72 protein-coding genes and 1 other annotated feature are annotated in these 55,539 nt (G+C 49.1%); of the genes, 69 read left to right on the top strand and 3 right to left on the bottom strand.

Translation table 11 applies throughout. The annotated features are described in order from the left end of the window. Positions 1-122 precede the first annotated feature (122 nt). A complete protein-coding gene (locus tag WFJ73_RS31305) occupies positions 123-518 on the bottom strand; it encodes a DUF1573 domain-containing protein (protein ID WP_127497450.1) in 396 nt (131 codons plus the stop codon). Between the two features lie 149 nt (positions 519-667). Between WFJ73_RS31305 and WFJ73_RS31300 the strand changes: the two genes are divergently transcribed. From WFJ73_RS31300 to WFJ73_RS30975, 66 genes are all read left to right on the top strand, one after another. Then, positions 668-1,759 carry a PIN/TRAM domain-containing protein gene (locus WFJ73_RS31300; protein WP_336776730.1) on the top strand — a complete coding sequence of 364 codons (1,092 nt, stop codon included), beginning with the start codon at positions 668-670 and terminating at the stop codon, positions 1,757-1,759. A 49-nt stretch (positions 1,760-1,808) separates the two neighbouring features. Then, positions 1,809-2,519 carry a 2-C-methyl-D-erythritol 4-phosphate cytidylyltransferase gene (gene ispD, locus WFJ73_RS31295; protein WP_336776729.1) on the top strand — a complete coding sequence of 237 codons (711 nt, stop codon included), beginning with the start codon at positions 1,809-1,811 and terminating at the stop codon, positions 2,517-2,519. Continuing rightward, positions 2,516-3,004 carry a 2-C-methyl-D-erythritol 2,4-cyclodiphosphate synthase gene (gene ispF / locus WFJ73_RS31290; protein ID WP_015847249.1) on the top strand — a complete coding sequence of 163 codons (489 nt, stop codon included), beginning with the start codon at positions 2,516-2,518 and terminating at the stop codon, positions 3,002-3,004. Before ispD ends, ispF begins: the two co-directional genes overlap by 4 nt. A gap of 31 nt (positions 3,005-3,035) precedes the next feature. Continuing rightward, entirely contained in the window at positions 3,036-4,499 is a 1,464-nt protein-coding gene (gene gltX, locus WFJ73_RS31285; protein ID WP_336776728.1) for a glutamate--tRNA ligase, read from the top strand. A gap of 553 nt (positions 4,500-5,052) precedes the next feature. Beyond that, a complete protein-coding gene (gene cysE / locus WFJ73_RS31280) occupies positions 5,053-5,715 on the top strand; it encodes a serine O-acetyltransferase (protein WP_336776727.1) in 663 nt (220 codons plus the stop codon). Then, positions 5,712-7,124, top strand: coding sequence for a cysteine--tRNA ligase (gene cysS, locus WFJ73_RS31275; RefSeq protein WP_336776726.1), 1,413 nt, complete (start codon positions 5,712-5,714; stop codon positions 7,122-7,124). Before cysE ends, cysS begins: the two co-directional genes overlap by 4 nt. Positions 7,125-7,159: 35 nt before the next feature. Further along, positions 7,160-7,657, top strand: coding sequence for a Mini-ribonuclease 3 (locus WFJ73_RS31270; protein WP_336776725.1), 498 nt, complete (start codon positions 7,160-7,162; stop codon positions 7,655-7,657). A gap of 23 nt (positions 7,658-7,680) precedes the next feature. Further along, positions 7,681-8,409, top strand: coding sequence for a 23S rRNA (guanosine(2251)-2'-O)-methyltransferase RlmB (gene rlmB / locus WFJ73_RS31265; RefSeq protein ID WP_336776736.1), 729 nt, complete (start codon positions 7,681-7,683; stop codon positions 8,407-8,409). Between the two features lie 3 nt (positions 8,410-8,412). Then, a complete protein-coding gene (locus WFJ73_RS31260; protein WP_015847244.1) occupies positions 8,413-8,937 on the top strand; it encodes an NYN domain-containing protein in 525 nt (174 codons plus the stop codon). A 231-nt stretch (positions 8,938-9,168) separates the two neighbouring features. After that, positions 9,169-9,819: an RNA polymerase sporulation sigma factor SigH gene (gene sigH, locus WFJ73_RS31255; RefSeq protein WP_015847243.1), complete on the top strand. Its 651-nt coding sequence runs from the start codon at positions 9,169-9,171 to the stop codon at positions 9,817-9,819. A 327-nt stretch (positions 9,820-10,146) separates the two neighbouring features. Further along, a complete protein-coding gene (rpmG, locus tag WFJ73_RS31250; RefSeq protein WP_015847242.1) occupies positions 10,147-10,296 on the top strand; it encodes a 50S ribosomal protein L33 in 150 nt (49 codons plus the stop codon). Between the two features lie 17 nt (positions 10,297-10,313). Next, positions 10,314-10,523: a preprotein translocase subunit SecE gene (gene secE, locus WFJ73_RS31245; RefSeq protein ID WP_015847241.1), complete on the top strand. Its 210-nt coding sequence runs from the start codon at positions 10,314-10,316 to the stop codon at positions 10,521-10,523. 23 nt (positions 10,524-10,546) lie between these two features. Continuing rightward, positions 10,547-11,080, top strand: a complete 534-nt coding sequence (gene nusG / locus WFJ73_RS31240; protein WP_015847240.1) for a transcription termination/antitermination protein NusG — start codon at positions 10,547-10,549, stop codon at positions 11,078-11,080. A 48-nt stretch (positions 11,081-11,128) separates the two neighbouring features. Beyond that, the gene (rplK, locus tag WFJ73_RS31235; RefSeq protein WP_015847239.1) at positions 11,129-11,554 is read left to right on the top strand and encodes a 50S ribosomal protein L11; all 426 of its coding nucleotides are present in this window, start codon (positions 11,129-11,131) and stop codon (positions 11,552-11,554) included. A 140-nt stretch (positions 11,555-11,694) separates the two neighbouring features. Continuing rightward, entirely contained in the window at positions 11,695-12,387 is a 693-nt protein-coding gene (gene rplA / locus WFJ73_RS31230) for a 50S ribosomal protein L1 (RefSeq protein WP_336776724.1), read from the top strand. A gap of 19 nt (positions 12,388-12,406) precedes the next feature. Then, positions 12,407-12,559 (top strand) — a sequence feature (ribosomal protein L10 leader region). 59 nt (positions 12,560-12,618) lie between these two features. Next, positions 12,619-13,122, top strand: a complete 504-nt coding sequence (gene rplJ, locus WFJ73_RS31225) for a 50S ribosomal protein L10 (RefSeq protein ID WP_015847237.1) — start codon at positions 12,619-12,621, stop codon at positions 13,120-13,122. Between the two features lie 91 nt (positions 13,123-13,213). After that, positions 13,214-13,573, top strand: a complete 360-nt coding sequence (rplL, locus tag WFJ73_RS31220; RefSeq protein WP_127497473.1) for a 50S ribosomal protein L7/L12 — start codon at positions 13,214-13,216, stop codon at positions 13,571-13,573. A 102-nt stretch (positions 13,574-13,675) separates the two neighbouring features. Next, the gene (locus tag WFJ73_RS31215; protein ID WP_336776723.1) at positions 13,676-14,281 is read left to right on the top strand and encodes a class I SAM-dependent methyltransferase; all 606 of its coding nucleotides are present in this window, start codon (positions 13,676-13,678) and stop codon (positions 14,279-14,281) included. Between the two features lie 293 nt (positions 14,282-14,574). Further along, entirely contained in the window at positions 14,575-18,138 is a 3,564-nt protein-coding gene (rpoB, locus tag WFJ73_RS31210) for a DNA-directed RNA polymerase subunit beta (RefSeq protein WP_127497477.1), read from the top strand. 74 nt (positions 18,139-18,212) lie between these two features. Further along, a complete protein-coding gene (rpoC, locus tag WFJ73_RS31205; protein ID WP_442956007.1) occupies positions 18,213-21,860 on the top strand; it encodes a DNA-directed RNA polymerase subunit beta' in 3,648 nt (1,215 codons plus the stop codon). A 251-nt stretch (positions 21,861-22,111) separates the two neighbouring features. Further along, complete coding sequence (locus tag WFJ73_RS31200) at positions 22,112-22,342, top strand: ribosomal L7Ae/L30e/S12e/Gadd45 family protein (protein ID WP_127497481.1); 231 nt, start codon at positions 22,112-22,114, stop codon at positions 22,340-22,342. A 156-nt stretch (positions 22,343-22,498) separates the two neighbouring features. Continuing rightward, entirely contained in the window at positions 22,499-22,918 is a 420-nt protein-coding gene (rpsL, locus tag WFJ73_RS31195; RefSeq protein WP_015847231.1) for a 30S ribosomal protein S12, read from the top strand. A gap of 64 nt (positions 22,919-22,982) precedes the next feature. Then, a complete protein-coding gene (gene rpsG, locus WFJ73_RS31190) occupies positions 22,983-23,453 on the top strand; it encodes a 30S ribosomal protein S7 (protein WP_015847230.1) in 471 nt (156 codons plus the stop codon). 53 nt (positions 23,454-23,506) lie between these two features. After that, positions 23,507-25,582: an elongation factor G gene (gene fusA, locus WFJ73_RS31185; protein WP_336776721.1), complete on the top strand. Its 2,076-nt coding sequence runs from the start codon at positions 23,507-23,509 to the stop codon at positions 25,580-25,582. 115 nt (positions 25,583-25,697) lie between these two features. After that, entirely contained in the window at positions 25,698-26,888 is a 1,191-nt protein-coding gene (gene tuf / locus WFJ73_RS31180; protein WP_015847228.1) for an elongation factor Tu, read from the top strand. 178 nt (positions 26,889-27,066) lie between these two features. After that, positions 27,067-28,122, top strand: a complete 1,056-nt coding sequence (locus WFJ73_RS31175; protein WP_336776720.1) for an ABC transporter substrate-binding protein — start codon at positions 27,067-27,069, stop codon at positions 28,120-28,122. A 70-nt stretch (positions 28,123-28,192) separates the two neighbouring features. After that, positions 28,193-29,107 (top strand): ABC transporter permease, encoded by a 915-nt coding sequence (locus tag WFJ73_RS31170; RefSeq protein ID WP_127497490.1) that lies wholly within the window; start codon positions 28,193-28,195, stop codon positions 29,105-29,107. Beyond that, positions 29,107-29,901 carry an ABC transporter ATP-binding protein gene (locus WFJ73_RS31165; RefSeq protein WP_015847225.1) on the top strand — a complete coding sequence of 265 codons (795 nt, stop codon included), beginning with the start codon at positions 29,107-29,109 and terminating at the stop codon, positions 29,899-29,901. Before WFJ73_RS31170 ends, WFJ73_RS31165 begins: the two co-directional genes overlap by 1 nt. 388 nt (positions 29,902-30,289) lie before the next feature. Next, positions 30,290-30,598, top strand: coding sequence for a 30S ribosomal protein S10 (gene rpsJ, locus WFJ73_RS31160; protein WP_005544556.1), 309 nt, complete (start codon positions 30,290-30,292; stop codon positions 30,596-30,598). 39 nt (positions 30,599-30,637) lie between these two features. Beyond that, entirely contained in the window at positions 30,638-31,261 is a 624-nt protein-coding gene (rplC, locus tag WFJ73_RS31155) for a 50S ribosomal protein L3 (RefSeq protein WP_015847224.1), read from the top strand. A 27-nt stretch (positions 31,262-31,288) separates the two neighbouring features. Beyond that, a complete protein-coding gene (gene rplD, locus WFJ73_RS31150) occupies positions 31,289-31,912 on the top strand; it encodes a 50S ribosomal protein L4 (protein WP_015847223.1) in 624 nt (207 codons plus the stop codon). Continuing rightward, positions 31,912-32,205: a 50S ribosomal protein L23 gene (gene rplW, locus WFJ73_RS31145; protein WP_127497493.1), complete on the top strand. Its 294-nt coding sequence runs from the start codon at positions 31,912-31,914 to the stop codon at positions 32,203-32,205. The genes rplD and rplW overlap by 1 nt, the downstream gene beginning before the upstream one ends. Before the next feature lie 17 nt (positions 32,206-32,222). Beyond that, entirely contained in the window at positions 32,223-33,053 is an 831-nt protein-coding gene (gene rplB, locus WFJ73_RS31140; protein ID WP_127497496.1) for a 50S ribosomal protein L2, read from the top strand. 66 nt (positions 33,054-33,119) lie between these two features. Next, positions 33,120-33,398: a 30S ribosomal protein S19 gene (gene rpsS / locus WFJ73_RS31135; RefSeq protein ID WP_127497498.1), complete on the top strand. Its 279-nt coding sequence runs from the start codon at positions 33,120-33,122 to the stop codon at positions 33,396-33,398. A gap of 42 nt (positions 33,399-33,440) precedes the next feature. Next, positions 33,441-33,776 carry a 50S ribosomal protein L22 gene (rplV, locus tag WFJ73_RS31130; RefSeq protein WP_015847219.1) on the top strand — a complete coding sequence of 112 codons (336 nt, stop codon included), beginning with the start codon at positions 33,441-33,443 and terminating at the stop codon, positions 33,774-33,776. Positions 33,777-33,789: 13 nt separating this feature from the next. After that, positions 33,790-34,452, top strand: coding sequence for a 30S ribosomal protein S3 (rpsC, locus tag WFJ73_RS31125; protein WP_015847218.1), 663 nt, complete (start codon positions 33,790-33,792; stop codon positions 34,450-34,452). A 2-nt stretch (positions 34,453-34,454) separates the two neighbouring features. Next, a complete protein-coding gene (gene rplP, locus WFJ73_RS31120) occupies positions 34,455-34,889 on the top strand; it encodes a 50S ribosomal protein L16 (protein ID WP_015847217.1) in 435 nt (144 codons plus the stop codon). Beyond that, entirely contained in the window at positions 34,879-35,079 is a 201-nt protein-coding gene (gene rpmC / locus WFJ73_RS31115) for a 50S ribosomal protein L29 (protein WP_091190718.1), read from the top strand. Before rplP ends, rpmC begins: the two co-directional genes overlap by 11 nt. Before the next feature lie 51 nt (positions 35,080-35,130). Continuing rightward, positions 35,131-35,394: a 30S ribosomal protein S17 gene (gene rpsQ, locus WFJ73_RS31110; protein WP_336776719.1), complete on the top strand. Its 264-nt coding sequence runs from the start codon at positions 35,131-35,133 to the stop codon at positions 35,392-35,394. A 48-nt stretch (positions 35,395-35,442) separates the two neighbouring features. Then, positions 35,443-35,811 carry a 50S ribosomal protein L14 gene (rplN, locus tag WFJ73_RS31105; protein ID WP_015847214.1) on the top strand — a complete coding sequence of 123 codons (369 nt, stop codon included), beginning with the start codon at positions 35,443-35,445 and terminating at the stop codon, positions 35,809-35,811. A 69-nt stretch (positions 35,812-35,880) separates the two neighbouring features. Continuing rightward, positions 35,881-36,234 carry a 50S ribosomal protein L24 gene (gene rplX, locus WFJ73_RS31100; RefSeq protein ID WP_091190720.1) on the top strand — a complete coding sequence of 118 codons (354 nt, stop codon included), beginning with the start codon at positions 35,881-35,883 and terminating at the stop codon, positions 36,232-36,234. A 31-nt stretch (positions 36,235-36,265) separates the two neighbouring features. After that, positions 36,266-36,808, top strand: a complete 543-nt coding sequence (gene rplE / locus WFJ73_RS31095) for a 50S ribosomal protein L5 (protein WP_091190722.1) — start codon at positions 36,266-36,268, stop codon at positions 36,806-36,808. Positions 36,809-36,834: 26 nt separating this feature from the next. After that, on the top strand, positions 36,835-37,020 hold the full coding sequence (locus WFJ73_RS31090; RefSeq protein WP_015847211.1) for a type Z 30S ribosomal protein S14: 186 nt from the start codon (positions 36,835-36,837) through the stop codon (positions 37,018-37,020). A gap of 31 nt (positions 37,021-37,051) precedes the next feature. Then, complete coding sequence (gene rpsH / locus WFJ73_RS31085) at positions 37,052-37,450, top strand: 30S ribosomal protein S8 (RefSeq protein WP_015847210.1); 399 nt, start codon at positions 37,052-37,054, stop codon at positions 37,448-37,450. 30 nt (positions 37,451-37,480) lie between these two features. After that, positions 37,481-38,023 carry a 50S ribosomal protein L6 gene (rplF, locus tag WFJ73_RS31080; protein WP_336776718.1) on the top strand — a complete coding sequence of 181 codons (543 nt, stop codon included), beginning with the start codon at positions 37,481-37,483 and terminating at the stop codon, positions 38,021-38,023. 61 nt (positions 38,024-38,084) lie between these two features. Then, positions 38,085-38,453 carry a 50S ribosomal protein L18 gene (gene rplR, locus WFJ73_RS31075; RefSeq protein ID WP_127497502.1) on the top strand — a complete coding sequence of 123 codons (369 nt, stop codon included), beginning with the start codon at positions 38,085-38,087 and terminating at the stop codon, positions 38,451-38,453. A 30-nt stretch (positions 38,454-38,483) separates the two neighbouring features. Then, on the top strand, positions 38,484-38,981 hold the full coding sequence (gene rpsE, locus WFJ73_RS31070; protein WP_015847207.1) for a 30S ribosomal protein S5: 498 nt from the start codon (positions 38,484-38,486) through the stop codon (positions 38,979-38,981). A 13-nt stretch (positions 38,982-38,994) separates the two neighbouring features. Further along, positions 38,995-39,174: a 50S ribosomal protein L30 gene (gene rpmD, locus WFJ73_RS31065; protein WP_015847206.1), complete on the top strand. Its 180-nt coding sequence runs from the start codon at positions 38,995-38,997 to the stop codon at positions 39,172-39,174. Between the two features lie 44 nt (positions 39,175-39,218). Then, entirely contained in the window at positions 39,219-39,659 is a 441-nt protein-coding gene (gene rplO / locus WFJ73_RS31060) for a 50S ribosomal protein L15 (protein WP_015847205.1), read from the top strand. Then, positions 39,660-40,961: a preprotein translocase subunit SecY gene (secY, locus tag WFJ73_RS31055; RefSeq protein ID WP_336776717.1), complete on the top strand. Its 1,302-nt coding sequence runs from the start codon at positions 39,660-39,662 to the stop codon at positions 40,959-40,961. It abuts the gene before it with no gap. An 89-nt stretch (positions 40,962-41,050) separates the two neighbouring features. Further along, a complete protein-coding gene (locus WFJ73_RS31050; RefSeq protein ID WP_336776716.1) occupies positions 41,051-41,701 on the top strand; it encodes an adenylate kinase in 651 nt (216 codons plus the stop codon). Further along, on the top strand, positions 41,701-42,459 hold the full coding sequence (gene map / locus WFJ73_RS31045; protein WP_336776715.1) for a type I methionyl aminopeptidase: 759 nt from the start codon (positions 41,701-41,703) through the stop codon (positions 42,457-42,459). The genes WFJ73_RS31050 and map overlap by 1 nt, the downstream gene beginning before the upstream one ends. A 6-nt stretch (positions 42,460-42,465) precedes the next feature. After that, positions 42,466-42,747 (top strand): KOW domain-containing RNA-binding protein, encoded by a 282-nt coding sequence (locus WFJ73_RS31040; protein ID WP_015847201.1) that lies wholly within the window; start codon positions 42,466-42,468, stop codon positions 42,745-42,747. 2 nt (positions 42,748-42,749) lie between these two features. Next, positions 42,750-42,965 carry a translation initiation factor IF-1 gene (gene infA, locus WFJ73_RS31035; protein WP_015847200.1) on the top strand — a complete coding sequence of 72 codons (216 nt, stop codon included), beginning with the start codon at positions 42,750-42,752 and terminating at the stop codon, positions 42,963-42,965. Between the two features lie 45 nt (positions 42,966-43,010). After that, a complete protein-coding gene (gene rpmJ, locus WFJ73_RS31030) occupies positions 43,011-43,124 on the top strand; it encodes a 50S ribosomal protein L36 (protein WP_003333770.1) in 114 nt (37 codons plus the stop codon). An 18-nt stretch (positions 43,125-43,142) separates the two neighbouring features. Further along, positions 43,143-43,511, top strand: a complete 369-nt coding sequence (rpsM, locus tag WFJ73_RS31025) for a 30S ribosomal protein S13 (protein WP_015847199.1) — start codon at positions 43,143-43,145, stop codon at positions 43,509-43,511. Positions 43,512-43,531: 20 nt separating this feature from the next. Further along, positions 43,532-43,927 carry a 30S ribosomal protein S11 gene (gene rpsK, locus WFJ73_RS31020; protein ID WP_015847198.1) on the top strand — a complete coding sequence of 132 codons (396 nt, stop codon included), beginning with the start codon at positions 43,532-43,534 and terminating at the stop codon, positions 43,925-43,927. 126 nt (positions 43,928-44,053) lie between these two features. After that, the gene (locus WFJ73_RS31015; protein WP_015847197.1) at positions 44,054-44,998 is read left to right on the top strand and encodes a DNA-directed RNA polymerase subunit alpha; all 945 of its coding nucleotides are present in this window, start codon (positions 44,054-44,056) and stop codon (positions 44,996-44,998) included. Positions 44,999-45,046: 48 nt separating this feature from the next. Then, positions 45,047-45,412 carry a 50S ribosomal protein L17 gene (gene rplQ / locus WFJ73_RS31010; protein WP_091190749.1) on the top strand — a complete coding sequence of 122 codons (366 nt, stop codon included), beginning with the start codon at positions 45,047-45,049 and terminating at the stop codon, positions 45,410-45,412. Between the two features lie 385 nt (positions 45,413-45,797). Beyond that, positions 45,798-46,538: a tRNA pseudouridine(38-40) synthase TruA gene (gene truA / locus WFJ73_RS31005; protein WP_336776714.1), complete on the top strand. Its 741-nt coding sequence runs from the start codon at positions 45,798-45,800 to the stop codon at positions 46,536-46,538. A 201-nt stretch (positions 46,539-46,739) separates the two neighbouring features. After that, positions 46,740-47,177, top strand: a complete 438-nt coding sequence (gene rplM / locus WFJ73_RS31000) for a 50S ribosomal protein L13 (RefSeq protein ID WP_127497518.1) — start codon at positions 46,740-46,742, stop codon at positions 47,175-47,177. An 18-nt stretch (positions 47,178-47,195) separates the two neighbouring features. Then, positions 47,196-47,588, top strand: coding sequence for a 30S ribosomal protein S9 (rpsI, locus tag WFJ73_RS30995; RefSeq protein WP_127497520.1), 393 nt, complete (start codon positions 47,196-47,198; stop codon positions 47,586-47,588). Positions 47,589-47,784: 196 nt separating this feature from the next. Beyond that, the gene (locus WFJ73_RS30990; RefSeq protein ID WP_336776713.1) at positions 47,785-48,480 is read left to right on the top strand and encodes a phosphoadenylyl-sulfate reductase; all 696 of its coding nucleotides are present in this window, start codon (positions 47,785-47,787) and stop codon (positions 48,478-48,480) included. 63 nt (positions 48,481-48,543) lie between these two features. Then, the gene (sat, locus tag WFJ73_RS30985; protein WP_336776712.1) at positions 48,544-49,707 is read left to right on the top strand and encodes a sulfate adenylyltransferase; all 1,164 of its coding nucleotides are present in this window, start codon (positions 48,544-48,546) and stop codon (positions 49,705-49,707) included. A 114-nt stretch (positions 49,708-49,821) separates the two neighbouring features. Continuing rightward, a complete protein-coding gene (gene cwlD, locus WFJ73_RS30980) occupies positions 49,822-50,628 on the top strand; it encodes an N-acetylmuramoyl-L-alanine amidase CwlD (protein WP_336776711.1) in 807 nt (268 codons plus the stop codon). Between the two features lie 97 nt (positions 50,629-50,725). Then, on the top strand, positions 50,726-51,823 hold the full coding sequence (locus WFJ73_RS30975) for an Mrp/NBP35 family ATP-binding protein (protein WP_336776710.1): 1,098 nt from the start codon (positions 50,726-50,728) through the stop codon (positions 51,821-51,823). A 99-nt stretch (positions 51,824-51,922) separates the two neighbouring features. Here the strand turns inward: WFJ73_RS30975 and gerD are convergent, their stop codons facing one another. After that, positions 51,923-52,633 (bottom strand): spore germination lipoprotein GerD, encoded by a 711-nt coding sequence (gerD, locus tag WFJ73_RS30970; RefSeq protein WP_336776709.1) that lies wholly within the window; start codon positions 52,631-52,633, stop codon positions 51,923-51,925. Positions 52,634-52,818: 185 nt separating this feature from the next. Here gerD and WFJ73_RS30965 point away from each other — a divergent pair, with 185 nt between their 5' ends. After that, a complete protein-coding gene (locus WFJ73_RS30965) occupies positions 52,819-53,442 on the top strand; it encodes a KinB-signaling pathway activation protein (protein ID WP_201008882.1) in 624 nt (207 codons plus the stop codon). A 3-nt stretch (positions 53,443-53,445) separates the two neighbouring features. Here the strand turns inward: WFJ73_RS30965 and pdaB are convergent, their stop codons facing one another. Next, a complete protein-coding gene (gene pdaB, locus WFJ73_RS30960; RefSeq protein WP_336776708.1) occupies positions 53,446-54,270 on the bottom strand; it encodes a polysaccharide deacetylase family sporulation protein PdaB in 825 nt (274 codons plus the stop codon). 121 nt (positions 54,271-54,391) lie between these two features. On the opposite strand from pdaB, the gene WFJ73_RS30955 reads away from it, so the two are divergent. Continuing rightward, positions 54,392-55,015, top strand: a complete 624-nt coding sequence (locus WFJ73_RS30955; RefSeq protein ID WP_336776707.1) for a stage II sporulation protein M — start codon at positions 54,392-54,394, stop codon at positions 55,013-55,015. A gap of 135 nt (positions 55,016-55,150) precedes the next feature. Then, on the top strand, positions 55,151-55,372 hold the full coding sequence (locus WFJ73_RS30950) for a hypothetical protein (protein ID WP_015847185.1): 222 nt from the start codon (positions 55,151-55,153) through the stop codon (positions 55,370-55,372). Positions 55,373-55,539: the final 167 nt, after the last annotated feature.

The raw sequence follows: 55,539 nt of genomic DNA, 5'->3' as shown, positions 1-55,539 counted from the left end.
ACTCCGAGTACTTTGCGGGGGCCCCGGTGTGAAAACCGGAAAAACCTAGAGAATAAAAAGAAGGAGCTGTTCCTTGCACTCGTTATACACGAGGCAGGGAGCAGCTCCTTTTTTCGTATTCCTTACGTTAAATTAAACAATCCGAGAGTAGAACATTTATCGTATTCCTTGGCGACAACCTCGTCTAATTGAATATCAAGCAGATTGCACATGGCGGTCATGTAGAACAGATTCCGTCCGAGCTCGGATTTGAGCACGTCCCGGCAGGATTCGCATACATGGCCTGAGATATGGCTTTGAAGCGTAGATTTGGCACTCTCGAGATTCGGTTCATCTGCATACTCTTGCTTGCGGGCATTGAGTTCAATACAACCACAGTCCGTTACGGCCTTCGTCACCGCGCGGTTAACGGATGCGCCGGACTGTCCAAACTTGGACATGACGTCCAGCAGGCTTCGATGTCTAAGCAATAGTTCTGATACTTGCTGCTGGAATTGTTCCAGTGTAGGAGCACTCATCGATTCCACCTCTTTCATCAGCTTCATCTGCTATAGCTGCTAATTCCATTATAAGCATACCTTGCCATCATTTCAAAATGAAAAATCATTCACGAACCGCCGTTTAGCCCGCCCATTATTGGAACATAATTGTAATGGAGGTGGTATTTATGATGAAACGAATTATTCAAATGGCCGGTCTATTATTTGGCGGATTGGCTGGGCTCGAAGTTGAAGGCAGAACGAATAGCATAGAAGGCTGGACGCAATCGTCGCTTGGTATTTGGCAAGGAACTAGCATGTATTATTTCGCGATTGGGGCACTTTTTGGACTTCTTGTTGCGAGCATGGCTGCGGGGCGAATCATTAAGTTTATGCAGCGCGGTATTGATCAAACGGCCGAAATGCCGATGAAGGATTTGCTGGCCGGTGGCGGCGGGCTTATTGCCGGATTGTTCTTGTCCGCGCTTTTGTACCCCGCGGTAGCTAAGCTTGGCGGCCCGGGGCTGCTGATTCCGGCCGTGATGTCTCTTTTCTTCGGTTACTTGGGTCTTCGAATCGGCCTGAGCAAGAAGGACGAGCTGGCGGCTGCGGCATCGGCGATGCTGGAGCAGCGCAAGGCAGTACCGGTAGCAGATGAAGTTGGGGGCTTTGAAGAGCATAAAATTTTGGACACCAGCGTCATTATCGACGGCCGGATTGCGGATATCTGCAAGACAGGATTTATCGAAGGAACCCTGGTGATCCCGGAATTCGTGCTGGAGGAGCTGCAGCATATCGCAGACTCTTCGGACTTGCTGAAGCGTAACCGGGGACGCCGCGGGCTTGATATTTTGAACAAAATCCAAAAGGAATTAGATGTTCGGGTGCTTATTTACGAAGGAGACTTTGAAGAAATAAGCGAGGTGGACAGTAAATTGGTCAAGCTGGCGAAAGCTCTTAAAGGCAAGGTTGTTACCAATGACTTCAACTTGAACAAGGTATGCGAGCTGCAAGGCGTATCGGTACTGAACATTAATGACTTGGCTAATGCAGTGAAGCCCGTCGTCCTGCCCGGTGAAGAAATTATCGTACAAGTTATCAAGGACGGCAAAGAGCATGGACAAGGCGTCGCCTATCTGGATGACGGCACGATGATTGTTGTCGAGGGCGGACGCGATTATATCGGCACCACGATGGAAGTTCTCGTAACGAGCGTTCTGCAGACATCGGCAGGCCGAATGATATTTGCGAAGCCGAAGCTGTTGGAAAAAGCTCTGTAACCTTGTATAGTAGGGAGTAGTTGTTTATACGTACGAGGGAGATCAGGCGATGAATGCACATTGGGGAGCGGTTGTCGTTGCGGCCGGACGCGGCTCGCGGATGGGAACCAAAGAAAGCAAGCAGTATTTGCCGCTGCACGGAAAGCCGATTCTCGTGCATACGCTGGAATTGTTCCAGGCGATGGACGAGATTGCAGATATAGCGCTTGTTGTTGGTCCGGATGACGTGGAACGCTGTGCCGGGCTTGTAGAAGAATACAAGCTTGGCAAGGTGACGGCAGTGGTAGCCGGGGGAAGCGAGCGCCAGCATTCGGTCTTCGCGGGGATCAAGGCGTTGTCGCCGGCTGCCGAATGGGTGATGGTGCACGACGGCGTGCGGCCGCTCGTAACGCGGAATGCGGTGCGCGCCTGCTGCGAGAAAGCCGAGCAGAGCGGCGCTGCCGTCTTGGCCGTACCGGTCAAGGACACAATCAAACAGGTAGACGACACAGGTCTGATCGTTTCAACGCCGGACCGCCGAAGCTTGTGGGCGATACAAACGCCGCAAGCTTTTCGTCGTGATTTGCTGACCGCAGCGCATGAGCGTGCGGCGGAGGAGCATTTTCTCGGTACGGATGATGCCATGGTGGTGGAGCGAACAGGCGCGCCTGTCGTTATTGCGGAAGGCGATTACACGAATATCAAGATTACGACGCCTGATGATCTGCCCTGGGCAGAATTTTTGTTAGAGAAGCATAGGAGAGAGGAGAACAAACAATGATTCGAGTAGGACAAGGCTTTGACGTACATCAGCTGGTGGAGGGCCGTCCCTGCATTATCGGGGGCGTAACGATTCCATACGAGAAGGGGTTGCTTGGTCATTCCGACGCGGATGTGCTGCTGCATGCGATTACGGACGCGATTCTGGGGGCGCTTGGGCTTGGCGATATCGGCAAGCACTTCCCGGACACCTCCGAGGAATTTAAAGATGCCGACAGTCTGAAGCTGCTTGAGCATGTGTGGGCGCTGGCGAAGGAGCGGGGCTACAAGCTTGGCAATTGCGATTCGACGATTATTGCCCAACGCCCGAAGATGGCACCTTACATCCCGCAAATGGCGGAGATTATCGCTCGCGCGCTGGAAGCGGACATCGAGCAGGTGAACGTGAAGGCGACGACAACCGAACAGCTTGGTTTTACCGGCAGAGGCGAAGGAATTGCCTCCCAATCGGTTGTCTGCTTGATCCAGGATGTTATAATCAAGTAATGGTTTAGTTATACGAGAGGGGTTATTAGCGATGACACAAGAAGTAAGAGTCCGTTATGCACCGTCCCCGACGGGTCATTTACATATCGGTAATGCCAGAACGGCCTTATTTAATTATTTGTATGCGCGCAGCCAAGGCGGCAAATTTATTATCCGCATTGAAGATACCGACGTGAAACGCAACGTGGCGGGCGGGGAAGAAAGCCAGCTGAAATACTTGAAATGGCTTGGCATCGACTGGGATGAGAGCATTGATATCGGAGGCGGATACGGCCCATACCGTCAGACCGAGCGCCTTGATATTTATAAGGAATATTGGCAGGACCTGATTGACCGCGGCCTTGCTTACCGCTGCTATTGCACGGAAGAAGAGCTTGAGCAGGAGCGGGAAGAGCAGATGAGCCGCGGCGAGACACCTCGTTATTCCGGACGCCACCGTGATCTGACGGAGGAACAGCGCCAGGCGTTTGAAGCGGAAGGCCGCGTAGCCAGCGTTCGTTTCCGCGTACCGGAGGGGAAAACCTTCGCATGGGACGATATGGTTAAGGGCTCCATCAGTTTCGATACGGCTGAGATGGGCGATTTCGTTATCGTGAAAAAGGACGGCATTCCGACTTACAACTTTGCCGTGGTAATCGATGATTACCTGATGAAGATCAGCCACGTTCTGCGCGGCGAGGATCATATCTCGAATACTCCGCGACAGCTGATGATTTACGAAGCGCTGGGCTGGGAAGCTCCGAAATTCGCTCATATGACGCTGATCGTAAACGAGAGCCGCAAGAAGCTTAGCAAACGCGACGAGTCGATCATTCAGTTCATCGAGCAATACGACGATCTTGGCTATCTGCCGGAAGCGTTGTTCAACTTTATTGCTTTGCTCGGCTGGTCGCCTGAAGGCGAGCAGGAAATTTTCACGCATGACGAGCTGGTTAACGTATTTACGGCCGAACGTCTGAGCAAAAGCCCTGCCGTATTCGACACGCAGAAGCTAAGCTGGATGAACGGCGAATACATGAAAAAGATCGATCTCGAGCGTCTTGTCGACCTTTGCTTGCCGCATCTGCAAAAGGCTGGCCGAGTGGGCGAACAGCTGGATGCCGCCGACCGCGAATGGGTGACGGCACTTGCCGCCCTCTACCAAGAGAAGCTTCGCGCAGCATCGGACATCGTAGAGCTTACGGAGCTGTTCTTCCACGATACGTTTGAGGATGAAGAGGAAGCTAAGATTGTGCTTGCCGAAGAGCAGGTACCGGCTGTCCTGACGGCGTTCCTTGCCAAGATTGAAGATAGCGAAGCTTCGGCCTTTACCGTTGACGGCATTAAAGACTGGATCAAAGCGGTTCAGAAGGAAACGGGCTTCAAAGGCAAGCAGCTGTTTATGCCGATCCGCGCTGCGCTTACGGGTCAGACGCATGGCTCCGACCTGAACCAGTCTATTGCCTTGCTTGGCCGCGATAAAGTGATTAACCGCCTCAAGAACCGTCTGGGTTAAGCATTACCCGGGGCGGACAAGGTTGACAAGCGGTGTTATAAATTCCTTGTCACCCTTACGGGGATTCGCTATACTGTTACTAATTACAATTCGATGACTTAAAAAGCCATGAACAGGAAAAGTACGTTTTGCCGGATTTACAGAGAGGACAATCAGCATTTGCCTATTAGCCAAGCTAAGGATTGGCAGGTAGGGATGCGGGCTGCAAGTTGTCTAGTTCGGGGGGCGGAAAATTGCACCTGGGAGCTTTGTTCCGATCCGTAATCCTACCGCTTCGTATACCGGAGCCGGCGGAGCGGGGTAGGCAGCAACGTATCAGCCAACGTTACAGGCTTTAAGACGGACAGCCGGATTAGGCTGAGCCAAAGCTCGTTATTGTGCTATGGTTCGTAATCTGGTCGTTCAAGCAGAGTGGAACCGCGACGTTACACGCCCGCCTCTGCAGCATTTCAAATGCTGCAGAGGCTTTTTTGTTTTCAGGCATTGATTAGCTTCACCTTGTTAGCTTTGTTTTTGTTGCGGGGGCCGTGGCACAGGGGAGAGGAGAACACGCATGTTTCGCCATATTAGATCAGACATTAAGGCAGTATTTGAGAACGACCCGGCAGCTCGAAGCCGGTTTGAAGTTGTCTTTACGTATTCGGGTCTGCACGCGATATGGGCTCACCGGATTGCGAATAAATTTTTCCGCAGAGGATGGTTTACGGTTGCGCGGATCATCTCGCAGTTCAGCCGTTTTATGACGGGGATCGAGATTCATCCGGGAGCAACGATCGGAGAGCGGTTGTTCATCGACCACGGAATGGGTATAGTGATTGGAGAAACATGCGAGATCGGCGATGATGTCGTTATTTATCAAGGCGTAACGCTTGGAGGAACAGGCAAGGAAAAAGGCAAACGCCATCCTACCATCGGCAACAATGTCGTTATCGGATCCGGCGCGAAAGTATTAGGCTCGTTCAGTGTTGGCGATAATTCGAATATCGGATCGAATGCCGTTGTCCTGCGCGAGGTGCCCGATAACTGTACCGTCGTAGGTAATCCTGGGCGTGTCGTAAGACGAAACGGCGAGCGGGTCGGAGACCGGCTTGACCATAAGCAGCTGCCGGACCCCGTCATTGAGATGTTCCGCGAAATGCAAAAGGAAATAGATAGTTTAAAGGCCGAGGTCGAGAGGCTTCGCGAGCCAGTAGCTGGAGGAGAAACGAGATCATGAATGTTCAAATTTATAATACGCTGACCCGAGCAAAGGAAGCATTCGTCCCGCAGGAACCGGGAAAAGTAAAAATGTACGTCTGCGGACCAACGGTCTATGACTATATTCATATCGGCAACGCGCGCCCGGTTATTTTCTTCGATGTCGTACGCCGTTACCTGGAGCATGCAGGTTATGACGTCAACTACATCGTGAACTTCACGGACGTAGACGACAAGCTGATCAAGAAGGCGGAGCAACTCGGGCTTACGGTTCCGGAGGTTGCCGACAAGTTCATTAACGCGTTTAACGAGGATATTGCTTCGTTAGGCGTGCATAAGGCAACGTTGAACCCGCGCGTTACCGAGCATATCCCATCGATCATTGCGTTTATTCAAGGCCTTGTCGACACAGGCTATGCTTATGCAAGCGAAGGCGACGTGTATTACCGTACCTCGAAATTCGAGGAATACGGCAAGCTGTCGCATCAGAATTTGGAGGAGTTGCAGTTCGGCATCCGGATCGAGGTTGGCGAGCGCAAGGAAAATCCGCAGGACTTCGTGCTGTGGAAAGGCGCAAAGCCTGGCGAGATCAACTGGGAGAGCCCGTGGGGACCGGGACGTCCGGGCTGGCATATCGAATGCTCGGCGATGGCGCGCGAATATTTGGGCGATACGCTTGATATTCATGGCGGCGGCCATGACCTGCAGTTCCCGCATCACGAGTGCGAGGTTGCCCAATCCGAGGCATTGACAGGCAAGCAGCTTGCGAACTACTGGATGCACAACGGCTACATTCATATCAACAACGAGAAGATGTCCAAATCGCTTGGCAACGGGATTACGGTTAACGAGCTGGTGAAGCGTGTGAAGCCGGCAGCTATCCGTTACTTTATTTTGTCGACCCATTACCGCAGCCCGCTTAACTTCACGGACGAGACAATCGCTCAGGCCGAGAACAGCGTGGAGCGGATCGCGAATTGCGCGGCTAACCTGAAGCATCGGCTTTCGACGTTTGACGGTCAGGCAGATGGTACGGCTCTCGGTGAGCTTGGCGACAGAATCGCGCAGCTTAAAGCGCAATTCGAAGCGAAGATGGGCGACGACTTCAATACTCCGGATGCGATTACCGCCGTATTTGAGCTGGTTACGGAAGCGAACCAGTACATGAACCGCTCGGACGCTTCGCCGGAGGGGATTGCCGCACTGCTGGCAGCTCTTGAAGGAATGAACACGGTGCTGGGTCTGCTGCCGGAAGCGGGTGCTGATGCCGAACTCCTGGATGACGAGATCGATGCGCTTATCGTTGAGCGGACGGAAGCGCGTGCGGCGAAGAATTGGGCAAGAGCGGATGAAATCCGTAACCTGCTCACCGAAAAAGGCATTGCGTTAGAGGACACTCCGCAAGGGATTCGTTGGCGGCGCCTGTAGAACTCTGCCGCAAATCGATTGGAGGAAGTGTCATATTGAACAGCAATGAACGTGAACATGCAAGCTTAGAGGAAGCGGGACAAGGGAGTGGAGCAGGGGCGGGGCTTTTGTTCCACCGTCCGGCCAAGAAGACGCAGCTCATTAATCCGGTTGTGCTCGCTTATGTAGGAGACAGCGTATTCGAGCTGTTGGTCCGGCAGTACCTGGTGTCGCTGCCTAATCATAAATCGCATCATCTTCACAAGGAAGCGACCAAGATCGTATCGGCGAAGGCACAGCGCAAGCTCCTGGAGAAATGGAAGCCGATGCTGACGGAAGAGGAAGCGGATATCGTAAGGCGCGGCCGCAATACGAAATCCGGAGCGCCGCCTAAGAATGCGGACCCCGCCGATTACCGGCAGGCTACCGCGCTTGAGTGCCTGGTCGGCTATTTGTACTATGAAGGACGAATTGAACGTCTGAATGAATTGTTTGCGGCAGCAGTTGCTCCGCAGTCGGAAGACCATCAGGAAGAGAAGGAGGGACAAGCGTGAGTGAACGTTACAACCAAGAAGAAATGATTGCCGGCAAGCATCCTGTTATGGAGGCGCTTCGTTCCGGTCGTGATATCAACAAGATTTGGATCGCCGAGGGCGCGCAGAAGAGCCTGACACAGCCGATTGTGGCGGAAGCCAAGCAGCATGGCGTCATCGTGCAGTTTGTGGACAAGCGCAAGCTGGATACCATGGTGGAGGGCGTTCAGCATCAAGGCGTTGTTGCGCAGGCGGCGGCTTTTGCTTATGCGGAGATTGAGGATCTGCTGGCGAGAGCCCGCGAGGTGAACGAAACGCCGTTTCTGCTTATTCTCGACGAGATCGAGGATCCGCATAATCTGGGCTCCATTTTGCGTACGGCGGAATGTACCGGGGTACATGGCGTTATAATTCCGAAGCGACGTTCGGTTGGCCTGACGGCAACGGTGCTCAAGACATCCGCTGGCGCGGCTGAGCATGTGCCTGTAGCGCGGGTGACGAACCTTGCCCAGACGATCGACCGTTTGAAGGAAGAGGGCGTATGGGTAGCGGGTACGGACGTAAGTGCTCCGCAGGATGTATATAAGACAAAATTTGATCTGCCGCTTGCGATTGTTATCGGAAATGAAGGCAAAGGTATGGGCCGTTTGATCAAGGAAAAATGCGATTTTCTGGTCAAGCTGCCGATGCACGGCCGTCTTAACTCCCTGAACGCATCCGTGGCGGCGGGCGTTTTGATGTACGAAGTGGTCAGGCAGCGCCGGAGTGTATAGCCGATGAACCGGCGCAATGATATTTTGCTGGTGGACGGCTATAATATGATCGGCGCCTGGCCAATGCTTGAGAAGCTGAAGGAGATCGATCTGGAGGAAGCGCGGGACAAGCTGCTCGATATGCTGGCCGATTACCAAGGCTTCTCGGGCATGACGGTGTATGTTGTTTTTGATGCCCATCAAGTGCCCGGACTTGGCGCGACTTACCGGCATCATAAGCTTACGATTGTCTATACGAAAGAGAAAGAAACGGCGGATGAATGCATTGAACGGCTGGTCACGGAACTGACGGCCAGACGACGAAACGTATTCGTAGCCACCTCCGATCTTGTCGAACAGCATGTCGCTTTTGGCAAAGGGGCTCTCCGGCTGTCGGCTCGCGAGCTGCTTATCAATATTCAGCAGAATCGCAAGCAAATCGAGCTCACTTTGCGGGAGGACATACCGGTCAAGCGCAACACGCTCGACGGGAATCTCAGCCTTGAGGTGCGCACAAAGCTGGAGCGCCTTCGGCGCGGCGGCAAATAGTCCTCTTTTTCATCCATAAAATTACAGAATTTCTATTAAAACGACTCTCCCAATACGGCAAATCGGTTGACGGTGTAAGATTACATAATGTATACTGGCTCTATATTTAGTGATGAGAACGGCAGTTTTATCGCTATTTTGTCTTGTTTTAAATCGTTGTGGCAGGAAGCCATGGATATAGGTTGCATATGAATCTAGCGGCGTACGCCTTGCAGGCCGGAGGGATAGTTCGTGAGCATCGACCTCAAAAAATGGAGTACGCTTGAGTATGACTGCAGTTCTGACGAGGATATCGTAGAAGCGGTTCGTAACGGCGACAGTCTGGCTCTTGAATATTTGATCAACAAATATAAGAACTTTGTCCGTGCCAAGGCCCGTTCTTACTTCCTGATCGGGGCTGACCGGGAAGATATCGTGCAGGAAGGCATGATCGGACTCTATAAATCTATCCGCGACTTTAAAGGGGACAAGCTTGCTAGCTTTAAAGCTTTTGCGGAGTTATGTATTACGAGGCAGATTATTACGGCCATAAAGACGGCTACCAGGCAGAAGCATATTCCGCTTAATTCTTATGTTTCTTTGGATAAGCCTATTTATGACGAAGATTCTGACCGTACTCTTCTTGACGTGATTTGCGGCACCCGGGTATCCGATCCGGAGGAGCTTATCATTAACCAGGAGGAATTTGTTGGTCTTGAGGACAAGATGTCAGAGATTCTAAGCGATCTGGAGCGGAAGGTGCTTATGCTCTATCTGGACGGTAGATCGTATCAGGAAATTGCTGTTGACCTCGACAGACATGTCAAATCGATTGACAATGCCCTGCAGCGTGTAAAGCGCAAACTTGAGCGTTACTTGGAAGTTCGGGATCTTAGTGGATAAGCTATTAATCTTTATACGCGGTATAGAGTTGATATGAGCTGTTCTCCCGTCCGGCATCAGGCCGGAGGCGGAGGGCAGCTCATTTTAAGTTTTAAAAGCATGAATTGTGACGATAATAGTAGAGACGAGATTCCTGGTGTCGCCATATTTCCATAATATTCGCTATGGCCCAGCCTATGTTTTCATTGACATTGGAATAGGCCGTGTGATAAATTGTTTTAGGTAGGCCTTGATGTGAGGCTTTGTTTTGTATTGGGGCCGAAGTAGCAATGTCATATACATATGGCGTTGTGATCCGTTATTTAGCAGTTCGGGAGGTGTAATTCAATGCGGGTAATAATCACGTTGGCATGCACAAACTGCAAACAGAGAAACTATGCGAGCAGCAAGAACAAACGCAATCACCCCGACCGCATCGAGTTGAAGAAGTTTTGCAAGTTCTGTAACGAGCAGACTCCTCATCGCGAGACGAGATAGTCATTGGAGGTGTTGACGTGGCATTTTTGGCTAAACTGAAGCAAAGCTTCGGAACAACGTTTAGTTTCTTTGCCGACAGCTGGGCAGAACTTAAAAAGGTTCGCTGGCCAAACCGTAAAGAGTTGACAAGCTATTCGATCGTCGTACTTCTAACGATCGCGTTTGTGACGATTTACTTTTGGCTTCTTGACATCGGGATCTCGTCTCTAGTTAATCTGATTGTTTAAGAAGGGTCCAAAGGTGGATTGGAATGGAAAAAAGATGGTATGTCGTACACACTTACGCCGGTTATGAGAACAAAGTGAAAGCCAATTTGGAGCGTCGCCTCGAATCGATGGGCATGGAAGACAAAATCTTTCGCGTTCTGGTTCCGATGGAAGAAGAAGTGGTAGAGAAGGACGGTAAGAAAAAGACTGTTCAACGTAAAGTTTACCCCGGCTACGTCCTCGTGGAGATGGTTCAAACTGACGATTCATGGTATGTTGTTCGCAATACGCCGGGCGTCACAGGATTTGTAGGGTCAACCGGTTCTGGTTCCAAGCCAATTGCGCTTATGCCAGACGAAGTAGAACAAATTCTGAAGCACATGGGCATGGAAGAGCCTAAGCCGAAGATTGAATTCGACCTGAAGGAAACCGTGCGCGTCAAAGTAGGTCCTTTTGCGGATTTCGTTGGTACAGTGGAAGAAATTCTGCTCGACAAATCCAAGCTTAAGGTACATGTCAACATGTTTGGCAGGGAGACCCCGCTTGAGCTGGACTATACTCAAGTGGAGAAGATATAATATCCGGTTTCCGTAGTTTGGGATTACTTGTGTAAGGAGGTGTAAGTCATGGCAAAAAAGGTTATCAAAATGGTCAAACTGCAAGTTCCTGCAGGTAAAGCTAATCCGGCTCCGCCGATTGGTCCGGCACTTGGTCAAGCAGGCGTTAACATTATGGCGTTCTGTAAAGAATTCAATGCTCGTACTGCAGACCAAGCGGGATTGATTATCCCGGTTGTTATCACAGTGTTTGAAGACCGTTCCTTCACTTTCGAAACTAAAACTCCACCGGCAGCAGTATTGCTCCGCGTTGCAGCAGGTATCGAAAAGGGTTCCGGTGAACCAAACAAAAAGAAAGTTGCTACAGTTAAACGTTCGAAAGTTCGTGAAATCGCTGAGCAAAAAATGCCTGACCTGAATGCAGCTTCCGTTGAGGCAGCGATGCTTATGATTGAAGGTACTGCACGCAGCATGGGTGTTACTATCGTTGACTAATTGTGTAACTGGCCGCTTGCGGTCGGTTAACACATGGGCAGCCGAATAGGCGCAGCCCGGCGAAGTGTACTGCTTCGTTTAAGTGGGAGGAGTCCCATAAGGGGAATTTTCCGCTACAACCACAAAGGAGGAAAACTCAAATGGCTAAACACGGCAAAAAGTATGCAGAAGCTGCTAAGCTGATTAACAGCGAAGCTACTTACGAGTCTTTGGAAGCAATCGAGCTTGTGAAGAAAGCCGCTACAGCAAAATTCGACGAGTCCGTTGAAGTAGCTGTGCGTCTGGGCGTTGACCCTCGTAAACAAGACCAAGCGGTTCGTGGCGTTGTTGTACTTCCGCATGGTACTGGTAAAACAAAACGTGTTCTGGTATTCGCGAAAGGCGATAAAGCAAAAGAAGCAGAAGCTGCTGGCGCTGATTTCGTTGGCGATTCCGACATGATCAACAAAATCCAACAAGGCTGGTTCGAATTCGATGTCTGCGTAGCAACGCCGGATATGATGGCTGAAGTTGGTAAACTGGGTCGTATCCTCGGCGGTAAAGGCCTTATGCCTAACCCTAAAGCGGGTACGGTAACATTCGACGTTACTAAAGCTGTTCAAGAAATCAAAGCTGGTAAAATCGAATACCGTCTTGATAAAGCAGGTCAAATCCATGCTCCAATCGGCAAGGTTTCCTTCGACGCAGAGAAACTTAACGAAAACCTTAAGTCTCTGATCGACGCTCTGAACCGTGCTAAACCGGCAGCAGCTAAAGGGGTTTACCTGAAAAACATTTCCGTTTCTTCGACAATGGGCCCTGGCGCTCGCGTCAACGTAGCGGTTTACCGCTAAGTTTAACGAGAACGGAATTAAAATTCGAATACGCATACCGTAGACAGTAGGTGCCGCAAGGCTTAATTTCCTACCGAGGTGTTATGATAAATACAGCTTGCGCGTGATTAACTTCACGGCAGCGATATATCATGGCCTTCGCAGTCGCTGTGGAGGCCTTTCTCATGCACCCTAGGCAGAGGAAGCTCGTCTTATAAACGGGATGTACAACTATTACAGGAGGTGTACAGTTTGGCTAACGTTAAAATCATCCAAGAGAAACAACAAGCGGTTGAAGAAATCACAGCGAAGCTTCGTGAGAGCTCCAGCACTGTTGTTGCTGACTACCGCGGATTGAACGTTGCGCAAGTAACTGAACTTCGTAAACAGCTGCGCGAAGCAGGTGTTGAATTCCAAGTTCTGAAAAACTCGCTCGTTCGCCGTGCGACTGAAGCTGCGGAATTGTCCGATCTGAACAGCATTCTGGTTGGTCCTACAGCCATTGCTTTCAGCGTGAACGATGCTGTAGCACCAGCGAAAATCTTGAACGATTTCGCTAAAAAGAACGACGCTCTGAAACTTAAAGGCGGCGTTGTTGAAGGTAAAGTAGTAGGTGCGCAAGAGATTAAAGCACTGGCGGAACTTCCGTCCCGCGAAGGCTTGCTCTCCATGCTCCTCAGCGTCCTGCAAGCTCCAATGCGCAACTTCGCGCTTGCGGTTAAAGCAGTCGGCGAGCAAAAAGAAGCACAAGCTTAAGTTAAACCGTCATTTGTACGAACGAACCGCCGACCTTCCCCGGAAGGCGGCATAAAACCAAAAAAAATCAACCACTTTCGGAGGTATAACCATGTCTAAAGAGCAAATCTTGGAAGCAATCAAAGTTATGACTGTTCTTGAACTGAACGATCTTGTTAAAGCAATCGAAGAAGAATTCGGCGTTACAGCTGCTGCACCAGTAGCAGTAGTAGCAGGCGGCGCAGCAGAAGTTGCTGAGCAAACTGAATTCGACGTTATCCTTAACAACGCTGGCGCTTCCAAAATCAACGTAATCAAAGTGGTTCGCGAAATCACTGGTCTGGGCCTGAAAGAAGCTAAAGACCTGGTTGACGGCGCTCCTAAACCAATCAAAGAAAAAGTTGGCAAAGAAGAAGCAGAAGCGGTTAAAGCTAAGCTTGAAGAAGCTGGCGCTGCTGTAGAAGTGAAGTAATTTCGCTTCAAGCTATAATAACGGGCCCCTTGAAACGTCACGTTTCAAGGGGTTCGTTGCATGTTCAAGACTTGTAGCTCAAGAGGCAGGAGGCCAAAAAGAATGTCGGACCACTATTACTCCCAAACGCCGGGAGTGAAGCATGATAGACAAGTGCATGAAGCAAAGCTTCGGGGATTCGCTCTGCGGTTTGTGACGGATGCTGGCGTATTCTCGAAATCTGGCGTCGATTATGGCAGCCGTGTGCTGCTGGATGCGCTCGTTCTTGCGCCATCTGCTAGAGTGCTTGATGTCGGGTGCGGTTACGGGCCCATCGGATTAACTGCGGCGAAGCTGGCGCCGGAGGGGCATGTAACCATGATCGACATAAATGAACGTGCGGTTGAGCTGTCTAAGGAGAACGCAAAGCTTAATAGCATTTCTAATGTTACGGTTGTCCAAAGCGATATCTATGAATCGGTGAAGGATAACCGTTATGACGTGATCTTGACTAACCCTCCGATCAGGGCGGGCAAACAGGTGGTCCATCGTATTTTTGAAGAAGGGTACAATCTATTAAATCCCGGCGGCAAGATGTGGGTTGTCATTCAGAAGAAGCAAGGCGCGCCATCTGCAGAGGCCAAGCTAGAAGCGCTTTTTGGCGATGTGGAAGAGGTAACGAAGGATAAAGGCTACCGGATATTTTTAGCAACAAAATCTATGACTTGATTTTCTTGACTTGACTTTTCAGATATGGTAGTATTATAAAATGTCAGCATTAAATTGGGCTCAATCTCTTTAGCTAACTAAAATGTCAAGTGCGAATTTTGGCGCGGAATGCATATTTCTTGCACATTTGACGTATAATGTTTACATTTTGGGCAAAATTACTTGATATGGAACCATCGCGCCGCGCTGCGTTTGGTTGGCTGCCGGAACACGCTCTTTTTTCGAACTATTCGATAAGGGCTTTTCTTTATTTAAAGTAGTGACGCAGTAGATATCGATGCTGTGAGACAGACATGAGGGGTGAGGTTAAGTTGGCAGGACAACTTGTTCAGTATGGTCGGCGCACGCGGAGAAGTTACGCCCGGATCAACGAGGTGCTGGAAGTCCCGAACCTGATTGAAATCCAACAAAAATCGTACGAAAAATTCTTGGATAACGACTTGCTTGAGTTGTTCCAGGATATTTCGCCGATTCAGGACTTTACGGGCAATCTATCGCTTGAGTTTATCGACTATAGCTTGGGCGAACCGAAATATTCGGTCGATGAATCAAAGGAACGCGATGTGACGTACGCTGCTCCACTGCGCGTTAAGGTACGGCTCTTCAACAAAGAAACCGGCGAAGTGAAAGAACAAGAAGTGTTCATGGGCGACTTCCCGCTGATGACAGAGACCGGTACGTTCATTATTAACGGGGCGGAACGTGTTATTGTCAGCCAGTTGGTTCGATCCCCAAGTGTGTACTTCAGCACGAAGGTTGATAAGAACGGGAAGAAAACATACACGGCAACGGTAATTCCGAATCGCGGAGCTTGGCTCGAGCTTGAGACGGATGCTAAGGACATCATTTACGTTCGTATTGACCGGACCCGGAAAATACCGGTGACGGTGCTTTTGCGCGCTCTTGGCTTCGGAACCGACGCTGAGATCTTAGAATTGCTCGGCCATGACGAGTATATTCGCAACACGCTGGATAAAGACAACACAGATTCGACGGAGAAAGCGTTAATTGAAATCTATGAGCGCCTTCGTCCAGGCGAACCGCCTACTTTGGACAATGCGAAGAGCTTGCTTGTTGCTCGTTTCTTTGATCCAAAACGTTACGACCTGGCTAACGTCGGCCGTTACAAAATAAACAAAAAGCTTCACATTAAGAACCGTCTGTTTAATCAACGTCTCGCTGAGACGCTGGTCGATCCAGGTACGGGCGAGATCATCGCGGAAGCAGGTCAAATGATTGACCGCCGTCTGCTGGATGAGATTCTCGACAAGCTGGAGAAAAACGTCGGTTTCAAAACGTACCATGTTGCTAATGGTGTGCTGGATGCGGATAGCATTCCGCTTCAAGCGATCAGCGTGTATTCGCCGCTTGATGACGCGAAGGTTATCAAAGTCATCTCTAATGGCGTCATTGATAAATCCGTTAAGCATATTACGCCGGCGGACATCATTTCGTCCATCAACTATTTCATTAACCTCCTTCACGGAGTAGGCAATACGGACGATATCGACCATCTCGGTAACCGTCGTCTGCGTTCTGTAGGCGAATTGCTTCAGAACCAATTCCGTATCGGTCTATCCCGTATGGAACGCGTTGTTCGCGAAAGAATGTCGATTCAAGATGCTAACGCAATTACGCCGCAAGCCTTGATTAACATTCGCCCTGTAATCGCATCGATTAAAGAGTTCTTCGGTTCCTCGCAGCTGTCACAGTTTATGGACCAAACGAACCCGCTGGCAGAATTGACGCACAAACGTCGTTTGTCTGCTCTCGGTCCAGGTGGTTTGACGCGTGAGCGCGCAGGCTTCGAAGTACGGGACGTCCATCACTCCCACTACGGGCGTATGTGTCCAATCGAAACGCCAGAGGGTCCGAACATCGGTCTGATCAACTCTTTGTCGACGTTTGCCCGCATTAACGAGTATGGCTTCATCGAAGCCCCTTACCGTTGGGTAGATCCGAAGACAGGCATCGTTACCGAGCAAATCTCGTATTTGACGGCTGACGAAGAAGATAACTACGTTGTCGCGCAAGCGAACGCGAAGTTGACCGAAGAAGGCAAATTTGTCGATGACAGTGTCATCGTACGTTACAATAAGCAAGCAGATAACATCTTGACCATGCCAAGCGAACGCGTTGACTACATGGACGTATCGCCTAAGCAGGTCGTGTCGGTTGCGACAGCGCTCATTCCGTTCCTGGAAAATGACGACTCCAACCGTGCGCTCATGGGATCCAACATGCAGCGGCAGGCCGTTCCACTCCTTATTCCTAAAGCACCTCTTGTTGGTACTGGTATGGAGCACAAATCGGCTAAAGACTCCGGTGTATGTATTGTATCCAAGTATGACGGTGTTATTGAACGAGTTTCGGCAAATGAAATTTGGCTGCGCCGTACAGAGATGCTGGATGGCAAGCAAGTTGTTGGCGATCTCGTGAAACATAAACTGCATAAGTTTATGCGTTCCAACCAAGGAACATGTATTAACCAACGTCCGCTTGTGCGCAAAGGTGAAGTGATCAAGAAAGGCGATATTCTCGCCGACGGTCCTTCCACGGAGCAAGGCGAATTGGCGCTGGGCCGCAACGTTGTCGTTGCGTTCATGACTTGGGAAGGTTACAACTACGAGGATGCGATTCTTCTTAGCGAGAAGCTTGTGAAAGAGGATGTGTACACTTCCATTCACATTGAAGAATACGAATCCGAGGCACGCGATACGAAGCTTGGACCGGAAGAAATTACGCGCGACATTCCGAATGTCGGCGAAGAAGCGCTGAAAAACCTCGACGAACGCGGCATTATCCGCGTTGGTGCCGAGATCGGCGCCGGCGATATCCTCGTTGGTAAAGTAACTCCTAAAGGCGTTACGGAGCTGACGGCGGAAGAGCGCCTTCTTCACGCGATCTTTGGTGAGAAAGCTCGTGAAGTGCGCGATACATCGCTTCGCGTACCGCATGGTACCGACGGTATCGTCGTAGACGTTAAAGTATTTACCCGCGAGAACGGCGATGAGCTGCCACCAGGCGTGAATCAGCTGGTTCGTGTATATATTGCTCAAAAACGTAAAATTTCCGAAGGCGACAAAATGGCAGGACGCCACGGTAATAAAGGGGTTATCGCCCGCATTATGCCGGAGGAAGATATGCCGTTCTTGCCAGACGGCACGCCAGTTGAAGTCGTGTTGAACCCACTGGGCGTACCATCGCGGATGAATATCGGTCAGGTACTCGAAGTCCATCTGGGTATGGCTTGTAAGCGTCTTGGTCTTCATGCCGCAACGCCGGTATTCGACGGCGCACGCGAGTATGACGTATTCGATACGATGGAAGAGGCCGGCATGCAGCGTAACGGTAAAACGATTCTGTACGATGGACGTACAGGCGAATCGTTTGAACGCGAAGTTACGGTTGGCGTCATGTACATGATCAAACTGGCGCACATGGTCGACGATAAAATCCATGCCCGCTCGACGGGTCCTTACTCTCTCGTTACGCAGCAGCCATTGGGCGGTAAAGCTCAATTCGGCGGCCAGCGCTTCGGTGAGATGGAGGTTTGGGCACTCGAGGCCTATGGCGCAGCCTACACGCTTCAAGAGATTCTTACGGTCAAATCCGACGACGTGGTCGGCCGTGTGAAGACGTACGAATCGATCGTGAAAGGCGAGAACGTTCCGGAGCCAGGCGTTCCAGAATCGTTCAAGGTATTGATCAAAGAGCTTCAGTCCCTTGGTATGGACGTTAAGATCCTCACCGAGAATGAAGAAGAGATCGAAATGAAAGAAATCGATGACGAAGATGACGGAACAAGCGATAAGCTTAACCTCAACTTAGAAGGTGCCGAAGCCGGCGCTGAATAAGCTTTGAATAAAAGGCTGCTCGTCCTTCTTAACCGGAGGGCGTGCAGCCGCCAATTTGTACGACATAGCCATACATGACGAAGGAGGGTTGCTCCTTGTTGGACGTGAACAACTTCGAGTATATGAAAATCGGGCTTGCCTCGCCGGATAAAATTCGTTCTTGGTCCCGCGGAGAAGTCAAAAAACCGGAGACGATCAACTATAGGACGTTAAAACCGGAGAAAGAAGGTCTTTTCTGTGAGAAGATCTTCGGGCCTACAAAAGACTGGGAATGTCATTGCGGCAAATACAAACGCGTTCGTTATAAAGGCGTTGTCTGTGACCGCTGTGGCGTTGAAGTAACTCGCGCTAAAGTACGCCGCGAGCGTATGGGCCATATCGAGCTTGCTGCTCCTGTATCGCATATCTGGTACTTTAAAGGTATTCCAAGCCGTATGGGCCTTGCGCTTGACATGTCGCCTCGTTCGCTTGAGGAGATTATCTATTTTGCATCCTATGTTACAACCGATCCTGGTGATACGCCGCTTGAGAAAAAACAACTGCTGTCGGAGAAAGAATACCGCAGCTACCGTGAAAAATATGGTTATGGCTTCCAAGCGAGCATGGGTGCAGAAGCAGTTAAGAAATTGCTTCAAGACATCGACGTAGAGAAAGAACTGGAACAGCTGAAAGAAGAATTACGCACTGCTCAAGGGCAACGTCGTAATCGTGCGATTAAGCGTCTAGAAGTTATCGAAGCATTCCGTAACTCCGGCAATCAGCCGGAATGGATGATTCTCGATGTGCTTCCGGTTATTCCGCCAGAGCTTCGTCCGATGGTACAGCTGGACGGCGGACGTTTTGCAACGTCTGACCTTAACGACCTGTACCGCCGTGTGATTAACCGTAACAACCGTTTGAAACGTCTGCTTGACCTTGGTGCACCAGACATTATCGTTCAGAATGAGAAGCGTATGCTGCAAGAAGCAGTTGATGCCCTCATCGATAACGGTCGTCGTGGTCGCCCAGTAACAGGCCCAGGTAACCGTCCTTTGAAATCGCTCAGCCATATGCTGAAAGGTAAACAAGGTCGTTTCCGTCAGAACTTGCTCGGTAAACGGGTTGACTACTCTGGTCGTTCCGTTATCGTCGTAGGTCCAAACCTGAAAATGTTCCAATGCGGTCTTCCAAAAGAGATGGCACTGGAGCTGTTCAAGCCTTTCGTAATGAAAGAGCTCGTGAACAAAGGTCTGGCTCATAATATCAAGAGCGCAAAACGCAAAGTTGAACGCGTCAGCCCGGAAGTTTGGGACGTTCTTGAAGAAGTAATCAAGGAGCATCCGGTTCTTCTTAACCGTGCCCCTACGCTTCACCGTCTCGGTATCCAGGCGTTCGAACCAATTCTGGTTGAAGGCCGCGCCATCAAGCTTCATCCGCTCGTATGTACCGCTTATAACGCGGACTTCGACGGTGACCAAATGGCCGTTCACGTACCGCTGTCGGCAGAAGCGCAAGCTGAAGCACGACTCCTGATGCTCGCATCGGGCAACATTTTGAACCCGAAAGACGGCAAGCCTGTTGTTACGCCATCGCAGGATATGGTTCTCGGATCGTACTACTTGACGATGGATAACAAAGAAGCAAAAGGCTCCGGATCGGTGTTCGCTACCGTGAATGAAGCAATCTCCGCGTACCAACGCGGTATTGTATCGCTTCATGCGCGTGTATTTGTGCCTGCGAGAGTGTTGAAGAAAACGATCTTTACGGAGCAGCAACAGAACTCGCTGATTAGTACAACTGTCGGTAAAGTTATTTTCAACGAAATCTTCCCGGAAGATTTTCCTTACATCAACGAGGCTACCAAAGCGAACTTGCTGCAAGGTACACCGGATAAGTATTTCGTCTATGAAAAAGGCAGCGACTTGAACAAAATCATGAATGAGTTGCCAATTGCCGGCGGTGTCGGCAAAGAGTATCTCGGCAACATCATCGGCGAGTGCTTCCGTATCTACCATACAACTTTGACATCTATTATTCTTGACCGGATCAAGCAGCTTGGCTTTACGTACTCCACGCGCGCAGGTATTACTGTTGCGGTAGCGGACGTTGTCGTTCCGGAGGAGAAAGTCGAGATTCTGAAAGAATCGGATGCTAAAGTAGCAGTCGTTATGAATCAGTACCGTCGCGGTCTGATAACGAACGAAGAACGTTATGACCGTGTTATCGAAATTTGGAGCAAATCGAAAGACCAAATTACCGATATCCTCATGAAATCGATGGACCGTTACAATTCCATCATGCTCATGGTGGACTCCAAAGCACGGGGTAACAAATCGCAGATCGCACAGCTCGGCGGTATGCGTGGTCTGATGGCCAACCCATCCGGTCGTATCATCGAGTTGCCAATCAAATCGAACTTCCGTGAAGGCCTTACCGTCCTCGAGTACTTCATCTCGACGCACGGTGCCCGTAAAGGTCTGGCCGATACGGCGCTTCGTACAGCGGACTCGGGTTACTTGACCCGCCGTCTCGTAGACGTTGCGCAGGACGTTATCGTCCGCGAAGACGATTGCGGTACGGATAAAGGCTTTACCGTTAGCAAGATCCAAGACGGCAAAGAGGTTATCGAGGATCTGTACGACCGTATCGAAGGCCGTTACTCGTTCGAAACAATCCGTCATCCGAAAACGGGTGAGGTTATTGTTAAGAAGAGCGAGCTGATCGACTCCGGCAAAGCCGATGCGATTATCGACGCAGGTATCGAGAAACTTCAAATCCGTTCTGTTCTTAGCTGTCGTGCACGTCATGGCGTATGTAAAGTATGCTATGGCCGTAACTTGGCGACCGGCAAGCACGTTGAGATTGGCGAAGCGGTAGGCATTATCGCCGCGCAATCCATCGGTGAACCGGGAACACAGCTGACGATGCGTACATTCCATACCGGCGGCGTTGCCGGCGACGATATTACGCAAGGTTTGCCGCGTATCCAAGAGCTCTTCGAGGCGCGTAATCCGAAAGGTCAAGCGATCATTACGGAGCTCGACGGTGTTGTTAAAGAAATTCGCGAGGCGAAAGACCGCCGCGAAATCGAAGTCCAAGGCGAAGCAGAAACGAAAGTCTATGCAATTACGTATGGCTCGCGTATCCGCGTAACCGAAGGCCAGCAAATCGAAGCAGGCGACGAGCTCACAGACGGTTCGATCGACCCTAAAGATATGCTGCGTATCAAAGGTATCCGTGGCGTTCAAAACTACATTTTGCAAGAAGTACAGCGCGTATACCGTAACCAAGGTGTAGAAATCAACGACAAGCACGTTGAGGTTATGGTTAAGCAAATGCTTCGCAAAATCCGTATCGTTGACGCTGGCGACACTACGCTTCTTCCAGGCGCGTTTGTTGACATCCACGAATACGAAGCAGCTAACCGCGAAGCAATCTTTGCAGGTCTTGAGCCTGCCGTTGCGAAGCCGGTATTGCTTGGTATTACGAAGGCGTCCCTTGAGACAGATTCGTTCTTGTCCGCGGCATCGTTCCAAGAAACGACCCGCGTCCTGACCGATGCTGCTATCAAAGGTAAAGTCGACCAATTGCTTGGTCTGAAAGAGAACGTTATTATCGGTAAGCTGATCCCGGCTGGTACAGGTATGAACCGTTACCGCAGCATCAAGCTGGTAGGCCTAGAAGATGAGCCGGAAGCAACTGCAGAGGGCGAATTGGAATCCGAAGCCGTAACGATCGAATAGGAATCGCATATTGTTGTAATAGATGAGGAGAGCGCGGCATTCGGCAGGGATGGTTGGTCTTCCCTGTTGATGCCCGCTCTTTTACATGTATAATAGTTGAGGGGCCTTACCTTTAACCGTGTAAATGAGATAACCAAAACTTTGCAATTGGACAGGGTGTAATACAGCTTGACACTTCTAGATGTAGGTGTTAATATATCGAAGTGTGCCTAATTGTGTGATCGCTCTACCGCAAAAGGAAAGGTGATATCATGCAGTTTAAGGTTGGCGCGAAACAGACGACTAAGATGCTTGAACAGAGTAAAGCTATCGAAGTCTATGTGGCTCGTGATGCAGATCCGCGGATGAGAGAGAAGGTCGTTCATCTGTGCGAGCGGTTGAGTGTTCCGGTCAAGTGGATAGATACGATGCAAGAACTCGGGGAAACCTGCGGGATTGATGTCGGAGCCGCTATGGCAGCGCTCATACTTGATGAAGAATAAAGTAGACTCCATTTTTGTTAGTGCAGAATTGAAAGATGATGGACTGACAGAAATTTTTATTTGTTCTTTTATGAACCGCCTGGATCTGTGGGCTTAATTAATTGGGTAAAATGTCTTGCCATTAATAAGACATAATCATGGGAAGGGGGTGGCAACATGCCAACAATTAACCAGCTGGTCCGCAAAGGCCGCCAAGCTAAAGTCGTAAAATCGAAATCGCCTGCTTTGCAAAGAGGTTTCAACGCCTTGAAACGTGAAGCAACGAACATCAGCGCTCCGCAAAAACGCGGTGTGTGCACTCGTGTAGGTACTATGACTCCGAAAAAACCAAACTCCGCACTTCGTAAATACGCGCGTGTACGTTTGACTAACCGCGTAGAAGTAACAGCGTACATTCCTGGTATCGGTCATAACCTGCAAGAGCACAGCGTTGTATTGATCCGTGGTGGTCGGGTAAAAGACCTTCCGGGTGTACGTTACCATATCGTTCGCGGCGCATTGGATACTGCGGGTGTAAACAACCGTAACCAATCCCGTTCGAAATACGGTACTAAACGTCCTAAAGTTAAAAAATAATAATAGCAATCTGTTCGGATAAATATTCGGATATTGCGACTAACTAAGAAAGGGGGACTTTCTCATGCCACGCAAAGGTCCTGTTACAAAACGCGACGTATTGCCGGATCCGGTTTACAATAGCAAACTGGTAACCCGCCTTATCAACCGCATCATGATCGACGGTAAACGCGGCGTTGCTCAAACGCTGTTGTATGATGCTTTCACGCTGATCCAAGAACGCACGGGTAAAGATCCAATGGAAGTGTTCGAAGAAGCGTTGAAAAACATCATGCCTGTACTCGAGGTTAAAGCTCGCCGTGTCGGCGGTTCTAACTACCAAGTGCCGATTGAGGTAAAACCTGAACGTCGTACATCGCTTGGTCTCCGTTGGCTCGTGAACTATTCGCGTAACCGCGGTGAAAAAACGATGGAAGAACGTCTGGCAGCTGAAATCATGGACGCATCGAACAACACTGGTGCATCTGTGAAGAAGCGCGAAGATACACACAAAATGGCAGAAGCGAACAAAGCGTTTGCTCACTACCGTTGGTAGGATTTTAACCAAAATGTTTGAGTTTAACTCAAAACACGAGAGGAGACAAATTCATGTCTAGAGAGTTCTCCTTGAATAATACGCGTAACATCGGGATCATGGCGCATATCGATGCTGGTAAAACAACTACCACTGAGCGTATCTTGTTCTATACAGGCCGTACTCATAAAATCGGTGAAGTGCACGAAGGTGCTGCAACGATGGACTGGATGGAGCAAGAGCAAGAGCGCGGTATTACAATTACGTCTGCCGCGACTACTGCTCAATGGAAAGGCAACCGCATTAATATTATCGACACCCCGGGGCACGTTGACTTCACAGTAGAAGTTGAACGTTCCCTGCGCGTATTGGATGGGGCCGTTGGCGTATTCAGTGCCAAAGAAGGCGTTGAGCCACAGTCTGAAACGGTATGGCGCCAAGCTGACCGTTATGGCGTTCCACGGATCGCCTACATCAACAAGATGGACATCATCGGTGCAGACTATCTGAATGTTATTAAAGACATGCGTGATCGTCTGCAAGCTAATGCTGTTGCGATTCAATTGCCGATGGGCGCTGAAAGTGATTTCGTAGGCGTTATCGACATCGTTGAACGTAAAGCATACAAGTACAAAGATGACCTCGGAAGAGATCCTGAAGTTATCGAAATTCCTGCAGAATATGCAGAAAAAGTCGAAGAGCTTCGCACCGATCTGATCGAACGCGTAGCTGAACTGGACGAAGAATTGACTATGAAATATCTGGAAGGCGAAGAAATTACGATTCCAGAAATTAAAGCAGCGCTCCGTAAGGGCGTTTGTGAAGTTAAGATCTTCCCGGTTGTAGCAGGTTCTTCGTACCGCAACAAAGGTGTTCAAATGATGTTGGACGCAGTAGTAGACTACCTCCCATCCCCACTCGACGTACCAGCTATCAAAGGTACACTCGAAGACGGCGAAGAGTCGGTACGTCATTCTTCTGACGAAGAGCCGTTCGCGGCACTCGCGTTCAAAATCATGACTGACCCTTACGTTGGTAAATTGACGTTCTTCCGTGTATACTCGGGTATCCTGAAATCCGGTTCGTACGTTCTTAACGCAACTAAGAACAAACGTGAGCGGATCGGTCGTATCCTGCAGATGCATGCGAACAGCCGTCAAGAGATTTCGGAAGTTTACTCCGGCGACATCGCTGCTGCAGTAGGTCTGAAAGATACCATCACAGGCGACACACTGTGCGACGAGAAGAACCCGATCATTCTTGAATCGATGAACTTCCCTGAGCCAGTTATCTCGGTAGCTATCGAACCAAAAACGAAAGCTGACCAAGACAAGCTTGGTATCGCAATCTCCAAACTGGCTGAAGAAGATCCAACGTTCCGTGCTCACACAGACGAAGAAACGAACCAAACGATCATTTCGGGTATGGGTGAGCTTCACCTTGAAATCCTGGTTGACCGTATGCTTCGCGAATTCAAAGTTGAGACTAACGTTGGTAAACCTCAAGTAGCTTACCGCGAAACATTCCGTTCTGCGGCTAAGGTTGAAGGTAAATTCGTTCGTCAGTCCGGCGGTAAAGGTCAATATGGCCATTGTTGGGTTGAATTCACTCCGCAAGAGCCAGGTCAAGGCTTCGTATTCGAGAATAAAGTTGTTGGTGGATCGATTCCTCGTGAATTTATCGCTCCTATCCAAGCAGGTATCGAAGAGTCGATGAAGAACGGCGTACTCGCTGGCTTCCCGCTCGTTGATGTTAAAGCAACTGTATTCGACGGATCGTACCATGACGTTGACTCCTCGGAGATGGCGTTCAAAATCGCTGGTTCCATGGCGCTTAAAGCTGCTAAGGAAAAATGTAACCCAGTTCTTCTTGAGCCAATCATGAAGGTTGAAGTTACAGTACCAGAAGAGTACATGGGCGACGTTATGGGCATGCTGAACTCCCGTCGCGGTCGTATCGAAGGTATGGATACTCGTGCAGGCGCACAAATCATCCGTGCTAAGGTACCTCTTGCAGAGATGTTCGGATACTCCACAACTCTTCGTTCCGGTACGCAAGGCCGTGGCGTATTCTCCATGGAGCTCTCGCACTATGAAGAAGTACCACGTTCGATCTCCGAAGAGATCATCGCTAAAAACAAAGGCGCTTAATTATTAAGCCCTTAAATTCATACCTTTGGTATGCAAGGCCGGGCACAAATACCTTAAGGCATTTGTGTTTGGCCCACACATAAAACTTCAGTTATATTAAGGAGGATTAAGTTCAATGGCAAAGGCTAAATTTGAACGTAATAAACCGCACGTAAATATCGGTACTATCGGTCACGTCGACCATGGTAAAACTACTTTGACAGCTGCTATCACTACTGTACTTTCCAAAAAATACGGTGGCGCGGCAATCGCTTTCGACCAAATCGACAAAGCTCCTGAAGAGCGCGAGCGCGGTATCACGATCTCGACAGCTCACGTTGAGTATGAGACTCCTAACCGTCACTATGCTCACGTTGACTGCCCAGGTCACGCCGACTACGTTAAAAACATGATCACTGGTGCTGCTCAAATGGACGGCGCTATCCTGGTTGTATCCGCAGCTGACGGCCCTATGCCGCAAACTCGCGAGCACATCCTTCTGTCCCGTCAAGTAGGCGTACCTTACATCGTTGTATTCCTGAACAAATGCGACATGGTTGAAGACGAAGAGCTTCTTGAACTGGTTGAGATGGAAGTTCGCGACCTTCTTAACGAGTATGAGTTCCCAGGCGACGACACTCCAATCATCCGTGGTGCAGCTCGTGAAGCTCTGCAAAACCCAGATGGTCCTTGGGCTGACAAAATCGTTGAACTGTTCGAACAAGTTGACACTTACATCCCAACTCCTGAGCGCGACACAGCTAAGCCTTTCCTGATGCCTGTCGAGGACGTATTCACAATCACTGGCCGCGGTACAGTTGCTACTGGCCGTATCGACCGTGGTGTGGTTAAAGTTGGCGACGAGATCGAAATCGTTGGTCTGGCTGAAGAAACTCGCAAATCCGTTGTTACGGGCGTAGAAATGTTCCGTAAACTGATGGATTCCGCTCAAGCGGGCGACAACATCGGCGCACTGCTTCGTGGTGTAGACCGTAAAGATATCGAGCGTGGTCAAGTACTGGCTAAACCGGCTTCGGTTAAACCACACACTAACTTCACTGCTCAAATCTACGTTCTGACTAAAGAAGAGGGTGGCCGTCATAAGCCTTTCTTCACTGGTTACCGTCCACAATTCTATTTCCGTACAACTGACGTAACAGGTATCATCAACCTGCCTGAAGGTACTGAAATGGTAATGCCTGGCGACAACATCACAGTTACTGTAGAACTGATCGCTCCAATCGCGGTTGAAGAAGGAACTCGTTTCTCCATCCGTGAAGGCGGCCGTACTGTAGGCGCTGGCGCTGTTGCAACTATCCAAAAATAATAAGGTGCGGCTTTAGCCGCGCTTTATGAAACCCTCTGCCTCTGGCAGAGGGTTTTTTAATTTCCAGATAAAACCCACCATTGACGTATATCTTTACATGCCATTAGAATTAATGGATAAGCGTCTATCGACGTTATTCGAAGAATTCAGACAAATATTCGGGAGGGGCAATCTAGAAATGAAAAAGAAATGGTTGGTACCGCTTGCTTTAGTACTTTTGCTCGTTACAGCAGCATGTGGGAACAGTGGTAAAAGCAACGAGAACACTGGCTCCGGCAATACTGCAGACGCAGGTAATTCGGACGCGAAGAAATCGTACAAGATCTCGATTTCTCAGATCGTTGAGCATCCTTCGCTTGACGCAACAAAAGAAGGTTTTCTTGCAGCATTGAAGGATGCCGGTTTTGTTGAAGGGCAAAACTTGAGCGTAGATTTCAATACAGCACAAGGCGATCAAACGAATAACTTGTCGATCGCACAAAAAATCGCAGGTGCAAAAGCCGATCTGGCACTTGGTATCGCAACACCATCCGCACAAGCACTTGTACAAGCTTATACGAATGCCGGCAATAAAGGTCCAGTATTGTTCGCTGCCGTAACGGATCCGCTTTCCGCTGATCTGGTTTCTGACCTCGATGCTCCAGGCGGCAACGTAACGGGTGCTTCCGATACGAATCCTGATGCAGCTGTTCAACTGATGGATTTTATCGCAGCTAACTTCCCTAACGTGAAGAAGGTTGGTTTGGTCATTAACAAAGGCGAAAGCAATGCGGTTGTTATGGCTGCTACTGCTAAAGAAGCACTTGCTAAGCACAACATCGAGCTGATTGAAGCACCGGTTACAAACACTTCCGAAGTAAAACAAGCCGGTGAATCGCTTATCGGTAAAGTAGATGCTATGTACATCACGCTTGATAACGTTGTTGTATCCGGTGTAGACGCACTTCTGCAATTGGCGAAGCAAAACCATATTCCGTTCTTCTCTAGTGACCGCGATACGGTTGAGAAAGGCGCTTTTGCTACTGTAGGCTTTAAATATTACGATCATGGCTACCAAGTAGGCCAAATGGCCGCTGAAATACTGAAGGGTAAAAATCCGGGCGAGATGAAAGTAACGAAACCGGACAAGCTCGACCTGATTCTTAACCTCAAGGCAGCTGCCGATGAAGGTATTACAGTTACCGATGCTATGAAATCCGGAGTTAAAGATCCGGACAACAATATCATTCAATAACATGTTGAGAACGGGGTAAACGCTCCCTTGCGTTCATCCCGTTCTCTTATTATGTGGAGGAGGTGCCCCGGTGCCAGTATGGTTAAATGGTGCTTTTGAGCTAGGTTTGCTTTATTCCTTAATGGCTCTAGGCGTTTATATTACATTTCGCATCCTTGATTTTCCCGATCTCACGGTTGATGCAAGCTTCACAACCGGAGCAGGGGTAGCAGCAGTTCTGATTACGAACGGCACTTCGCCATGGCTCGCATGCCTTGCGGCATTTGGCGCCGGAGCTGCCGCAGGTGCAATTACGGGCTTGCTGCACACGAAAGGAAAAATCAACGGATTATTATCCGGTATTTTGATGATGATCGCGCTCTATTCCGTTAATATGCGGATTATGGGCAAGCCGAACATCGGACTTATGGGATCGGACATCTCGACTGTGTTTTCGGGAGTTAAGGTTCTTGTGCTCATGCCGATTGTCGTTGTTATTATTAAACTTCTGCTTGATCTGTTCTTCAAGACGGATCTTGGTTTGAGTCTTCGGGCAACGGGTGACAACGAGCGCATGATCCGTAGCTTTGGCACGAATACCGATACAACTAAGATTATGGGTATTGCGTTATCGAACGGCCTGGTTGCTTTGTCGGGTTCCTTTGTTGCTCAACAAAGCGGATTTGCCGATATTACGATGGGTGTGGGGATGATCGTTATTGGTCTCGCCTCGGTCATTATCGGTGAGGCGCTGTTTGGCGCGAAAACTGTATTTCGTGCGACACTGGCCGTTGTACTGGGCTCAATCGTCTATCGCATTATTATCGGTCTTGCTTATCAAAGCGATTTCTTCGAGGCATCCGATCTTAAATTGATTACGGCGGTTATCGTTATTATCGCGCTTGTCTTCCCGTCTTTGCAGAAATCGTGGAAACAAAAGAGAATGGCCCAAAAACGCACGGCGGCTCTTTTGAATAGCGTTGAACAAAAAGGGGGCGGACGCTGATGCTGGAAATATCCAAAGTATCAAAGCTTTTTAACCCGGGGACATTAGATGAAAAGACGGCCCTTGTGAATACGAACCTGGCGATGAAGCCCGGAGACTTTATTACGGTTATCGGCAGTAACGGCGCCGGCAAGTCGACGCTGATGAATATCATCTCCGGCGTAATGAAGCCGGATACCGGCGAGGTCCGGATCGAGGGCAAAAATATTAGCAATCTGCCTGAGTTCCGCAGAAGCAAGTGGATTGGCCGCGTATTTCAGGATCCGATGGCCGGTACTGCCCCGCGAATGTCTATTGAAGAGAATCTGGCGATGGCCTATACACGCGGGAAGCAGCGTGGTTTCTCGCTTAGCATCAACCGTGGACGCCGCGCGATTTTCCGGGAGCAGCTTTCCCGTCTGGGCATTGGACTCGAGAATCGCTTGAGCGCTAAGGTAGGCCTTCTGTCCGGCGGCGAGCGTCAAGCGCTTAGCCTTCTGATGGCTACTTTTACGAAACCTCAGATTCTTCTGCTTGATGAACATACGGCAGCCCTTGACCCGGCTCGTGCGGAGCTCATCACAACGCTGACCGAGACGCTTGTGCGCGAAATGAATCTGACTACCTTGATGGTTACTCACAACATGGAACAGGCGATTCGTCTCGGCAACCGGTTAATCATGATGGATAAAGGCAGAATCATACTCGAAGTCAATGAAGACCGGAAGAAAGATCTGACCGTAGAACGCTTGCTAGGCGAATTCGAACAGATCAGCGGCAAAAAGATGGCCGACGACCGTGTCGTTCTTGGCTAATCGCACTAATAGAAGAAACGCAATAGCGAAATTCGCTGTTGCGTTTCTTCTATTATATAGAAGCTATTTTCAGGTCAAAAATGGATTTGAGAGTTTGTACATAATCGTGTATTATAGGCGAAGTGGAAAACACGGTTCGTCCAGGCGGCGGACGCGGGAAAGTCGAACATAAATCGTTGTTGCACCAAGCTGAGTAAAGATAGGAAAAGACATAACTTTTCCCTTGCATTTGCCCAGCTGTTTCGGTATAATATTGACTGTTGGTCTGTGACGTTGCGATGATGTGAGAGGTTGCCGACACACCCGGCCCCTTTGCCATGGGGCATGTGCCGGGTTTTCTCACGGAGTATGTCCGATAAGAAATTGGGCGATAGAAGGAGGGACTTATATGGCAAAGCAAAAGATTCGTATTCGCTTGAAAGCATACGATCACAGAATTCTTGATCAATCCGCTGAGAAAATCGTGGAAACAGCAAAACGTTCCGGTGCAGGCGTATCCGGGCCGATTCCGCTTCCTACGGAAAAGCAAATCATCACTATTCTCCGTGCGGTGCACAAGTACAAGGATTCCCGGGAGCAATTCGAAATGCGTACACATAAACGCTTGATCGATATTGTTAACCCAACGCCGCAAACGGTTGATGCGTTGATGCGCCTGGATTTACCATCCGGTGTAGATATCGAAATCAAACTGTAATAAGCATAGCTGATCATTGAAAGGAAAAGAGGTGTCAACATGAAAGGTATCTTAGGGAAAAAACTTGGTATGACGCAAGTGTTTACCGCTGAAGGTAATGTCGTTCCTGTAACGGTTATCGAAGCTGGTCCTTGTGTAGTTCTCCAGAAGAAAGATCAAGAGAACGATGGTTATGAAGCCGTACAATTCGGTTTCTCCGATAAGAAAGAAGCTAGAGCGATCAAGCCGGAAATCGGCCACGCAAAGAAAGCTAACACAGCTCCTAAGCGCTACGTTCGTGAAATTCGCGGTATCAACTTGGGCGAATATGAAGTTGGCCAAGAAGTTAAGGCTGATTTGTTCGCAGAAGGCGAGTTTGTTGACGTAACAGGTATTTCGAAAGGTAAAGGCTTTGCCGGCGTTATCAAACGTTGGGGACAAAGCACGGGCCCAATGGCTCACGGTTCCCGTTACCATCGTGGTCCTGGTTCCATGGGTTCGATTCAAGCGAACCGCGTACCAAAAGGCAAACACCTTCCTGGTCACATGGGTCATGAGACAGTTACGATCCAAAAACTCGAAATTATCCGTGTAGACGCTGAACGCAATGTGATCCTTGTTAAAGGCTCCATTCCAGGTCCTAAAAACGGTTTCGTTAAAGTGAAACAAACAGTTAAGAACTAATTGCTTACAAGAAAGGAGGAACAAGAAATGCCTAAAGTTACAGTATTTAACGTGAGTGGCTCTGAAGTTGGTGAAATCGAATTGGCGGACAGCGTATTCGGTATCGAGCCTAACTCTCATGTACTGCATAGCGCTGTATTGCTTCAGCAAGCTGCTGAGCGTGCAGGTACGCACAAAACAAAAGGACGCTCCGAAGTACGCGGCGGCGGTCGTAAGCCTTGGAAACAAAAAGGTACTGGCCGTGCTCGTCAAGGTAGCATTCGTTCGCCACAATGGGTTGGCGGCGGTACAGTATTTGGACCGACTCCGCGCTCTTATGGCTTTAAACTTCCTAAGAAGGTTCGCCGTCTGGCGATTAAATCCGCATTGTCTTCCAAAGTGATCGCTAACGAGATCGTCGTTCTTGATCAATTGACATTCGCGGCTCCTAAAACGAAGGAATTCGCAGCAATCTTGAACAACCTGAAAGCTGATCGCAAAGCACTTGTTGTTTTGCCGGCTTATGATGACAATGTAGCATTGTCTGCTCGCAATATCCCAGGCGTGAAATTCGTCGCTGCTGACGGCATTAATGTTCTGGACGTATTGGTGCATGACAAGCTCATCATCACGAAAGAAGCGGTAGAGAAAGTACAGGAGGTGTTTGCATAATGAAAAATCCTCGCGATATTATCAAACGCCCTGTTATTACGGAGCGCACTAGCGACTTCATGGCGGTTAAACGCTACGTATTCGAAGTTGACCTTCGTGCGAACAAAACCGAAATTAAAGATGCTATCGAGCAGATCTTTAAAGTAAAAGTAACGAGCGTTAATACAATGCGTGTTGCAGGTAAGCCGAAGCGTTACGGTAAGTACAACGGCTACCGTCCTGATTGGAAAAAAGCAATCGTTCAGCTGAGCGCTGACAGCAAAGAGCTTGAGTTCTTTGAAACGTCTGTATAGAAAAGGAGGGAAACACAGTGCCAATCAAAAAGTATAAACCGACGTCCCCGGCTCGTCGTAACATGTCCGTTTCGACTTTTGAAGAGATCACAACAAGCACTCCGGAGAAATCCTTGCTTGCTCCGCTTTTCAAAAAAGCTGGTCGTAATAACCAAGGTAAAATTACAGTTCGTCACCATGGCGGCGGACATAAACGTAAATACCGTATCATCGACTTCAAACGTACAAAAGATGGTGTTGTAGGTAAAGTTGCTTCGATCGAATACGATCCGAACCGTACTTCCAACATCGCTCTGATCAACTACGTTGATGGTGAGAAAGCTTACATCATCGCACCTAAAGGTCTGAAAGTCGGCGATCAAGTTGTTTCCGGTCCTGATGCTGACATCAAAATCGGTAACGCTTTGCCACTTATCAACATTCCAGTGGGTACAGTTATCCACAACATCGAACTGAAACCAGGCAAAGGCGGACAATTGGTTCGCGCGGCTGGTACAGAAGCTCAACTTCTTGGTAAAGAAGGCGACTATGTATCCATCCGTCTGTCCTCCGGCGAAGTTCGTCGTATCCTGAGCACTTGCCGTGCAACAATCGGTTCCGTTGGCAACGAAGATCACGAACTCGTGAAAATCGGTAAAGCCGGCCGTTCCCGTTGGATGGGCAAACGTCCTGAAGTTCGCGGCGTAGTAATGAACCCGAACGATCACCCACACGGTGGTGGTGAAGGCCGTGCTCCAATCGGTCGTAAATCCCCTATGTCTCCTTGGGGCAAACCGACTCTTGGTTACAAAACACGCAAGAAGAAAAAAGCATCGAGCCAATATATTATTCGTCGTCGTACGAAGTAATAATCGCTTGTTTGCAAGCAGCGTGACCGATGGTCGCGCTACGTTTCCGCGAAGGGAGGACTCCAAATGGGTCGCAGTTTGAAAAAAGGTCCGTTTATTGACGGCCACCTGCTCAAAAAGGTCGAGGAATTGAACGAAACGAACAAGAAAGTCGTTATCAAGACTTGGTCCCGTCGCTCGACAATTTTCCCACAGTTCATCGGTCACACCATTGCAGTCTATGACGGCCGCAAGCATGTACCGGTTTATGTAACGGAAGATATGGTTGGACACAAGTTCGGTGAGTTTGCACCGACTCGTACCTACAAAGGCCATGACGATGACAAGAAAACAGGTAAGAGATAATCTGCCTGAATTATTTTTTAATGTATGAGAGGAGGTTCATCCATGCCAGAAGCTAAAGCGCACGCTAATTTCGTACGCATTGCTCCTCGTAAAGCACAGCTGGTTGCGGACTTGATCCGTGGCAAGCAAGTAGGTGAAGCGATCGCAATTTTGCGTCATACACCGAAATCTGCTTCCCCAATCCTGGAGAAGTTGCTGAACTCTGCTATTGCTAACGCTGAGCATAACTACCAATTGGACGTGAACAAACTGGTTATCACGCAAGCATTCGTGAACCAAGGTCCGACAATGAAACGTTTCCGCCCTCGTGCAATGGGACGCGCAAGCCGGATCAATAAAAGAACCAGCCACATCACATTGGTTGTATCTGAAAAATAAGGAGGGATAACGTGTGGGTCAAAAGGTAAATCCGGTCGGTCTTCGTATCGGGATTATCCGTGATTGGGAATCCAAATGGTACGCTGGCAAAGACTTCGGCGATCTTCTGTTAGAAGACGTGAAAATTCGTGAATACCTGAAGAACAAACTGAAGGATGCAGCAGTATCCCACATCGAGATCGAGCGCGCGGCTAACCGCGTTAACGTAACGATTAACACTGCTAAGCCAGGCATGGTTATCGGCAAAGGCGGTTCTGAAGTAGAAAGCCTTCGCACGGAGCTTGGCAAAATCACTAAAGGCAAAAAAGTTCACATTAATATTTCCGAAATCAAACAAGCAGATCTGGACGCTATTCTTGTAGCTGAAAGCATCGCGCAACAACTGGAGCGTCGTGTTTCTTTCCGTCGTGCTTTGAAACAAGCGATCCAACGTTCGATGCGTGCAGGCGCTAAAGGGATTAAGACTGCTGTCAGCGGTCGTCTCGGCGGTGCTGAAATTGCTCGTTCGGAAGGCTACAGCGAAGGTACAGTACCGCTTCATACACTGCGCGCAGACATCGACTACGGCACAGCTGAAGCACATACAACTTACGGCCGTATCGGCGTAAAAGTATGGATCTATCGCGGCGAAGTCCTTCCAGCTAAGAAGAAAGCTCCCCAGGAAGGAGGCAACTAATCATGTTGGTACCTAAACGTGTCAAACACCGTAAGCAACAACGCGGAAATATGAGAGGTCGCGCTAAAGGCGGCACTGAAGTAGCTTTCGGCGAATACGGCTTGCAAGCTCTTGAACCAACTTGGATTACGAACCGTCAAATTGAAGCGGCTCGTATCGCAATGACTCGTTATATCAAGCGTGGCGGTAAAGTGTGGATTAAAATCTTCCCACATAAACCGATCACTCAAAAGCCTCTCGAAGTTCGGATGGGTAGCGGTAAAGGTAACGTTGAAAAATGGGTTGCAGTCGTGAAACCAGGCAAGATCATGTTCGAACTCGCTGGTGTTTCCGAAGAAGTCGCTCGTGAAGCGATGCGCCTCGCGTCCCACAAACTGCCGATCAAAACGAAGTTCGTGAAACGCGAAGAAGTAGGTGGTGAAGCAAATGAAAGCTAGTGAATTTCGCAACCTAACCTCTGCTGAGATTGAACAAAAAATCGCTGGTTTTAAAGAAGAGCTTTTCAACCTTCGTTTCCAACTGGCTACTGGCCAACTGGAAAGCCCGACACGTATTCGTGACGTGCGTAAGAATATCGCTCGCGCTAAAACCATTTTGCATGAAAGACAACTCGGTATCAGCAGCTAATATAGCTGTCCTTGACTTAGGGTTACCACGGTTTAAGGAAGGAGGAAGAACATGAGCGAACGTAATGCCCGCAAAGTTCAAATCGGTAAAGTCGTTAGCGATAAAATGGACAAAACAATCGTTGTTGCTGTTGAAACATACAAAAAACACGATTTGTACCATAAACGCATCAAATACACGAAAAAGTTCAAAGCGCATGATGAGAACAATCAAGCGAAAATTGGCGATGTCGTGAAAATCATGGAGACTCGTCCACTTTCGAAAGACAAACGCTTCAGATTGGTAGAAGTTGTTGAAGTGGCAGTTGTCCTTTAAGATGTTATAATCAGTGAATGAGCATTTTCCCGGAAGGAGGACGTTGAGATGATTCAACCATTTACTCGTTTGCGTGTTGCTGACAACTCCGGAGCTAAAGAACTGATGTGTATTCGTGTTCTTGGCGGTACTGGCCGTCGCGTAGGCGCTATCGGTGACCTGATCGTGTGCTCTGTAAAACAAGCAACACCAGGCGGCGTTGTCAAAAAAGGTGACGTTGTTAAAGCTGTTATCGTTCGTACGAAGCGTGCAGTTCGTCGTAAAGACGGTTCTTACATCGCATTCGATGAGAACGCAGCTGTAATCGTTAAAGAAGATAAGAGCCCGCGCGGTACTCGTATTTTTGGACCTGTTGCCCGTGAGCTTCGCGATAAAGATTTCATGAAAATCGTATCGCTTGCACCAGAGGTTATCTAAGACAAATGCCCTGTGCTTAACAGGGATCGCGATATAGCCTGAAAGCTTAGTGAGCAGGAGGTGTAATCAATGCCAAGACTGAAAAAGATTCTTGAATCGCACAACAACAAGCTTCACGTTAAAAAAGACGACACGGTTATCGTCATTTCCGGTAAGGATAAAGGCAAAAAAGGCCGTGTAATCGCTGCGTATCCGCGTGAAAACCGCGTACTCGTAGAAGGCGTGAACTTTGTTAAGAAGCACACTCGTCCGTCCCAAGTGAACCCACAAGGCGGAATTATCGAGCAAGAAGCTCCAATTCACGTTTCCAACGTGATGCACATTGATCCGAAGAGCGGTAAAGTTACTCGTATCGGATACAAAGTGCTGGACAACGGCAAAAAAGTCCGGTTCGCAAAACGTTCCGGCGAAGTGATCGACTAATCGTTACTGTAGGAAAGGAGGTCCATAAATAATGGCAGCAAGATTGAAAGATAAATTTCTTAACGAAATTACGCCTGCATTGATGCAGAAGTTTAACTATACGACTGTAATGCAAGTGCCGAAGATCGAGAAGGTTGTCATCAACATGGGTGTTGGCGAAGCGGTTGCTAACTCTAAAGTGCTTGATGTCGCTGTCGACGAGCTTCGTCAAATCTCCGGTCAAAAGCCGGTTGTAACTCGTGCGAAGAAGTCCATCGCGGGCTTTAAACTTCGCGAGAACATGCCAATCGGGGTTAAAGTAACACTGCGCGGCGAGCGCATGTACTACTTCCTTGACAAGCTGTTCAACATCTCGCTTCCACGCGTACGTGACTTCCGCGGTGTATCGACGAAAGCATTCGACGGTCGCGGCAACTATACGCTTGGCCTGAAAGAGCAACTCATCTTCCCAGAGATCGAGTATGATAAAGTTGATAAAGTTCGTGGTATGGACATCGTCATCGTCACGACGGCTAAAACGGACGAAGAATCTCGTGAACTGCTTACCCAAATGGGCATGCCGTTCGCGAAGTAATCCACTTCTAGGAGGTGTAATACCAAGTGGCAAAAACTTCGATGAAAGTGAAGCAACAACGTACACCGAAATTCCAAGTGCGTGCCTATACGCGCTGTGAACGTTGCGGCCGTCCGCACTCTGTTTTGCAAAAGTTTAAAATTTGCCGGATTTGTTTCCGCGAATTAGCATACAAAGGCCAGATTCCTGGCGTTAAAAAAGCAAGCTGGTAATCAGCCTAGTTCGGGAAGGAGGTTAACACAAATGGTTATGTCTGATCCGATTGCAGATATGCTGACACGCATTCGTAATGCGAATGTTGTTCGTCACGAAACCGTGGAATTGCCCGCTTCGAAAGTTAAGAAGCAAATCGCAGAAATTCTGAAACGCGAGGGCTTCATCCGCGATGCTGAATATATCGAAGACAACAAACAAGGGATTATCCGTATTTTCTTGAAATACGGCCCTAACCAAGAGCGCGTTATCACTGGTCTGAAACGTATTTCTAAACCAGGTCTGCGCGTATACACAAAATCGACTGAAATCCCACGCGTTTTGGGTGGTCTGGGAATTGCTATCATTTCCACATCCAAAGGGGTTATGACCGATAAAGAAGCACGCCAAGGCAAAGCAGGCGGCGAAGTCGTTTGCTACGTTTGGTAATTAACTAGTCACAAGATTGGAGGTGTAACAATGTCCCGTATTGGTCGCAAACCGATCACAGTACCAGCTGGCGTAAGCATCAGCCTGGACAACTCGGTTATTACTGTAAAAGGACCGAAAGGATCCCTTTCCCGTGAAATTCACAAGGATATGAAAGTGAACGTTGCGGAGAACGAGATCGTAGTCGAACGTCCTTCCGATAATAAATTGCATCGTTCCTTGCACGGAACAACTCGCAGCGTCATCGCTAACATGGTGAGCGGCGTTACCGAAGGCTTCTCGAAAAACTTGGAGCTGGTAGGCGTAGGTTACCGTGCGAACAAAACTGGCGATAAGATCGTTCTTAACGTTGGTTATTCCCACCCAGTGGAGATTGCACCTGAATCCGGTATTGAGTTCGAAGTTCCTGCGAACACGAAAATCACTGTTCGCGGTATCGACAAAGAGCGCGTAGGCGCTGTTGCTGCTCAAATCCGTTCCGTACGTGAACCAGAGCCTTACAAAGGCAAAGGTATCAAGTATGAAGGCGAACGCATCATCCGCAAAGAAGGTAAAGCTGGTAAGAAGAAATAAGCAGTCTGATTGGGCTGCTTAAAATAGCGGTATAAGGCAGAAGGAAAGGAGTGAACCTTGAATGATTACGAAAGGCGATAAAAACAAGGCTCGTCTGAAAAGACACTTGCGTGTTCGTAAAAAAATCAACGGAACGGTAGCTCGTCCACGTCTCTCGGTATTCCGTTCGGCGAAGCATATCTATGCTCAACTGATCGATGACGTACAAGGCGTAACGCTTGCATCCGCATCCACAGTGGATAAAGAACTGGCAGAAGCAATCGGCAACGGCGGCAGCGTTGAAGCAGCTCGCAAAGTTGGCGAATTGATCGCTAAACGCGCTCAAGCGAAAGGGGTATCCCAAATCGTATTTGACCGTGGTGGTTACTTGTATCATGGCAGAATTCAGGCGCTTGCTGAAGCAGCACGCGAAGCTGGTCTGGAATTCTAGTCGAATTTACTTATAAGGAGGTTAATCGACTTGCGTGTAGATCCAAATACGTTAGAACTAACTGAAAAAGTTGTCCACATCAACCGCGTTGCTAAAGTTGTTAAAGGCGGACGTCGTTTCAGCTTTAGTGCGCTCGTAGTTGTCGGCGACGGCAAAGGCTACGTAGGCGCAGGGATCGGTAAAGCGGGCGAAGTACCTGATGCGATTCGCAAAGGTATTGAAGACGCTAAGAAAAACCTGATCCACGTTCCACTCGTAGGAACAACAATTCCCCATCTTGTAGTTGGACATTTCGGTGCAGGTGAAGTTCTTCTGAAACCGGCATCCAAAGGTACAGGTGTTATCGCCGGCGGTCCTGTTCGTGCAGTACTCGAACTGGCTGGTGTAGGCGATATCCTGACGAAATCGCTTGGTTCTTCGAACTCCATGAACATGGTTAACGCAACGCTTGAAGGTCTTTCCCGCCTGAAGCGCGCGGAAGATGTTGCGAAGCTTCGTGGAAAAACTGTCGAAGAGCTGTTAGGTTAAGGAGGGGAATAGGATGGCAAAATTGCAAATCACCCTCGTTCGCAGTGTGATCGGCCGTAACGAAAAACAACGCGCGACTGTTGAATCCTTCGGTCTGAAGAAAATTCACCAATCCGTTGTTTTGAACGACAGCCCGGCTGTTCGCGGCATGATTAACGCTGTAAGCCACTTGATCAAAGTAGAAGAAGTGTAAGCAACTTGCTTGCTATAAGAAATAAATAAGGAGGTGCAAGAACGATGAAATTGCATGAACTCGCACCAGCACCAGGCTCCACGCAAGTGGCAAAGCGCAAAGGTCGCGGTATTGGCTCCGGTAACGGTAAAACATCTGGTAAGGGTCATAAAGGTCAAAACGCTCGTTCCGGCGGCGGTGTACGCCCTGGTTTCGAGGGTGGCCAAAACCCATTGTACCGTCGTTTGCCGAAACGCGGTTTCAATAACCGTTTCCGCACTGAGTACGCTATCGTTAACATTGAAGAGCTGAACAAATTTGCAGCAGGTTCCGAAGTTACTCCAGAAGTTCTTCTTGAGCAAGGGATCATCAAAAATCCTTTGGCGGGCATTAAGATCTTGGGTAATGGCGAAGTTAAGGTTCAATTGACTGTAAAAGCAAACAAGTTCTCTCAATCTGCGGTAGAGAAAATCCAGGCTGCCGGCGGTAAAACCGAGGTGATCTAATTGTTTAACACCGTGTCCAACATTTGGAAAGTGGCGGATTTGCGCAAGCGGATCCTTTTCACCCTTTTCATACTGCTTGTTTATCGCATCGGAGCTTTTATTCCGGCGCCAGGCGTTGACAAAGATGTATTCAAACAGGTTGACCAATCCGGTGTAAATCTGTTCGGTTTGCTTAACACGTTCTCCGGCGGTGCGTTGTACCACTTCTCCATTTTCGCGATTGGTATCGCGCCATACATTACGGCTTCGATCATCGTACAGCTGTTATCGATGGACGTTATCCCTAAATTCGCGGAATGGGCGAAGGAAGGCGAGAACGGGAAGAAAAAGCTCGCGCAGATTACACGTTACGGCACGGTAATCCTTGGTTTATTGCAAGGTTTTGCAACAGCAATCGGCTTCAATCGTCAATACAGCTATAAGATGGTTCCAAATGCGACATTTGTAGATTACTTGCTCATCGCTCTCGTTCTGACAGCGGGCGTATCATTCCTGATGTGGCTTGGCGAACAAATTACAGAACGCGGTATCGGTAACGGTATCTCGATTCTGATCTTTGCCGCTATTGCAGCAAGCATTCCGCAACATATTCGTACGATCTACTCGACAGAATTCGCAGCGCAAGATGGCAACCTGTTCTGGGGCATTGGCAAAGTTGTACTGATCGCAGTGGCGATTGTACTGATTATTGTAGGGGTAATCTTCGTACAACAAGGTATCCGTAAGATTCCGGTTCAATACGCTAAACGCGTAGTTGGTCGGAAGATGTATGGCGGTCAATCGACTCACATACCAATGAAAGTGAACGGTGCAGGTGTTATTCCGGTCATTTTCGCAATTTCGTTATTGATGTTCCCGGCAACAATCGCTCAGTTCTGGTCTGGTGCCACTTGGGCAGATTGGATCATGCATAACCTGACGTACACACAGCCGCTTGGCATGGTACTGTATGTTCTGCTGATTATCGGGTTCACGTTCTTCTATACATTCGTACAGATCAATCCGGTTCAAATGGCGGATCAGATGAAGAAGAATGGCGGTTACATTCCAGGCATTCGTCCTGGTAAACCAACATCCTCTTATTTGACTCGCGTATTGTCGCGGATTACGCTGACGGGTGCGATTTTCCTGGCCGTTATCTCCTTGTTGCCAGTGGTATTCGGCGAAATCGCCGGATTGCCTGCTTCGGTAAGACTTGGCGGTACCTCGCTTCTTATCGTTATCGGTGTTGCACTTGATACGATGAAGCAAATCGAGAGCCAGTTGATAAAACGCCATTACAAAGGGTTTATCAATAAATAACAATAGGTTCCGACCGGGATTCCGTAACGTCGCAAACGCGATGAACGGAACCCGCACGAGCCTATTGTGCTTAAAGCGAGGAAGACGGAATGAACATTTTATTCATGGGTCCTCCGGGGGCCGGTAAAGGTACGCAGGCAGAACGTATCGTTGTCGAGTTCGGTATTCCGCACATCTCGACAGGCGATGCATTCCGTCTTGCGATGAAACAGGGGACTCCGCTCGGTCTTAAAGCGAAAGAGTATGTCGATCAAGGCAAACTCGTTCCCGACGAGATCACGAACGGTATTGTCAAAGAACGTCTTGCTCAAGACGATTGCAATAAAGGTTTCTTGCTTGACGGTTTTCCACGTACGCTGCAGCAAGCCGAAGCGCTTGATGTTATGCTTACTGAACTGAGCCTCAGCATTGACCATGTTGTTAATTTGAAAGTTGACCGCGGCTTGCTGCTTGCCCGTCTGACTGGCAGACGCATTTGTAAAGCTTGCGGCTCGACATACCATGTAATGTTCAACCCACCGAAACAAGAAGGCGTCTGCGACAAATGCGGCGGCGAATTGTACCAACGGTCGGATGACACGGAAGAGAAAGTCGGAACGCGTCTTGACGAGTATATCTCGAAAACCGCGCCGCTTCTTGACTACTACAACGGTAAAGGTCTACTTCGCGAAGTCGACGGCGAGAAGGAAATCGATACGGTTACGGCCGAGATTGTTTCCTGCTTGCGAGGTTCATTGTAATGATCATTTGCAAATCCGATTCGGAGCTGCGATATATGAGGGAAGCCGGTCGCATTGTAGCGGAGACACATCGGATTATGGCTGAAGCGGTAAAGCCCGGGGTTACGACCCAGGAGCTCGATCAGCTGGCCGAGGCGTACATCCGCAGCCAAGGCGCTGAGCCATCCTTCAAAGGTTACAATGGTTTTCCTGCCAGCATTTGCGCTTCTGTAAATGACGAGCTGGTACACGGTTTTCCCGGACCTCGTAAGTTGAACGAAGGCGATATTATAAGCATCGACATTGGAGCGCAATACAAAGGCTATCATGGCGACTCGGCCTGGACCTATCCGGTCGGCAACGTATCGGATGAAGTCAAGCGGTTGCTTGAGGTGACAGAAGAATCTCTGTACGCAGGGCTTAATCTGATCCGCCCAGATGTTCGTTTATTTACAATATCGCATGCGGTTCAACAGGTTGCCGAAGCGGCGGGCTTTTCGATTGTACGGGAATTTGTCGGACACGGTATTGGCAAGGACCTCCATGAGGAACCGCAAATTCCGAATTACGGCATTCCGGATCGCGGGCCGCGTCTTAAGCCAGGAATGGTGCTTTGCATCGAACCTATGGTCAACATCGGCGAACGTTACGTTCGCACGCTTGAAGACAATTGGACGGTCGTAACGGAAGACGGCTCTTGGTGCGCTCACTTCGAGCACACGGTTGCCGTAACGGAGGACGGATTCGAAATTTTGACGAAACTACCGAAGTCGGTGTAATCTGTTATGGATAAGCAACCGCAAATCGGTCAAATCGTTAAGGTGCTTCGGGGCAAAGATGAGAACAGCTACGCTGTTATTATTGAAATTGTTGACGAACGCTTCGTACTGATCGTCGATGGCGATAAGCGCAGGTTTGATCAACCGAAGAAAAAGAACGTTCTGCATCTCGAGTTACAACCCGCTATAAGCAGCGAAGTTACAAGCAGCTTGCTTGAAACGGGCAGGGTGACCAATGCCAAGTTACGTTATGTGATTCAGAAGTACGCACATGCGAAAGGAGAATGACGGTGGCTAAGGAAGACGTCATTGAGGTCGAAGGTACGGTAATCGAACCGCTGCCGAATGCCATGTTCAAGGTGGAGCTGGAGAACGGTCATCAAATTCTCGCACATGTTTCCGGTAAGCTCAGAATGCACTTCATCCGTATTCTGACTGGGGACAAAGTGGTTATACAGTTATCGCCTTATGATTTATCAAGAGGGCGCATCACCTATCGGAAGTAGGCCGCCTCGCGGTTTGCTCTCGAAGGATTCGGGAGGTAATTCACAATGAAGGTTAGACCTTCGGTAAAGCCGATTTGCGAAAAATGCAAAGTCATTCGTCGCAAAGGCAACGTTATGGTAATTTGTGAAAATCCGAAACACAAACAAAAACAAGGATAAAAGGAGGGACAATGGCTTATGGCACGTATTGCTGGTGTAGATATTCCGCGTGATAAACGCGTTGAAATCGCCCTGACGTACATTTTCGGTATTGGCAAAACAACTTCGCAAAAGATTCTGGCTTCTACTGGCGTGAACCCTGATACTCGCGTTCGCGATCTGACAGAAGACGAACTTGCTAAATTGCGCGAAGCAATTGACAAATCCGTTAAAGTGGAAGGCGACCTTCGTCGTGAGATTTCGCTTAACATTAAACGTCTGATTGAGATCGGCTGCTACCGTGGCGTTCGTCATCGTCGTGGCTTGCCTGTTCGCGGTCAACGTACGAAAACAAATGCGCGTACGCGTAAAGGTCCTCGTCGGACTGTAGCTAACAAGAAGAAATAATAAAGGGGTGAAATAGGGCAATGGCAAAACCTAAAAAAGTCGTTCGTACAAAACGTCGTGACCGGAAAAATATTGAGTCGGGCGTAGCACACATCCGTTCGACATTCAATAACACGATCGTAACGATCACTGACCCTCATGGCAACGCAATCTCTTGGGCAAGCTCCGGTAACCTGGGCTTCAAGGGTTCGCGTAAATCCACGCCTTTCGCAGCGCAAATGGCAGCTGAAGCAGCAGCTAAAGCAGCGATGGAGCATGGCATGAAAGCAGTTGAGGTTATGGTTAAAGGTCCTGGCGCAGGCCGCGAAGCAGCGATTCGTTCGCTTCAAGCAGCAGGTCTGGAAGTTAACCTGATTAAAGACGTAACGCCAGTTCCTCACAACGGATGCCGTCCGCCGAAACGTCGTCGCGTATAGTTGGATCCGCTGTGGTATCAAATAACAACAACTTGTGAATAATGGTTGTGAAGGTTTGGCATACTACGAGATTTGACTAAACAATACGAATGGTAACGGAGCGACGTTTGAAGGAGGGTACTATTAGTGATTGAGATCGAAAAGCCGAAAATCGAGACCGTAGATTTGAATGAGGATGGAACATACGGGCGTTTCGTAGTAGAACCGCTCGAGCGTGGATATGGCACGACGCTTGGAAATTCGCTTCGCCGAATTTTGTTGTCATCGCTGCCAGGTGCGGCAGTAACATCTGTTCAGATCGACGGAGTGCTTCACGAGTTCTCTACGGTTCCTGGAGTGATCGAGGACGTAACTGAGATCATTCTGAACTTGAAAGGCCTCTCGTTGAAAATCCACTCCGATGAAGAAAAGGTGTTGGAAATCGACGCTGAAGGCGAAGGAATCGTTACGGCAGGGGATATTCGAGCTGACAGCGATGTCGAGATTTTGAACCCTGATCTTCACATCGCAACCTTGGCCTCCGGCGCGCGGCTCCATTTGCGAATTTTTGCCAATCGCGGACGTGGTTACGTCCAGGCGGACCGTAACAAACGGGACGATCAACCGATTGGGGTTATTCCCGTTGATTCGATTTACACGCCAATTACCCGTGTCAATTACAGCGTTGAAAATACCCGCGTTGGTCAAGTAACCAACTACGACAAGCTTACGCTTGAAGTATGGACTGACGGCAGTATTAGACCGGAAGAGGCTGTAAGCCTTGGCGCTAAAATTTTGACAGAGCATTTGGACCTGTTCGTCGGATTGACCGATGAAGCCAAAGACGCGGAAATCATGGTCGAGAAGGAAGAGGACAAGAAAGAGAAAGTTCTGGAGATGACAATCGAAGAACTGGATCTGTCTGTTCGTTCCTACAACTGCTTGAAACGTGCAGGCATTAACACTGTTCAAGAGCTGATCACGAAATCCGAAGAGGACATGATGAAGGTTCGTAACCTGGGCCGTAAATCCCTCGAGGAAGTTCAAGAGAAGCTGGAAGAGCTGGGTCTTGGCCTGCGCATGGAAGAGTAGAAGCTTGAACATCTAGAACAGACTATAGGCAAGGGAGGGGAAAACAAAATGGCATATCAAAAATTGGGCCGTGACGCTAGCGCGCGGAAAGCATTGTTCCGTGACCTCGTTACTGACCTGTTCCTGTATGAGCGCATTCAAACAACAGAAGCTAAAGCGAAAGAGGTTCGTTCTATCGCTGAAAAGCTGATCACGAAAGCGAAAAAAGGTGACTTGCACGCTCGTCGTCAAGTAGCTGCATACGTTCGTCGTGAAACTGTTGATGGAGAGCAAGATGCAATCCAAAAGCTGTTCTCCGAGCTGGCCACCCGTTACTCGGAACGTGCGGGCGGATACACACGGATTTTGAAACTGGGACCTCGCCGTGGCGACGCTGCGCCTATGGTGTACCTGGAACTGGTTGACCGTGCGTAACACAAGCGTAATCAGCTCGCCGCTCTAAGCGGTTGAGCTACGTTTCGCGGTGAGAAAGGGTGGACCCTTGAGGCCACCTTTTTTTATTGCCTGTAGTGAAAAGGGCTATGGGGGTGTCGAGTGTGCTGCATGAAAGGTTTGTCCTCCGATCGCTGTTGTTCACAGATTTCTTCATTACAACACGCTTAAGCGGTTGAAATCTGTGAACAAAGGCGAACGCTACGCTTCTCCGGACAAAACCTTTCATTCCGCACACGACTACCCCGATAGCAAACCTTTTCAAACAGGCAAGAAAAAAGTGCGGCCGAAAAGGGTCCACCCTTTTGAATTAAGGGGATTGAATGTTAATTACGTGAGTTGTTAACAGATGGGGAAGTGATGAAGGATGAGGAATATAGCAGCGACGATAAGCTACGACGGGACGGACTTTAACGGGTTTCAGTCTCAGCCGTACGGACGGACCATCCAGCAAGAAATCGAACTGGCAATCAAGAAGCTGACCGGCGAGAATATTATTATTCTCGGATCGGGCAGAACGGACGCCGGCGTGCATGCCATGGGACAAGTATTCAACTTTCTGACGGAATCTACGATTCCGGCCGAGCGTTGGGCCATTGCCCTGAATACGCGCCTACCGAAGGATATCGTTATTCTCGAAGCGCATGAAGTACCGGAAGCTTTTCACTCCCGGCGTTCAGCGAAGCGGAAGACGTATCGCTATACGATTGACATGGGGAAGTTTCCGGATGTGTTCTATCGCCGTTATGCGTTCCATCATCCTACACCGCTTAATGTTGAAGCCATGCAGAAGGGACTTAGCTTCCTTGTGGGGGAACATGACTTCACTTCATTTACGTCCATACACTCGACTAAGCCGCATCATGTTCGGACTATCTACGAGGCTTATCTCGAGCGTGAAGGGCAAATGCTCCATATGTATATGACAGGTAACGGATTTCTCTATAACATGATCAGAATCGTGATGGGCACGCTGCTTCATGTCGGCCACGGCAAGCTGAAGCCGGAAGATATGGCGCGCATATTGGAAGGCCGCAAGCGTTCTCTTGCCGGCCCAACGGCGATGCCTCACGGTCTAATGCTGATGAAGGTTGAATACCCGGAATAAAAGCGAATTAACAATTAATAACTTCTTGATTTAGGCCATTATCTATAGTAGAATATAACTTGTGCTTTCTTAGTGGCTATCCCACAGCCCCGACTAAGACTGACACAAACTTGGCATGCAACACCCGATTCAACTAACTGTAAAAACGTGAAACGTTGTTTAATAAAACTTTAACTGTAATGGAACTAAGGAGGATCATCCATGCGTACTACGTATATGGCTAAGCCTAATGAAGTTGAGCGTAAATGGCACATCATCGATGCTGCTGGCAAAACGCTTGGCCGTCTGGCTACTGAAGCTGCTAGCCTGATCCGCGGCAAGCACAAACCGCAATTTACTCCTCACGTTGATACTGGTGACTTCGTTATCGTAATCAACGCAGAGAAAATTGTTCTGACTGGCAAGAAAATGCAAAACAAAATGTACTATCGTCACTCGGGCTACTCTGGCGGTTTGAAAGTAACGCCAGCTCACGAAATGATCGCTAAAAAAGCTGATCGCGCTATCGAATTGGCTGTTCACGGCATGTTGCCAAAAACTCGCCAAGGTAACGCAATGAAGCTTAGACTTAAAGCATACGCTGGTTCGGAGCATCCGCATCAAGCACAAAATCCAGAAGTTTACGAACTTCGCGGCTAATAAGGGGAGGACAGTTTCATGGCACAAGTACAATACTATGGAACCGGTCGTCGTAAACACTCTGTTGCACGTGTACGTTTGGTGCCGGGTGAAGGACGAATCATTGTTAATAAACGCGACCTGAATGAATACTTTGGTCTGGAAACATTGAAGCTGATCGTTAAGCAGCCATTGGTTCTGACTGAAACTTTGAATAACTACGACGTTATCGTTATCGCTAACGGCGGCGGTATGGCTGGTCAAGCTGGCGCTATCCGCCACGGTATCTCCCGTGCTCTGCTTAAAGCAGACCCTGAGTTCCGTCCAGCTCTGAAACGTGCTGGCTTCCTGACTCGTGACCCACGCATGAAAGAACGTAAAAAATATGGTCTTAAAGCGGCACGTCGCGCGCCACAGTTCTCGAAACGTTAATATCGAAACCAAACACCTTCTCTGCTTGCGGAGAGGGTGTTTTTTGTTTCCCCAAAGAGTGCATGTTCATTTGGATCCGCAGACAAAACTTTATTTCATTTTGGTTAAAACTATTATTGATCATTTGCGTATTAGAACGTATACTTTAATTAATAGCATATGAACTTACTTGGAATTACAAATGGAGGGCAAAACCATGAACCTGTTTGAAAAAGAAGCATTGGTTAAGCAAAAAGCGGAAGAGCTTGAAAATGCGACGCCACAAGAGATTTTGGCCTATGCAGTCGAAGCATTCCCTAATATTACGTTTGCTTGCAGCTTTGGTGCGGAAGATGTTGTACTGGTCGATATGCTGCAAAAAATCAGCCCGAAAACAGATATTTTCTACCTGGATACAGACTTTCACTTTAAAGAAACGTATGAGACGCGTGACCGCATGGTAGAGCGTTACCCAGGTATTCCATTTGTTGAAGTTAAACCGCTGATCACGCCCGAAGAGCAAGCAGAGCGGCATGGCGCCGAGCTGTGGAAATCCGACGCTAACGCTTGCTGCAACATCCGTAAGGTTGAGCCGCTGACAAGAATTTTGTCTAAATACGAAGCATGGATTACGGGGATCCGTCGTGACCAAGCTCCAACACGCGCCAATGCGAAGAAGGTTGAATATGATACTAAATTCGGTCTGATTAAATTCAATCCAATTGCCGGTTGGACTTCGGAAGACGTATGGAATTATATCCGTGAGAACGATGTAATCTACAATCCACTGCATGACAACAACTATCCAAGCATTGGCTGCGAGTATTGCACGCGACAGGTTATGCCTGGCGAAGACCCTCGCGCGGGACGTTGGTCCGGTCAAGAGAAAACCGAATGCGGTCTGCATAAATAAGATCGTTAAAGCACTTGAAACAGCCGGCAATTGGGGGCCACGAACCCAAGGAGGCTAACAGCAATGAGTCAGATTTTACCGCATGGCGGCGAGCTCGTTAATCGTCTCGCTAGTGGCGAGCAGCGCGAGGCGCTTTTGGATGAAGCGAAGGTTTTGAATACAATCGTAATTAATAAATGGACGGTATCTGATCTTGATCTGATTGCTGTTGGGGCATTCTCGCCACTTACCGGCTTCATGAACGAGGCAGACTATCGCTCGGTTGTAGAGCTAATGCGTCTTGCTGACGGTACGGTATGGAGTATTCCGATTACACTCGCCGTAGAAGAAGCAAAGGCTGCGGAGCTGCAAGCAGGTACGCGTGCTGCCCTTGTAGGGGAAGACGGTGTTACTTACGCGATTATCGATGTAGAGAGCATCTACGCGGTTGATCGGAAGGTAGAAGCGGTTAACGTATTCAAAACCGACGATCCGGAGCATCCAGGCGTTCAAAAGCTGCTTTCCCGTCCATCTACTTATGTTGGCGGCGCCATTACGGTTCTGAACCGTCCGCAGCCTGACAAATTCGGCGAGTTCTACTTCGATCCATCGGAAACTCGCCTTATTTTTGCTGAAAAAGGCTGGAAAACCGTTGTTGGCTTCCAAACGCGCAACCCGGTTCACCGTGCGCATGAATACATTCAGAAAACAGCGATGGAAATTGTTGATGCTCTTTTCCTGAACCCGCTTGTGGGTGAGACTAAATCCGATGACGTTCCCGCAAACGTACGGATGAAGAGCTATCTAGCTCTGCTCGAGAACTACTACCCGCAAGACCGTGTATTTTTGGGCGTGTTCCCGGCGGCTATGCGTTACGCAGGCCCGCGCGAAGCGATCTTCCATGCGCTTGTTCGCAAGAACTATGGCTGCAGCCACTTCATCGTAGGCCGCGACCACGCCGGCGTAGGCGACTACTACGGAACTTACGAGGCGCAGGAGCTGCTAAAAACAATCCCAGCCGATGACCTTGGCATTACGCCGCTGTTCTTCGAGCACAGCTTTTTCTGCACGAAATGCGGTAACATGGCTACTACGAAAACTTGCCCGCATGGCAAAGAAGATCACCTGACGCTGTCGGGGACAAAAGTTCGCGCACTGCTGCGCGACGGCGTTTCCCCTCCGCCGGAATTCTCCCGTCCGGAAGTGGCAAAGATTCTGATTGAAGGCATGGCACCGAAACCGGTCTAATTAAATTAATGCGGCTAAGCAAAGTCTAACTGCAGCTTGGCCATCATAAACAACCACCTCGTCCCATATAAATGATAAGGAGATCATTTGTATGGGAACGAGGTGGTTTTATTTATGCGCCGAAAACGTGTGGTCGTATGGATGACCTATAAAGGAGCGCTCCGCATTGCGGGTGGCATGGCAGCGCTTGTGTTGACCTGGGTATTGCTTACTCAAGGAGGCGAACCGGTATCCCGAACCTGGGGTTATTGGACGCTGCCTTTATCGGGGAAAACAATTGCGATTGATGCGGGTCATGGAGGCGTTGACGGTGGTGCGGTAAGCAAGGAGGGGGTAGTGGAAAAAGACTTAAACCTCGCGATTGCGCTGTACCTCAGAGATTACCTGCAGCAGGCAGGGGCTATTGTGCTGCTTACCAGGGCAGGGGATTACGATCTGGCAGGGCAGGATACGAAGGGGTATGCCAAGCGCAAGACGGAGGATTTGCTGAAGCGTGTGGCCAACATCAAGGAGAGTAAGCCAAGCCTTGTCGTCAGCATTCATATGAACAGTATTCCTTCCGCTAAATGGTCGGGAGCTCAAACGTTTTTTAACCCGGCTAATCATCCGGACAACCAGGTGCTTGCCACGTTTATACAAAACGAGATCCGACGCAATCTGGAAAACACGAGCCGGGTAGCCATAAAGGATAAAAATAACGTGTACCTTCTTAAAGCGCTGGATGACATTCCGACGGCACTTGTTGAAGTCGGATTCCTGTCCAACCCGGGTGAAGCCGCGCGTCTGGCCGATTCCAATTACCAGCGCCAGGTGGCCGCTTCAATCTATCAGGGCATTCTCCGTTATTCCTCGGGGGAAAAGCTGAGTACGGGTACAGCGACGGATGCTGCCTCGGACTTGGAGGCTGAACCGGCAAATTAACCTTGTCCCGCTTAATATGTTATAATCATTTTAAATAAGCAGCTACTATTACGCTTACACCTACAACTACTCTCTTACATAAAGGTGGGACTCATTCATGTTGACACGTGAACAAGCTCTGGAGGCCGTCGGTTCTGTGACGGCCCAATATAACGCGGATTCCGTTACCGTCCGCGATGTTGTTGTGAAGGACCGTCAAGTATCGATGACGGTCCTGACAGCCAGCGAGGACATTCGTCCCTCGCTGGAAACCGCGCTGCGCGCTGCGCTCGCGCGGGCTGGCGCCGAAACCGTGCATTGCCGGTTTCGCGCGCTGGAGGGCGGCGCAGGCGCAGCTGCCGCGCCGCAAGGACAAGCCGCCGGCGGCAAAGCCCAGCCGGCCGCGGCAAAGGGCCCCGTACAAGGGCACGGGGCCGGAATCGAAAGCCCGCTGCTTGCCGCCGGCAGCGGCACTCAATTCATCGCCGTCGCCAGCGGCAAAGGCGGCGTCGGCAAATCGACGGTGACCGTCAATCTCGCGGTCGCCTTAGCCCGCAAAGGCAAACGCGTCGGCATCATCGACGCGGATATTTACGGCTTCAGCGTGCCCGATATGATGGGCATCGAGACGCGCCCCGAAATCGTGAACGAGCGCGTTATCCCAATCGAACGCTATGGCGTCAAAGTCATGTCGATGGGCTTCTTCGTGGAAGACAACAGCCCGATCGTATGGCGCGGGCCGATGCTGGGCAAGATGCTTCGCAACTTCTTTGCCGAGATCGAATGGGGCGAATTGGATTATCTTCTCCTTGACCTGCCTCCGGGCACGGGCGATGTGGCGCTCGACGTCCATCAGATTATCCCGCAGAGCAAAGAAATTATCGTAACCACACCTCATGCGACAGCGGCATTTGTAGCGGCCCGTGCAGGCGCGATGGCCATCAAAACAGAGCATGAGATTATTGGCGTGGTGGAGAACATGTCCTATTACAAATGCAGCAAATGCGGCGAACCGGAGTATATTTTCGGACGCGGCGGCGGCGCCCATCTTGCGGAATCCCTGCATGCGGAGCTGCTCGCCCAAATTCCGCTGGGACAGCCGGATAATCATATTTCCGAGCCGGATTTCTCGCCTTCGGTATATAAAGCCGAGAGCGAGACAGGCGCGCTCTATTTGGATATTGCCGAACAAGTTATTCGAAAATGCGGCCGTTAATTTCAAAAATAAAAGCCCGGATAGGGAAGAGAGCTTAGGCTCTCGACCCGGTCCGGGCTTTTTTATGCATGTATAACTTTCATTTCATCTATGTCACGGTTAAGTCGAAGAATCAGAGCCGTCTCCTTCACCGCTGCCGCCATCATCGCTTTGTTTTTGATCCCCGGAGGAACTGTCGTCGCCACCGCCGCCGCTTTCTTGCGATTTCTTGTCAACCTTTTCATCCGGCTTTGGTTTAAGCTCTTCCTGTACTGCTTTTTTCATCAGATCCAGAACTTCCAGACGGAAGAGAGGGTTTTGCATCGATTCTTGCATCAGAGACATAACCTGCTTCTTATATTGCGTGCTTTGCAGCACTTCAAGAATCATTTTGTCCATTTCAGGCGTTTTGAACGCTTTGATCATTTGCTCTTGGTACGTCGGGTCCTTCATCAGTTCCTTGTGAATGTCCTTGTTCTGCTTGTTTACGGCCTTGGCGAATTCACCGGCAAAACGGGTATCCGTCATTAAAGTCCGGATGACCTTGTCGTATTCCGGAGAAACCATTACGTCTTTTACGGCAAGGCGCACCTGCTCCTGATCCTGTACAGACAACAGCTTGGTTCCGCTGCCGTTATAGCCGGACATTTGCTGGGCAGATTCCTGCAGAGCTTTTTGAGCATCTTCGGTTTTCAGTATGTCAATAACCATCGACTTCATATCCTTATAGCTGATCTGTTGGTTGTTGCCTCCTGAAGATTCCGCACCGCAGCTTGTTAAGACAAATGTTAGGGCGGAAAGCGCCGTTAATAAAGCCAATCGCATGCGCATGCTCCCACGATCTCCCTTCTATGATTACCACTGCTGTATTTAAACGTAGTATGCGTTAAAGTTCACGGGATTATCATGGCTTTGTAGTTAGCTTTTTATGACGAACGTGGTAAAATAATGGTTGGCACAGGAAAGTGCTTACAATGGCACGGTCCTCGCCACACATGAAGGAGGATAACGGAATTATGAATTTGAAAAGATGGTTTTTTCTTTTTTGGACCTGCATGGCCGTCGGGGCTGTCGTTTCAGTCATCAGCGGATTGATCATGCAATGGACGGACCCGTCCTTCGGATTTATGGGGCTAGAGGCTGCCGGATTCAACGCCTTCATGATGGCGATGGTCGGCTTATTGATAGGGGCATTCAGCCAAATGGGTTTTTTTGCATACCTGACCCTGAATTACATTGCATTAAGCATTTTCCGCAAAAGCTATCTCTGGAACGCTCTCCAGGGCTATACGACGGTGTTTGCCGTATTTGGCCTCGGTTATATGCTTTATGAGCAGCGGACCAACAACTGGTTCTTCTGGGTGCTGCCGCTTGTTCTTTTGATCTGCTCCTTGGCCGTGGCCTACGTCAAAGCCAAGCAGACCAAACCAAGCGCATTTGTGCCAACCGCGTTTTTGATGTTTTTTGTTACCTTCGTGGAAGCTTGGCCGGCTCTTCAAGGGGAGACCAACATTTCGGCTATCGTCTTTATGATTATCCCTTTATTTGTCTGCAATGCTTACCAAATCCTCATGCTGCACCGATTGCTTCAAAAAAATACAACAACCGACTCTGCAACATCTGCAAAGCCGGTCGCGTAATAATCAATAGCCAGTATCCGCTGCTGCCATTGCATCTTCGAGTCCAAGCATCGTAAGAGAGGTCGTTTTGTCCTGAACAGCGCGGCCTTCCGACTCGGTTTGATTAATCAGCTCCGATACGGTTACGAATTCATAGCCTTTCGCACGAAGCTCATCGATGATTACAGGTAGCGCTTCATGCGTTTGTTTCACCGAATCGCTGGCGTGCATAAGAATAATGTCTCCATTATGGGCACGGCTTACGACACGGTTGATAATCTTGTCCGTTCCAATGTTCAGCCAGTCCATAGAATCGGTATCCCATTGGATTACTTTGTAGTTAAGCTCTTCCGCTATACGAAGAACGCGTTTGTCGAAATCTCCGTTAGGGAGGCGAATCAGGTTCGGCTGCTTGCCGGTCAGGTCGGTGAGGATCGTATGCGCGGTTGTAATTTGCGTACGGATCTCTTCATCGCTAAGCTTGCTGTAGTTATCATGCTTGTGGCCGTGGCTGCCGATCTCAAAGCCGTCATTCACGATATCTTTGACAATGTCGGGATGAGACTGGCTCCAAGGCGAAGACAGGAAGAAGGTTGCCTGGGTAACCCCTTTGTCTTTCAATACCTTCAGAATCGGTTCCGTACGCTTGTCCCCCCAGCTAATGTCGAATGTCAGGGCTACGACCTTCTTATCCGTAGGGACACTGTATATTGCGGCCGGCTGCTGTGGTGAGAACACCGTGATGTTGTCTCTTTCTGCGTAAATAACCCCTACAGAGAATACGAGTGCGAGAACAAGAAGGAAATTGCGTTTTAATTTTCGTCCGTTCAGTACATAGAAAAAGTTCATCTGATAAGGCTCTCCTTTCTATTGGAAGCTTGTTCTAGTACAATCCTATGCTCGTACACATCCAAGATATTCATGCTTGTTCAAACCAATTCATAAAGAAGTTACAAAGGAGAGAAGAGGCATGTTTCGCTGGTCTGAAATAAAAGCCCATTTCAAAATCATGAATCCCTACATCGCGTTTGGATTCATTTTGTTTTTTGCCGGACTTGTCGTCGGAGGAACCAACAGCGCATTTAGCGATTATCTCGAGCAGCAGCTAAAAGCACTCGGCAGCGTGGCTGAATCTTTGGAGCAGACGGAGAACCCGACGCTTGCCTTTATGGTCTTTATCTTTTTAAACAATGCGATCAAGTCCATCTTTATCATCTATATAGGTGCGATCTTCGGGATCATCCCGATTTTCTTCCTGGTTCTTAACGGCATGGTTGTAGGCTTCTTGCTGCAGCATGTGGCAGAGACGCAGGGGACTGGGGATATGCTAACGGTTGTATTGGGGCTGCTGCCTCACGGAATAATCGAGATCCCCGCGATCGTAGTGGCATGCGCCTATGGGATGAAATTTGGCGTTCTTTTGCTTAAGGCAATAGGAAGGATCGTTATTCCGGGGAAGGAAGCGGGCAAATCCGGCCGGGAGATCGAATATTTCATGATTAGGTCCGTCCCGGTAGTCGTTATGCTAACGGTGGCATTGCTTATTGCGGCGGTAATTGAAAGTACAGTTAGCGTTTGGGTAAGTTCGTTGTAATATTTTTCCGATTAATTGAGCATAACAGTAAGGCGGCGTCGTGATGCGTAATCGCAAGACGCCGCTTTTATTTTCGATTGCCGCAGCAAAACTTAGCTGCAGGGCCAATACAGCTTAGGAGGGCGCACATTAGTTATGCTAGGAATTCTATTCAACGACAAAGAATGCAAAGAACTCGATTACGTCCTGCGCAAAGAATTAGATGAGATGCTGCTTGATCTGAATGACAATCGTTTAGACGGAGATATTAAGCAAGCTATTACAAGACGGTATAAGATTATCTTCCGTATGTATGCCCGTATCGCATCTCCGAAAGAGCTATCCCGTTACGCATTAAACGTGCGAAATTACCGGTAGAAAAATCCAGTAAAAAAAGTTTAAAAAAAGGGTTGCAATCCTATAGACGTCCATGATATATTATCTCTTGTCGCCGCTGAGAAACACGCGAACGACACGAAAAACAAATTGTTCTTTGAAAACTGAACAACGAGCGAAACTGCCCCGTTAGAAATAACGGAAAAGCG

This window comes from Paenibacillus sp. MMO-58, assembly GCF_037146255.1.
Lineage (GTDB): Bacteria > Bacillota > Bacilli > Paenibacillales > Paenibacillaceae > Pristimantibacillus.
This window is presented reverse-complemented; position numbering and strand designations above follow the sequence as displayed.

Bases quoted from the DNA above. Each gene is read 5' to 3' on its own strand.
- rpmG (WP_015847242.1), top strand. From the start codon at position 10,147: ATGCGGGTAATAATCACGTTGGCATGCACAAACTGCAAACAGAGAAAC.
- rplX (WP_091190720.1), top strand. From the start codon at position 35,881: ATGCCAAGACTGAAAAAGATTCTTGAATCGCACAACAACAAGCTTCAC.
- rpoC (WP_442956007.1), top strand. From the start codon at position 18,213: ATGACGAAGGAGGGTTGCTCCTTGTTGGACGTGAACAACTTCGAGTAT.
- WFJ73_RS30955 (WP_336776707.1), top strand. From the start codon at position 54,392: ATGTTTCGCTGGTCTGAAATAAAAGCCCATTTCAAAATCATGAATCCC.
- WFJ73_RS31300 (WP_336776730.1), top strand. From the start codon at position 668: ATGATGAAACGAATTATTCAAATGGCCGGTCTATTATTTGGCGGATTG.
- WFJ73_RS31040 (WP_015847201.1), top strand. From the start codon at position 42,466: ATGGATAAGCAACCGCAAATCGGTCAAATCGTTAAGGTGCTTCGGGGC.
- WFJ73_RS31175 (WP_336776720.1), top strand. From the start codon at position 27,067: ATGAAAAAGAAATGGTTGGTACCGCTTGCTTTAGTACTTTTGCTCGTT.
- rpsQ (WP_336776719.1), top strand. From the start codon at position 35,131: ATGAGCGAACGTAATGCCCGCAAAGTTCAAATCGGTAAAGTCGTTAGC.
- rplP (WP_015847217.1), top strand. From the start codon at position 34,455: ATGTTGGTACCTAAACGTGTCAAACACCGTAAGCAACAACGCGGAAAT.
- WFJ73_RS31050 (WP_336776716.1), top strand. From the start codon at position 41,051: ATGAACATTTTATTCATGGGTCCTCCGGGGGCCGGTAAAGGTACGCAG.
- sat (WP_336776712.1), top strand. From the start codon at position 48,544: ATGAGTCAGATTTTACCGCATGGCGGCGAGCTCGTTAATCGTCTCGCT.
- rpoB (WP_127497477.1), top strand. From the start codon at position 14,575: ATGAGGGGTGAGGTTAAGTTGGCAGGACAACTTGTTCAGTATGGTCGG.
- rlmB (WP_336776736.1), top strand. From the start codon at position 7,681: ATGATTGCCGGCAAGCATCCTGTTATGGAGGCGCTTCGTTCCGGTCGT.
- rpsS (WP_127497498.1), top strand. From the start codon at position 33,120: ATGGGTCGCAGTTTGAAAAAAGGTCCGTTTATTGACGGCCACCTGCTC.
- WFJ73_RS30950 (WP_015847185.1), top strand. From the start codon at position 55,151: ATGCTAGGAATTCTATTCAACGACAAAGAATGCAAAGAACTCGATTAC.
- tuf (WP_015847228.1), top strand. From the start codon at position 25,698: ATGGCAAAGGCTAAATTTGAACGTAATAAACCGCACGTAAATATCGGT.
- WFJ73_RS31215 (WP_336776723.1), top strand. From the start codon at position 13,676: ATGTCGGACCACTATTACTCCCAAACGCCGGGAGTGAAGCATGATAGA.
- rplN (WP_015847214.1), top strand. From the start codon at position 35,443: ATGATTCAACCATTTACTCGTTTGCGTGTTGCTGACAACTCCGGAGCT.
- rplW (WP_127497493.1), top strand. From the start codon at position 31,912: ATGAAAAATCCTCGCGATATTATCAAACGCCCTGTTATTACGGAGCGC.
- rpmC (WP_091190718.1), top strand. From the start codon at position 34,879: ATGAAAGCTAGTGAATTTCGCAACCTAACCTCTGCTGAGATTGAACAA.
- WFJ73_RS30975 (WP_336776710.1), top strand. From the start codon at position 50,726: ATGTTGACACGTGAACAAGCTCTGGAGGCCGTCGGTTCTGTGACGGCC.
- rpsH (WP_015847210.1), top strand. From the start codon at position 37,052: ATGGTTATGTCTGATCCGATTGCAGATATGCTGACACGCATTCGTAAT.
- WFJ73_RS31200 (WP_127497481.1), top strand. From the start codon at position 22,112: ATGCAGTTTAAGGTTGGCGCGAAACAGACGACTAAGATGCTTGAACAG.
- rplC (WP_015847224.1), top strand. From the start codon at position 30,638: ATGAAAGGTATCTTAGGGAAAAAACTTGGTATGACGCAAGTGTTTACC.
- ispD (WP_336776729.1), top strand. From the start codon at position 1,809: ATGAATGCACATTGGGGAGCGGTTGTCGTTGCGGCCGGACGCGGCTCG.
- rplD (WP_015847223.1), top strand. From the start codon at position 31,289: ATGCCTAAAGTTACAGTATTTAACGTGAGTGGCTCTGAAGTTGGTGAA.
- rplL (WP_127497473.1), top strand. From the start codon at position 13,214: ATGTCTAAAGAGCAAATCTTGGAAGCAATCAAAGTTATGACTGTTCTT.
- WFJ73_RS31165 (WP_015847225.1), top strand. From the start codon at position 29,107: ATGCTGGAAATATCCAAAGTATCAAAGCTTTTTAACCCGGGGACATTA.
- ispF (WP_015847249.1), top strand. From the start codon at position 2,516: ATGATTCGAGTAGGACAAGGCTTTGACGTACATCAGCTGGTGGAGGGC.
- rplQ (WP_091190749.1), top strand. From the start codon at position 45,047: ATGGCATATCAAAAATTGGGCCGTGACGCTAGCGCGCGGAAAGCATTG.
- rplV (WP_015847219.1), top strand. From the start codon at position 33,441: ATGCCAGAAGCTAAAGCGCACGCTAATTTCGTACGCATTGCTCCTCGT.
- rplK (WP_015847239.1), top strand. From the start codon at position 11,129: ATGGCAAAAAAGGTTATCAAAATGGTCAAACTGCAAGTTCCTGCAGGT.
- cysS (WP_336776726.1), top strand. From the start codon at position 5,712: ATGAATGTTCAAATTTATAATACGCTGACCCGAGCAAAGGAAGCATTC.
- WFJ73_RS30990 (WP_336776713.1), top strand. From the start codon at position 47,785: ATGAACCTGTTTGAAAAAGAAGCATTGGTTAAGCAAAAAGCGGAAGAG.
- rpmJ (WP_003333770.1), top strand. From the start codon at position 43,011: ATGAAGGTTAGACCTTCGGTAAAGCCGATTTGCGAAAAATGCAAAGTC.
- rpsG (WP_015847230.1), top strand. From the start codon at position 22,983: ATGCCACGCAAAGGTCCTGTTACAAAACGCGACGTATTGCCGGATCCG.
- truA (WP_336776714.1), top strand. From the start codon at position 45,798: ATGAGGAATATAGCAGCGACGATAAGCTACGACGGGACGGACTTTAAC.
- fusA (WP_336776721.1), top strand. From the start codon at position 23,507: ATGTCTAGAGAGTTCTCCTTGAATAATACGCGTAACATCGGGATCATG.
- cysE (WP_336776727.1), top strand. From the start codon at position 5,053: ATGTTTCGCCATATTAGATCAGACATTAAGGCAGTATTTGAGAACGAC.
- rplE (WP_091190722.1), top strand. From the start codon at position 36,266: ATGGCAGCAAGATTGAAAGATAAATTTCTTAACGAAATTACGCCTGCA.
- nusG (WP_015847240.1), top strand. From the start codon at position 10,547: ATGGAAAAAAGATGGTATGTCGTACACACTTACGCCGGTTATGAGAAC.
- rplA (WP_336776724.1), top strand. From the start codon at position 11,695: ATGGCTAAACACGGCAAAAAGTATGCAGAAGCTGCTAAGCTGATTAAC.
- rpsM (WP_015847199.1), top strand. From the start codon at position 43,143: ATGGCACGTATTGCTGGTGTAGATATTCCGCGTGATAAACGCGTTGAA.
- rplM (WP_127497518.1), top strand. From the start codon at position 46,740: ATGCGTACTACGTATATGGCTAAGCCTAATGAAGTTGAGCGTAAATGG.
- WFJ73_RS30965 (WP_201008882.1), top strand. From the start codon at position 52,819: ATGAATTTGAAAAGATGGTTTTTTCTTTTTTGGACCTGCATGGCCGTC.
- rpsI (WP_127497520.1), top strand. From the start codon at position 47,196: ATGGCACAAGTACAATACTATGGAACCGGTCGTCGTAAACACTCTGTT.
- rplO (WP_015847205.1), top strand. From the start codon at position 39,219: ATGAAATTGCATGAACTCGCACCAGCACCAGGCTCCACGCAAGTGGCA.
- map (WP_336776715.1), top strand. From the start codon at position 41,701: ATGATCATTTGCAAATCCGATTCGGAGCTGCGATATATGAGGGAAGCC.
- rplF (WP_336776718.1), top strand. From the start codon at position 37,481: ATGTCCCGTATTGGTCGCAAACCGATCACAGTACCAGCTGGCGTAAGC.
- gerD (WP_336776709.1), bottom strand. From the start codon at position 52,633: ATGCGCATGCGATTGGCTTTATTAACGGCGCTTTCCGCCCTAACATTT.
- rplR (WP_127497502.1), top strand. From the start codon at position 38,085: ATGATTACGAAAGGCGATAAAAACAAGGCTCGTCTGAAAAGACACTTG.
- rpmD (WP_015847206.1), top strand. From the start codon at position 38,995: ATGGCAAAATTGCAAATCACCCTCGTTCGCAGTGTGATCGGCCGTAAC.
- WFJ73_RS31305 (WP_127497450.1), bottom strand. From the start codon at position 518: ATGAGTGCTCCTACACTGGAACAATTCCAGCAGCAAGTATCAGAACTA.
- pdaB (WP_336776708.1), bottom strand. From the start codon at position 54,270: ATGAACTTTTTCTATGTACTGAACGGACGAAAATTAAAACGCAATTTC.
- WFJ73_RS31260 (WP_015847244.1), top strand. From the start codon at position 8,413: ATGAACCGGCGCAATGATATTTTGCTGGTGGACGGCTATAATATGATC.
- gltX (WP_336776728.1), top strand. From the start codon at position 3,036: ATGACACAAGAAGTAAGAGTCCGTTATGCACCGTCCCCGACGGGTCAT.
- cwlD (WP_336776711.1), top strand. From the start codon at position 49,822: ATGCGCCGAAAACGTGTGGTCGTATGGATGACCTATAAAGGAGCGCTC.
- rpsK (WP_015847198.1), top strand. From the start codon at position 43,532: ATGGCAAAACCTAAAAAAGTCGTTCGTACAAAACGTCGTGACCGGAAA.
- rpsL (WP_015847231.1), top strand. From the start codon at position 22,499: ATGCCAACAATTAACCAGCTGGTCCGCAAAGGCCGCCAAGCTAAAGTC.
- rpsJ (WP_005544556.1), top strand. From the start codon at position 30,290: ATGGCAAAGCAAAAGATTCGTATTCGCTTGAAAGCATACGATCACAGA.